Raw genomic sequence first — 57,671 nt, forward strand, 5'->3', positions numbered from 1 at the left:
CAATTCCGTGAGGAGCATAACCTTCAAATAAAATTTCTTTATAGTTGGCAGTATCTTTATTGCTGGCATTTTTTATAGCGCGCTCAACGTTGTCTTTAGGCATGTTGGCTGCTTTGGCATTTTGTATAACCGCTCTTAGTCTAGAGTTGGCATCCGGATTAGGACCACCTTCTTTAACGGCCATTACGATATCTTTACCAATACGGGTAAATGTTTTGGCCATTGCCGACCAACGTTTCATTTTTCTACCTTTTCTAAATTCAAACGCTCTTCCCATTGCTAATTTTTTATTTTGAGTTGCAAAAATACAGTTATTAGTTATTTTACAAAAACAAACACTATGTTTTTTTTGGTGAAATGTAAACTGGTGGCAGTAAAATGTAAATTGAGAATATATACTACATTGGAAGTAGTCAATAATCTCAGTATTCAGTTTTAAACTGGTATCAAATACTGAGACTAAACACTGCCACTGAATACTGTAAACGGAGACCGAATACTAATTAGCTGCATTAAAATCATTAATAATATTTACAGCCTCATTTAAGTACGGATTAGTTTTAAGATTATTAATTTGATATTGATTCATGACTTTTTCGGTAGGATAAATACCTAGCAGAAATTGGTTAACGGTCGAGTTATAAATCTCAAGTGGACTATTCTTGCTATTAAAAGCGTTTATTTCTTCCCACAAAATACTTCTTGATTTTTTCTGATTAAAAACAGCATCCAAAGTCATCGGAATTTCAGTTTGAGGGATATTAATAAGCTGGTCTATTTTTTGATTTATCTGGATAATGTTATTAAAATAATCACTTGCAGCAACCCTAATACTACTATCATCTGCTAAGCTATTTATAAGACTTCTTTTTACATAAGGTCTAAATTTTAAAACAGGAACAATACTATCGTTTTTAATTGCCGTGGGGAAATTTTTCTCCTTCTGGATAATGTTTTCGTAAAACTCAGGAAGAACCACATCGGGAGTTATACCTATATATTGATGACTCTTTCCTGTTATTCTGTAAAATTTATTGATAGTTATTTTCAGGAAGTCGGTGTTTTTTTTCTCATCCAGAGATTGTATAGTTTGCATTGTAGCTTTTCCTAGCGTAGTACTACCCAATAATAAAGCCCGGTTGTAATCCTGCATAATTGCAGCAAAGAACTCACTAGCCGAAGCCGTGTTGCCATTTACCAATACCACAACAATACCTTTATAAAGCATACCTTTATAAGGATCATTTATAACCGATTGCTCCTTTTTATTATCAACCACAATCGAGATAGGGCCGCTATCTATAAACATTCCGGCTAGTTTTATGGCTTCTTCCATAGAGCCACCACCATTATCTATTAAATCGATAACCAGACCTTTAATATTATCTTTTTGTAGTTTAATAATTTCTTTAGCAGTATCATCTGCACAACCTTTTCCGCTATTTCCTTCTAAATCGGCATAAAAACTAGGGATTTTTATATAACCAATTTTACTTTCTTTACCAATTATAAAGCTAAAAACAGAGTTCTCCTCATCCTTCATAATTTGTTTCTCTATGCTCACTTCAAAACTTTTTCCAGAATTCCTTTTAAGAGTAAGAATGATAGTTTTATTCAGCTCAGATAATATCATGGTCGAAATAGATTCAAGTGTGGCACACGAAACCTTTAAAGTTTCTTTTTGGTTAGAGATAGAGATAATTTGATCTCCCTTTTTTATCTGACCAGTTTTAAAAGCAGGACCATTAGGGTCTAATTCATCTACAATAATCTCATTTTTTTCATTCAAATTCACATTTAAACCCAGAGATAAATGCTCTTTGGATAAAGAAGCTACAAAACTAGATTTTGAATCATCGCTAAAATAGGCAGTATGAGGATCAAAATACGTACAGAAATAGTTATATAGTTTTTCTTGAGGATTTTTTCCCGTTTGCAAAAGCGTATTAATTCGGCATATTTCGTTATCAAGAACAGTTTTTTTATGAATCGGTTCAAGAGAAGCGAAATTCGTTTTAAGCGAGTCCAGATTAGAACTTACTTCAGAGATTTCATCCAGAATTTCGTAGCGCATTTTTTTACGCCAAACCTTCTCGATTTCAGTTTCCTTCATATATACAGGAAAAGATTTTTTGTAAAACCGAATCGTATCTTTCGCAGAATAATCAATAGGCAGAGTCAGGATTTTTTCTAAGGCAGCTTTGTTTCTTATAAGACCATTACGATATTTAGTAACAATATCATTCAGGAAACTACAATCTTTATTCAAAATAAGATTGTCAATATTCAAGCGGTATTTTTTGGCAAGCGCCTCGTATTCCGATTTCAGGAATATATTTCGGGAAGGGTCAAGGTCATCGATAAAGTTATCAAAAACAAAAACCGATAGACTATCATCTACCGGTTTTGGCTGAATATGCTCGCTTTGAATAAGCGCATTTATTTTAGTTAATATTTCACATGTAGAGTCACTATTTTGACCAAACAGAGAGAAACCAACAAGCAGAAATACTAATGAAAATTTTTTCATAAATCGGGTATCAACATTTAAACTAAAATTACGCTAATTTTTTTTATAAAAAGAGTATAATCTCACTAAAATATTGATGCCAGAAAGTATTATTTCTTATAGAAAGGTAATTTTACCACTTTCGCAGGAACATCATTTTTTCTAATTCTAATAAAGATATCGCTATCTACAGCACTGTTTGAGATAGTTACGTATCCTAACCCAATACCAATACCCATAGATGGAGACATAGTTCCAGATGTTACCACCCCGATTACATTTCCTGAACCATCAACAATTTCATAATCTTGTCTAGGTACAGCACGTTCCTGCATCTCAAAACCAACAAGTTTTTTAGTAACACCAGCTTCTTTTTGTTTTTTCAGGTTCTCAGAGTTCGTAAAATCTTTAGTAAACTTTGTAATCCAACCCAATCCAGCTTCAAGAGGCGAAGTAGTATCGTTAATATCATTTCCGTATAAACAGAAACCCATTTCTAGACGTAACGTATCACGAGCTGCCAGTCCTATTGGTTTAATACCAAAAGCAGCACCAGCTTCAAATACTTTATTCCAGATAAGTTCAACCTCATCATTTTTGCAATAAATCTCAAAACCACCAGAACCAGTATAACCAGTAGCCGAAATAATTACATTATCGATTCCTGCAAAAGTACCAATCTCAAAATGGTAATAAGGAATAGCCGATAAATCAACCGAAGTCAAACTTTGCATAGCCTCAACAGCTTTAGGCCCTTGTATTGCTAACAAAGAATAATCATCCGATAGGTTTTTCATATCCACACCCAAATCATTGTGCGAAGAAATCCAATTCCAGTCCTTATCAATATTCGAAGCATTTACAACAAGTAAATACTCTTCATCTTTCATTTTATAAATAATCAAATCATCTACAATTCCGCCATCATTATTAGGTAAGCAAGAATATTGAGCTCTACCAATAGTAAGCGTTGATGCATCATTCGAAGTTACTTTCTGAATCAAAGCCAAAGCATTTGGACCAGATAATAAAAATTCTCCCATATGCGAAACGTCAAAAACGCCCACACTAGTACGAACCGTCTCGTGTTCAGCATTTACACCCTCGTATAAAATAGGCATATTATAACCAGCAAAAGGTAGCATTTTCGCTCCCAAACCCTCATGTATGTGCGTTAGCGCAGTATTTTTCATTGTGTGTGTTTATAAAAGTTAATCGCAAATTTATTCAAAAAATGTTGTAAACAAGTACTCAAAATTATAAAAATCGCAAAAATTAGTAGCTGTTTCCTGCTATTCGCTATATCTTTATGTCCGCCGCGGCGGAACATAAAGGATGCCGCTATTATCAGGGCTAGAGCTTATCAGGTAATATTAATGATTTTTGAATCATGGTTTTTTGTAATTTTAATAAAAATACCCATTTCATGAAAATACCCATTCTCATAACCCAAGCCGAGATTCAACAGATTTACAAGCCTATAAATCCCAAAACACACAAAGGAATACAAGGACATGCAGCAATAATTTCAGGAAGTTATGGCAAGATAGGAGCAGCCGTTTTAGCATCCAAAGCCTGTATAAAATCAGGCTGCGGACTCGTAACGACACACATTCCAAAATGTGGCTACGAAATCCTCCAATCTACAATTCCCGAAGTTATGGTGGTAACCACAACACATGAAAAATACATATCCGAAATCATATTCGATATAAAACCACAAGCCATAGGAATAGGCCCAGGAATAGGGCAGGAGCCCAACACACAAAAAGCATTTTTTGAGTTTTTAAAAACAAATAAAACTCCACTAGTTATCGATGCCGATGCACTAAATATCCTATCACAGAATAAAGCATGGTATGATTTGCTACAACCAGATACCATACTAACACCACATCCGAAAGAATTAGAACGCTTAATAGGAAATTGGACTTCAGACAGCGAAAAATTTGAAAAAACCATAGAATTCTCCAAACTATATAAAGTAATCATAGTCATAAAAGGTGCTCCAACACATATAGTAAATGGCGAATCGATTTATCAAAATACCACAGGAAATGCAGCATTGGCAACCGCAGGAAGCGGAGATGTCCTAACCGGAATAATCACAAGTTTACTGGCGCAAGGATATTTACCAATTCAAGCTGCTCAATTAGGAGTTTACATACATGGTTTAACCGCCGATATTGCCTTACCCGAAACAGGATATCAGTCATTTATAGCATCCGATATTATTGCAAATCTGGGGAAAGCTTTCTTGACATTAGATTAGTTAGATTTTTAGACTTCTTAGAGACAAGACTTAAAGAATCAAGATTTTAAGATTTATTGTATGTTACTCAGTTTGTCCTCCTGAGCGTCCCGAAACTTCGGGAGAAGAACCACAATATAATTCCGAAAAAGATAAACACACGCAATGTAATGTAGAGACGTACCGCAGTGCGTCTCCCGCAATATATTCCACAAACTATGCCTTAACCAAACCAAACCAAACCAAACCAAACCAGAGAAAAATCCGCTGAATCTGCGTGAAACAAAATTAGCACAATGGCCATCTTTACTGAATACATTGTGGGAGACGCACTGCGGTGCGCCTCTACAGCCATGGCGTGATAAATGTTGGCTCAGTATGACAAATCGATAAAAAATCCGCTGAATCTGCCAAATCTGCGTGAAACAAAATTAGCGCAACGCTGCCACATCTTTATAGGATACATTGTGTAGGACGCACTACGGTGCGCCTCTACAGCCATGACGTGATTAACTTCAGATGTAATCTAAAAATCTAACTAATCTAAGAAGACTAACAAATCTAAATTAGTAAGTTTGTATTCCAGTAAAAGCTGACTATGAAAAACAAACTCGATCTAAGAACGGTAAACGTAACGCGATATATAAGTCCGTTGCGCGAAGGCGGTTCGTTACCCGCTTTAGCCGAAGCAGATGACGATTTTAAATACGTCCTAAAATTTAAAGGAGCAGGACATGGTGTAAAAGCCCTAATTGCCGAATTAATAGGAGGCGAAATTGCCAATGTCTTAAAACTTCAAATCCCTGAATTAGTATTTGCTAATCTCGACGAAGCTTTTGGCAGAAGCGAAGGCGATGAAGAAATTCAGGATTTACTACAAGGAAGTCAAGGACTCAATTTGGCTTTGCATTTTTTATCGGGAGCAATTACTTTCGACCCAGTTGTAACAGTGGTTGATCCTAAACTAGCTTCGCAAATTGTATGGCTAGATGCTTTTATTACCAATGTCGATCGTACGTTCAGGAATACCAATATGCTTATATGGCACAAAGAACTATGGTTAATAGATCACGGAGCATGTTTGTATTTTCATCATTCATGGAACAATTGGGAACAACATGCAAAAAGTCCTTTTGCATTAATAAAAGACCACGTATTGTTACCACAGGCATCACTTATAAAAGAAGTCGATTCAGAATATAAAGCGGTTTTAACTCCCGAATTATTACATGAAATTGTAGCACTTATTCCAGACGAATGGCTTAATTGGGAAGATACCGATGAAACGCCTGAAGCATTGCGAAATGTATATTTGCAATTTTTGCAAACACGATTAAACCATTCTGAAATTTTTGTAAAAGAAGCCGAAAATGCAAGATAACCACTTATATGAATATGCCGTAATTCGTGTTGTGCCAAGAGTAGAGCGCGAAGAATTCCTAAATATAGGTATCATATTATTTTGTAAAAGAGCCAAATTTATAAAAGTATTGTATCATATAAATGATACGAGAATTCAAGCACTTTCAGCCGATTTTGATATCGAACAATTACATTGCAATTTAACCTCGCTAGAAAAAATAGCCAATGGAGCCAAAGATGGCGGACCAATTGGACAAATGGAAATACCGGAACGTTTTCGTTGGTTAACGGCGATTCGTAGTTCGGCAATTCAAACCTCAAGACCGCATCCGGGTTTAAGCCAGGATTTAGATAAAACGATTCAAAGATTGTTTGAGGAATTGGTTCTTTAGAGTTTAAAAGTGACAAAGGTTCAGAGTAACAAAGGTACAGAGGTTGAAAAGGTAAATAAACCTATAGTTTTTTCTTTGCGACTTTGCGTCTTTACGAGAAAAACTTTTGCGTTCTTTGTGTATCCCGAAGCTTCGGGATTGCGAACTTTGCGGTTAAATCCTTAGTTTATATAAAAAAAATAAAACCATATAAGTCATATAAGAAAATCTAAATGCTCTTACTTAACTTATATGGTTTAAAAAATAATTCAGTTTTTAATTAAAAAGAACCACAAGTATTACCTGTAAATGTAGCACCAGCTCCAGCAGTAACATCAGCTTTAACTGCAGATGCGGCAAGAGTTACGATAGCATACGGAGGAGTAAAAGCAGTATTACTTCCCGCTGTATTACCGGTTGTACTAGTAAAAATATTTCCAACAGCAGTTACAGCTGTATAGCCAGTCATTAAGTCAATAGGAGTTTTTACACCTTCGAATACGTTGTTTTCTACACGAATATTAGCTTCAAAACCAGCTGCAACACATTTATTACTAACCGTACTATTAAAATAGCTATTTATGATATGCACTTGACCAAAACGAACTCTTGGCATTCTTTCCTTACATCCTGGAGCCCACCAACAACGAGCAAAAGTAATTTTTAAATTTCCACGGTCAGCCGTAGCACCATCGCTAGAACCAATTAAGTTAGAGTATCTATGATCGTCAGATCCTCCAGAACCACCAGCTTTAGGAGGTTTTAAGTACCCAAATTTTGTATAAGAAACAGTAACGTAATTCGACTTGTTTTTTATATCAAGATTACCATCTACACCATCTCTAAACTCACAATGATCTACCCAAACATTTCGGCAGTCATCTATAATAGCATTATCCCAACCATCAGTATCATAAGCACCAGGACCTTCAAAAATTAAATTTCTGATAATAATATTGGTACATCTTTTAATATTGATAATACCAGAATTTGCCTGAGTTTGATCTGTAGAGACCAATTTAGCTCCGCTAGCGCCATAAATTGTTTTGCCAGATTGATCCTGAAAAGATAGCCTTGTTGTAATTGTAATAGTACCAGTAACCTTTACCACTTTTACAGCACTGTTTTCAATAGCGGCTTTTAGTTGTGCGTAGGTAGTTACAACAGTTTCTGCTGCGCTTCCGCCTCCTGTAGTACCTCCGTTTTGAGATGCCCATCCAGGAACCTCAGCACAATTACCCACTTTGGCAGTCAGATTTTGACTTGTTGATAAAGCTGTACTTGCATTGCTATCACCATTTTGTGTAGCAGTAATTTCTTCGTTGTTGCAACTTGCAAAGCCGAAAATCAGAGTTAATAATAACGCTGATAATGTAGATTTAATCTTCATAATAGATATTTTGGGGTTAATTAATACGCCAAAAGTCTTTATAAAATATTTTAAAAAAATTGAACTAGTTCTATCTTTTTTATTAATTTAGTAATCGATTACATTAATTTTTTATTATCTATAAATATATTGTAAATTAAATAGTTATAATGTTTTTGCTAAAAATGAAAAATAACCATATGTATAAACTATTAAGGGATAATATTGAGCGCAAAATTGCCCTTACAGATACTGAATGGGATATAATTATAGAAAAAACAGAATTTATTAAACTGAAGAAAAACGAGTTTCTACAAATTCAGGATTCTAATAGTGTATATGAAGGTTTTATTTTAAAAGGAGCATTTAAAATCTATATCCTAAACGAAAGTGGAAGTGAGAGTGTTCTCTTTTTTGCTTTCGAAAATGACTGGATGTGTGATATTGAAAGTTTCTATCATCAGAAACCAACTAAATACAATATAAAGGCAATAGAAGACAGTGAAATATTGGTAATTAATAAATCGAATAAAACGCTATTATTTAAAGAAGTGCCAAAGCTAATTCAGTTTCATATAGCAATGGTAGAAAGAGCCAATATCCTTATACAAAACAGACTTCTTGACGTTTTAAATAAAACATCCAAACAACGATATCTTGAATTTATAAAAACTCATCCAGACAAAACACAGAAAATAAATAACAAAAATTTATCTTCATACCTTGGAGTTTCACATGAGTTTTTATCGAAGATTAAGAGAAATGTTTAGCTCTTTTTTTAGGTTCAAAGTGGCAAAGGCTCTAAGGTTCGAACGGCATAATGTTAATGATTCTCAAAGCTTTTTTTTCTTTGCGACTTAGCGTCTTAGCGAGATAACATCTTAGCGAACTTCGCGGTTAAATTTTAAAATCTAATATTCCAAAGAGACATTCATTTGAAAAGGCAAGCATTATATGTTCCTTTTTTTGATTTTCAATGACTAATAAATCATAAGATTCTAGATGGTATGGCTTCTCATTAATTTTAATAACTGTTGCATGTAGAGAAAATAAAATTATTATCTGAGCATTACAACTCTGATTACTATTCGTTATTTTCAGTTTGTGATGGGATACTTTTTCAGAAACCATCCAATTAAAATCAATACCTTTTGTATAAGAAGTTACTTCATCATCCGAATTAAATTCCATGATTTCATATTTCTCATATACTTTTTTTTCTTTGTTTATCTCAATCTGCAAGCCGTTATCAAGCATAACTAAGTATCGGTAGTAACCCTTAAATTTGGTAAACTCTGAAGGTTCTTTCTCTATTGTAGCGCTGCTTATCCTGAATATAAAATCTCTATCGGTATAGTTTGCCGTTTTCGGATATATCAGATATTCATATGTCAATCCACCACTCCAAATAGAGGCTGTACAATCTTTTTTAGGCAAAAGGTGTATGTTCATTATTTATTTTTAATAAGAAATCAAATGTGCTTTTCTAAGGTTCAAAGGTTTAAAGGAACTAAGGTTTGAAAGGCACAAAGTTACTGATAACCAAAGCTTTTTTTCTTTGCGACTTAGTGTGTTAGCGAGATAACACTAATATCTTAGCTAACTTCGCGTATCTCTTTGCGACCTTTGCAGTTAATTTTTTCGGGTGACTTATAAACTTTGTGGTTAAACAATTAAACCTTTTTCTCTAATACAACAAACTCCAAAGGCTCTTCAGCAACAGTAACATGAACATCACTTTCAGGGAAAGGTTCTCTTACGCCCGTATCTACATAACCATTACGTTTGTACCAAGCAACGAGTTCTTCTCTAACAGATATTACTGTCATTATGATTTTAGGTAAACCCAATTCTTTAGCGTGAATTTCGGCCTGATATAATAGTTTTTTACCAATACCGCTATTTTGTAACTCAGGCGAAACTGTAAGCATTCCTAAATAGAGTTTATCCTCTTTTTTTACAAACAAAACGCAACCAATAATCAGGTCATTCTCAGTAAATTTTAAGATAGTATTTTTCGAATCTAGGATAGTTTCACTTAATTCTTCCTCAGTAGTTCTTTTTCCTTCTAATAAATTAGCCTCGGTAGTCCATCCTTTTTTAGATGATTCTCCGCGATAAGCAGAATTTATTAATGTATTTAATGCTGGAATATCTTGTAATGTTGCTTTTGTAATCATGAGGTTTTTTATTCTTGAGATTGGTTTTCAAAGATAAAAAAAAGCTACAAAATTATAGTTGTAGCTTTTAGTTTAATCTTATGGAAATCGGTTATAAATTCAAACAGTTATTGAAATTATTCGTAAGTGTATAGTGTTTTCATAACTAAAGGATGATCAGGCTGCGATGCTCGAGTTGTCGTTTGTTTAGACTCTTTTAAGTATCCATTTGAGTCATACACATATTCGTAATCATATCTCAATTCATATTCTGTCACACCTTCAGATACCGCCTTAACTTTCCAATCTAATATATGCATCCAATTATAAATGTAACATCTAAAGATAGGTTCGCTAGAATATATACCAGCCTTTGCGTAATCTATGGTAAGTTCGTATGTAATCTCAGTAATTTTATCTTTAATAATATATTCAATTCCAGTAGGAGTTTCTTTAGCTGTAGAATAGTTTTTTTCAGTCAAGAGAATATTAACAAATACTTTATTATCAACATAGTTGTATAAATAAGTAGCGGTTTTAGGATTGGTAACAGTTTCGTATGTATAATTACCATCAGGTCCTTGATGTTCAATCTCTTGCTCATAAGTTCCTGTTTCAACTTCTTTTGCAAGACGCCCGATTTCGTCGTAATAAATATCCATTATTCCTCCATCATTGCCAGTTGTTTTTGTGATATATCCACCACTATTAATTTCAACAGGAGTATTACCATGAAAGGCTTTTGTAACTTTATCTGCAGCATCAAACTCATATTTAGAAATTATTCCAATGAATTTGTCTTTGATGTATCTGTCTATTGAATACAATCGACCTTTTGAATCATATAAATATCTATTTTCTTTCAACTCATTTTGAACCTCATTCCCAAGTTGATCTTTGGTAACTCTAAAAATTAATTCTTTGACAATACGCTGTTTTGTTGCGGTTGATTTTCCAGTAACTTTTCCAGTAAGGGATTTAGGAACCAATTGTATTGCGGGTTTAAATACTTCTTGATTGGGTAATCTTGGATCTGGTGTTTGGACAGTTTGAGGAGAGGGAACTGTACTACTTTCGTCCTTAGAGCAATTAATAAATAACATTGGTAAAGCGATAAGTAGTATTCCTAAAGTAGTTTTCTTCATTTTTAGTATTGGGTTAGTTAATTATAAGTGGTTTCTAAAATAGATAATTTAAGAGAAAAGACAGGTTATTATTATTTTATCTAAGTGAATAAGCTGCTATAGTTTTCTTGAAGAGGGAAGGGACATAGACTATCTTTTTCTCATCGTCGAGTCCTATATCCGCCGAGTAATATTCTTCTTTTCTGGTATCCGAAAGAATTTCTTTTGTGCCATCTTTATTTACGTAATAAATAACTCCAGTCCAGCAACTCACAATAAACTCTTCTTTTGCTATTTGCTCAATTCCATCTGTATTTTCATCCATACCGTCTGTCAAAAGGTGCTTGTTCTTTTTATTATCCATTTTGTATAATGAACCATTGTCTAAAAAATACAAATCATTATCGATGAATTTTAGACCATTCGGTTTATTTAGGTTTTCTAAATAAACAGTTGCTATATCATTTTCTAATTTGAAAATTTTACCAACTTTTGGATCAGATACATAAACAACTCCTTTTTTATCAACAGTTACATCGTTTAATATTTTGGAATCATTAAAGGTTATTTTTTTTAGTATTTTTTGTTGTTTTATATCAATAATTACAATTTCTGTAAGGTCGGCTACAAATAATTTATCTTCGAATTTTGCCATTCCTTTTGGAGCATTTAAGCCTGATATCCAATTTAAATTAATGATTTTACCATCGGTAGTTAATTTTCCTATACTTCCTTTTCCGTCACGTTCAGCCGGTGAACCATCCATTAAAGAGGTATATAATACCCGATCTATTTTATCATAAAATACCGATTCGGGAATCGGTAAAATACTATCTGTTACCCAAATTCTTTTTAAAGAATGTTGAGCAATACTTGAAAAACTTATTATTAATAGCAATAAAACATAAAAAGTATTTTTTTTCATTTTGATTGGTTTTTGGTTCGTTTTTTTTAGCAATGCTGGTCAATTCGATAAATTAAATAGCTATCGAAACTTCATGTAATCTAAATGTTTTTATATTGATAATATCTCACAATTATTGAATTCTTATGTCTGATTAATTCAGTAACCCACTATTCAACACAATCTTCCTAATTTCAGCTTCAAAATAATAAGCGATATCAAAATTATCAAAGGTTTGGTTTTCCAGAACAATGATACTTGTTTTTGTTTCAGGATAATATAAGTTAACAGAAGTAAATCCTTGATCAGGTACAATTCCGGTATGGCCAAATTCTTTAATTTTAGCTTCATCGTTTACACGAATGCCATAGCCATATCCAATTTCTTTATCGCCAAAAACAGGATGTTGGTTGGTAATTGTATAAGTGGTCATTCGGGCGTAGGTAGCTTCTTTTAAAAGTTTACCATTATGCAGCAAATCATTCCAAATAGCCAGATCTTTAACCGTGCTTACAAGTCCTGCAGCAGGAACTCGTTCTTTAGGAATAATAGCACCCTGTATTACTTTGGTTGTATTGTCTTTATGATATTGACGACCGTTTACAACTTCATCTTGGTTATCTGAGTTAGGAAAAAAACTATCTTTCATTTTGTTCACTTTGAACAATTCGTTTACAACAGCTTCATAGGTTTTATTAGTTACCCTTTCGATAATCTGTCCTAGCAAAATATAATTCAAATCGGTATATTTAAATTCAGTTCCAACAGCAAAGGCGGTTGGTTTTTCTAAATCTACAATTCCTGAGGTATGATTTAGTAAATTCTCTACAGTAACAGTACTAGTCCAGGGCTGTTTTAGGTTAGGTAAATATTTTTTTATAGAAGTATTTAAAACAATCTTTCCTTTTTCAACTTCCTGAAGAATTAAAACGGCTGTTATCTGCTTGCTATTGGATAAAATAGCAAAATGGTCATCTAGTTGTAGAGGTGTTTTTTTTGTATAATCAGAATAGCCGTATGCTTTAGAATATTTGATTTTTCCGTTTTGAGAGATTAGTATAGTCCCATTAAACGGACGTACTGAAGTTGTTTGAATCAAACTATCAATTCTGGCTGTGTAATTGTCTTTGACTTGAGCCCAAATAATTTGTTTAAAAGCGAAAAGTAATAATAGAATTAGGAAAAACGTAGGTTTGATTTTCATGAAATTAGAATAGTTTTTTTTTGTTTATAGTTAAAAAAAGCAAAACAAAAATACTATTATATTTGTTAAAATTTTATTTGATAAGGAATAAAATTATCTTAGGTTTTACTTCGTGTTTCATCTGATTTTGGTTTGAGGACTCCGATACAAATCAATTTTTTAATTAATATTTTTCTTTACTTCTTTGTAGATTTAACTAGCGTAGATAATTTTTTAATTGTAAGATTAATGTCTTAATATTGTCACGAAAATTTAAGACTTAATATAATCAATTACCTATTTTATGAAATTTCCAAAACTACTATTTTTTTTACCTCTAATGAGTGTGGTAATAACATCATGCTCCTCTGATGATTCTAAATCTGATCCAGTTGTAGCACCACCAGTTATTGATTTGGCAAATCAAAAACTGATTTCTTTTTCTTATCCTTATGATCCGTATATCGGAATTAGACGTGATGACGAATCCTATGAATACGATAACACAAATAAAATTGTTAAAGTAAAAGAAGGTGGATATGTTTATGGAATTACTTATGTGAGCCCAGATTTAATTGAGGTTAATCAATTAGAAGATAATCTTACTGGTTTTAAAATAATTTCTAAAAGATCAATTCATTTAAAAGCTGGAAGTGTTGAGTCAATAATAAATAACGAAATTTTTGTATCTGAAACTAATAGTGAAATTTCTAGTGTTAGTTCAGATTCAACAGTTTTTACATATAAAAATCAATACATTTCTAAAGTTGAATCATATAGAAAAAGCAAATATTATCCTACTTATAGATTAGGTCAACAAGTGGATTTTGAAGAACAGAATGGAAATATTACCAAAGCCGTAATCAAATCAGTTCTGGCAGGAACTAGCTATACGATTAATTATACTTATGATTCTGATGCTTATGTAAAAGGTAGTGATTATACGTATGAAACTCCACTGCTTTATAGCTACTATACGCTTTTTTCTGTACTACATGACAAATTTGGAAAAAAGAGCACTAATAATATTGTAAAAATAGATCATGAGTATACTGATTCAAAGCCATCTCCGAGGTCCTTTAAAACAATGACTCTGAGAAGAATTTTGGATAGTGAAAAAAGATTAAAAGAAATTGTAGTATCAGGAACTACTTTTGATGATCTTAAGAATTATGTAGGTTTAGATTTTAAAGATGCTAAAGGTACTTTTACTTATAAATAATTGTAGAAAATAGATTGTTTTCCTAAAATAAAACCACAAATTTGACTAATCATTTTTAGTGTAATTTGTGGTTTTTTTTAGGTTTTATAATCAGAAGTGTATTACCCTAAAAATGATTTTAATTCTTCGTAAGTAGAAATTTTTGTACTTACTTTTTCTTTATTCAAAACGCTCTCTATTTGCATCGGAATCGGAAGCTGAATATTTAATGCTGGCTCGACAACATCAAGGAATTTAATAGGATGTGCCGTTTCTAAGAAAATACCAATTGTATTGTCATGCTTTTGTAATTCTTTTTTCAAACCAAGATAGCCAACTGCACCGTGTGGTTCAGCAATATAACCATTGGTTTTATAAATCTGTTTCATAGCTTCCAGTGTTTCTTCATCAGTATAACTATAAGAAGAAAAGTCTTTTTCGAACGCTTTTAAATCATTTTGGTACATTTCCTGAATACGAATAAAATTACTCGGATTCCCAACATCCATTGCGTTTGAGATAGTAGCTTTAGATGGTTTTGGATCGTATTTTCCGTTTTCTAAGAATCTCGGTACCGTATCATTTACGTTTGTAGAGGCCACAAAATGCTCAATTGGCAAACCTAATTTTTTTGCTATAATTCCAGCACAAATATTTCCGAAATTTCCGCTTGGACAAGAGAAAATCAACGGTTTGTTTTGTTTTTTCAATGCTTTATAAGCAAAAAAGAAATAGAACATTTGCGGCAACCAGCGTGCAATATTGATAGAATTTGCTGAGGTAAGGTTTTTATGTTTTAGAGTTTCATCTAGAAAGGCTTTTTTTACCATATCCTGACAATCATCAAAAACGCCATCAACTTCCAACGCTTTGATATTTTGTCCTAATGTTGTTAGTTGCTTTTCCTGAATGTCACTTACTTTTCCTGACGGATATAAAATAACAACTTCTACACCTGCAACACCGAGAAATCCGCTTGCAACCGCTCCACCAGTATCACCCGATGTTGCAACTAGAACTGTATTTTTACTATCTGCTTTATCTTTGTTAAAATAGGCGAGACAACGTGACATAAATCGTGCTCCAACATCTTTAAAAGCCATTGTAGGTCCATGAAATAATTCAAGCGAATAAATTCCTTTTTCGACCTCTACAATAGGGAAATCAAAACATAACGTTTCGGCAATAATTTCTTTTAAAGTCTGCTCAGGAATTTCATCTCCAACAAATTGTTTGATCGCTTCAAAAGCGATTTCTTCATTGCTCAGATTTTCGATTGTCTCAAAAAAAGAAGCATTTAATGGTGTGATAGTTTCTGGAAAATATAATCCTTTATCACTTGCTAATCCTTGTATTACAGCTTCCTGAAAAGAAACCTTTGGGGCATTATGGTTTAAACTATAGTATTTCATTTTTTTATTGCTTTGCGCAGTAAGCTTTAGGCTAGAGGCTTTAAGCTTTTTTGCTAAATGTTTAATTATTTTTATGCTTCAAACGGTAGGTTAAGGCTTAAAGCCTATAGCTTAAAGCGTCCTAAAGGACACGTACTCCGTCTGGATTAATTTTCGAAACGTGAATTTCATATGGCAAATTCATCTCTTCGTAAACATCACTCATGGCTTTGGCTATTTTCTCGGCAGTTTCTTTTCCTCTGCTTAAAGCAAAAATAGAAGGGCCAGAACCTGAAATTCCAGAACCTAGTGCGCCATTTTCGAGAGCTGTTTGTTTGATTGCATCAAAACCTGGAATCAAGACACTTCGTAAAGGTTCTACAATTTCATCATGAAGCGATCTACCAATTAAATCGTAATCTTTAGTGTATAACCCCGCAATTAAGCCACCTACATTTCCCCATTGCATAATGGCGCTTTTTAGGGAAACATTTTGTTTTAATACCGAACGCGCATCAGATGTTTTTAGCTCAATTTGAGGATGTACAACTGTAGCATATAATTCTTCTGGACTATCTATTTTTATAATATCCAGCGGATTGTAGCTTCTTACCAAAGTAAAACCACCCAAAAGGGCAGGGGCAACGTTATCGGCATGAGCATTTCCGCTAGCTAATTTCTCGCCTTGCATAGCAAATTGCACCAATTCTTTTCTAGAATAAGGACGTCCTAATAATTCGTTTATGCCAAATACAGCACCAGCAGAACTTGCTGCACTACTACCGATTCCGCTTCCAGCTTTGATATTCTTATAAATTTCGATTTCAAATCCGAATTCGGTTTCTATAGTTTCAAGCATGGCCAATGCAGCAACTCCAGCAACATTTTTTTCTGTTTCTAAAGGTAAATCAGCTCCAACAATTTTTGTAATGCGAACACCTTTTTGATCTGATTTACGAACAATCATTTCATCACCCGCAGTTTCTAAACAAAGTCCGAGAACATCAAATCCACACGAGAGATTGGCAATTGTTGCCGGACAAAATAGTTTTATTTCTTTCATTTTTTTTAAGGTTCAGAGAGGCAAAGGCTCAGAGGTTCAAAGGTTTTGCCAATCATTGTTTTTTTATAGGTTCAAAGTTGCAAAGGTTTATAGGCTCAAAGGTTTTTAACTTTGTTCCTTTGCACCTTTGAGCCTTTGTATCTTCTTACACGTTTCCTATTCTAATTACATCTGCAAAAATTCCCGAAGCGGTAACTGCAGCACCAGCACCAGCGCCTTTTATAAGTAGCGGCTGATCAACATAACGATCGGTGTAAAACAATACGATATTATCTTTTCCTTCCAGATTATAGAACGGATGATCTTTAGGAATAAATTGCAATCCTACGCTTGCTTTTCCGTTTTCGAATTGAGCTACATATTTTAATCTTGAATCTTTACTTAAAGCTTCATCATAAATAGATTCAAAATGAGCTGAATGTTTTTTTAATGATTCAAAGAAAGCTTCATTTGTAGTTGTTGCAAGAGATTCTGCAGGCATGAAAGATTCATTTGCAATAGCATCAATATCCATTTCATAACCACTTTCTCTAATTAGGATTAGAATTTTTCTGGCAACATCAATTCCGCTTAAGTCAATTTTAGGGTCAGGTTCTGTGAATCCCTGAACTCCAGCTTCTTTTACCACATCGAGGAAGGAGTTGTCTTTATCAAAATTATTAAAGATAAAATTCAAACTTCCAGATAAAACAGCCTGAATTTTATGTACTTTATCACCCGATGCAATTAAGTTTTTAACTGTATCTATAATTGGTAAACCAGCGCCAACATTGGTTTCGAATAAAAATGGAGCGTTAAACTGGCGTGATAAATTTTTTAGTTTTTTATAATTAGCATATTCAGATGAACAAGCAATTTTATTACAAGTTACTACTGCAATACTTTGTTTTAAGAACTCTTCGTAAGTTTCAGAAACAGTTGCATTTGCTGTGATATCAACAAAAATACTATTACGTAAATTCAGTTCTTTGGCACGTTCTATAAAAGCGTCTTTATTAGCTGTTTCTCCATTCTCAAGAGCCGATTGCCATTCTTTAAGAGAAATTCCATCCTCGTCGAAAATCATTTTTCTCGAATTAGATAAGGCAATAACACGAACATTTATCTTTAGGTTTTCTTTCAAAAACTTTCTTTGGTTGTGAATTTGTTCGATGAATTTTTCTCCCACGTTTCCAACACCCATTACAAATAAGTTGAGTTGTTTAGTATTCTCTTCAAAGAAGTTTTCGTGTAGGGTATTCAATGCTTTTTTTACATCACGCTCGTTAATTACAACCGAGATATTTCTTTCGGATGCACCTTGTGCGATAGCGCGAATATTCACGTTATTTTTACCTAAAGTACTAAACATTCTTCCGCTTAAACCTTGATGATTTTTCATGTTTTCACCAACCAAAGCAATGATGCAAAGGTTTTTCTCAACAATACAAGGGTCGACTTTATTTTGAGTAATTTCTACTTCAAAAGCGCTATTAATTGCTTGTTCAGCATTATCTGCATCGGCATTTAAAATACCGATACAAATAGAATGCTCAGATGATGCCTGAGTAATAAAAATGACATTGATACTTTCGTTAGACAAAACTTCAAAAAGACGTTTTGAAGAACCCGAAACACCAATCATACCTGAACCTTCAAGAGTTATTAGCGAAATATTATCGATATGACTAATTCCTTTTACAATAGTATCTTTTGATGAAACCTGATTCGAAATATAAGTTCCTTCCGATTCTGGTTCAAAAGTATTCTTGATTACAATAGGAATGTTTTTTCTTAAAACGGGTTGGATTGTAGGCGGATATAACACCTTGGCACCAAAATGCGATAATTCCATCGCTTCCTGATAAGAAATAGTTGCAATAGGGTGTGCTTGTTTTACAATTTTAGGATTGGCAGTGTACATTCCGTTTACGTCAGTCCATATTTCCAGTCCTTTAGCATTCAGTGCGCCTGCCAGAATTGCAGCAGTATAATCAGACCCGCCACGACCTAATGTTGTAATGATTCCATCTAGTGACGAAGCTATAAAACCAGGCATGATAATGATTTGAGATTCATTTGTAGCAAAGTAATCACGAATTAATTGATTTGTAACTTCAAAGTTTACAGCAGCTTTCCCAAAATGATTATTGGTTTTTATAAGTTCGCGGCTGTCTTTGTAACCGCTATTTTTATTAGTTTGTTTTAAAGCTTCGGCAATAATATAAGACGAAAGCAATTCTCCAAAACTCAAGATAGTATCAGATGTTCTATTGGATAATTCTCCTAATAAGAAACATCCGTCAAGTAAAGTTTCAAGATGATTTATAATTCTTTTTACGTGGCTTAATAAGCTACTTTGTTCGCTAACAGGAATTAGAGCTTTTAAAGTATCTAAATGTTTTTTCTCTATTTCTGTAAGTATATCTTTAAAACTTTCGTCATTAGAAGCTGCTTTTGTAGCAGCAGCCTGAAGTAAATCGGTTACTTTGCTTAAAGCAGAAACAACAACTACTAATTGATCTTGTTCTGATTTTTGGTTTACAATTTCTAAAACTCTTTTTATATTTTCGGCATTGGCGACCGAAGTTCCACCAAATTTTAATATTCTCATTTTGTGTTTTTTATTTTATAAATACAAGTGTTTATACGTATTCAATGCTTTTCTTCTTTCTAGAAAAAAAAGTATGGATAACCGGATTATATGTAAAAATGTATACCCCTAAGGGGTAGTAGTAATTGTAGAAGTTGTTGTAGCAGTAATTGCAACCCAGTTTTGAGTTGTTATCGAAGAGTGATATTTTATACTGTTATCTTTCATTTTTGATTTTTCAAATGTACAGGTTTTTCTAAAGAGCAAAAAATCAAATTGAGTTTTTGCGAATATTTTAATAATCAGGAGGGTAAATTTGCAATACTGACTATTTGTTAAAATTTAAAGCTTCAAAATGGGGTATTCATATTATTTATCTCAGATTAAGAGGGGTATTTTCTTTTGTCTGAGCAACAATATGAGTTTAAATCGCTTACAAATCGAACTTCAATAGTAAAATACATATATGCAGTATAATTTCTCGTTTCAATATTTGCTATCTTAATTTTGAGGTCAAGTTACTAGGGTTATATTTTAGGAAATGGATATATTTAATTTCAAGGAAAATTATTATCAATTGTTTTAAGTTTAACATGTTTAATCTTATTATATGTGTTTGTTTTGACTATTTTAGCCTAAATAATTTAAAAAAAAGAAAAATGAAGAAAAAAATTACTCTGTTATTTATATCTTTTTTCATACTTGCATCTTGTAGTAATGATGAAGATAGTTCGATCATTCCAGTTGCTCCAGTAGCTCCTACTGCTATTCATGCAGTATTAAATGAAGGTAGTGTAGATATTACCTGGACTGGTGTAGAAGGTGCTGGTATTACATATAATGTTTACAGAAATGCTGTAAAAATTAATAAAGCTCCACTTACGGAAGCAAAATTTACGGATGTTCTTAAAAATACAGGTTCTTTTGTATATACTGTTACGGCTAATTTAGATGGTGCGGAGAGTACAAAAGGAGTGGTTTCTGAAAAAGTAATATTAGAACTTCCTAAAACAAAAACGATGCAATCAATTGATATATATTATGACACGAAATATGAATATGCATATACTTATGACACATCTAATATTACTAAATTAGTGAGTCTAACTATTAAAGAAACCAACACAGATTTAACATACAAAAAGGTAACTGTAACGAATACAGTAGTTAAGTATACTTATGCTGGAAATTTAATTACAAAAATGAGCTACTATAGTGTTGATGATATTCCTAGATCCTCTGTTGAGAATGTGTATAATGCGCAAAAGAAAATGATAGGTAGGATAGTAAAAAGATCGGATGGAAGTATTAATTATACTGTAACTTATAAATACAATGAGGATGGAACAATTACTGAAACAAATGACGCACGTGATTCGGGTGTGGGGATATATACTTTCGGAAAAGGTAATTTGGTAAAATATAGTATTACAACTCCAATGCGTGAAGATGAATATCTTGCGGTAAGTAATTATGTATTTGATACAAAGAATGAACCTACTTTAAATATTTTAGGATTTAATTTTTTTGTAAATAATAGTAAAAATAATGAGATTAGCTCCTCAACTGTTATTACGCTTAATGGTGAACTTTCGAGTACGGAATCGTCTAAAAGTGATAATACGTATAATGAAAATGGTTATGTTTTAACAACAATGAAAACTCTTAAGGTTTCTTCTGGTGAAACGTTACAAACTCGGCAAACAGTTATTACTTATTATTAATTTAAGAAGTTTTAATTTACTTAAAATTATAACAAAAGCAACTCTAAATGGGTTGCTTTTGCTGTTTAAGCTCGTTCCTTTATTTTTATTTGCGATTAGATTAAATAATCCTAAATAAACATTACTTTTTAATATTTAGCATTATAAGCGGTCAAATTACTAGGGGTTATATTTCAGGAGATAGATACGTTTAGTTTTAAGGAAAAATATTATTAATGATTTGTGTTTTTAATATGTGAAATATTTGATTGTTTGTGTTGTTTTTAACTATTTTAGCCGAAATAATTAAAAAAAAATACAAAAATGAAGAAAAAAATTACTCTGTTATTTATATCTTTTTTCTTACTTGCATCTTGTAGTAGTGATGAAGATAGTTCAGCTACTCCAGTAGCTCCAGTGACTCCTCTGACTATAAAAGCAGCATTAAATGGGGGTGGAGTAGATGTAAGCTGGTCTGTTGTGGGAGGTACTGGTATTACGTACAATGTTTACAGAAACGATAATCCTGTAAAAATTAATGCTACCCCACTTACAGAAGCAAAATTTAAAGATGTACTTACATCTACTGGTTCTTTTACATATACTGTTACTGCTAATTCAGGAGGTATGGAAAGTGCAAAAGGAGTAGTTTCTGAAAAAGTAATATTAGAGCTTCCTAAAACAAGAACTGTAGAATCAATTAGTAATGCATATAATACAAAAACTGAATATACATTTACTTATGATACTTCAAACATTACTAAATTAGTTAGTATAACGATTAAAAGTACTATGATAAAATTAAGTGATCAAACAGTAACTGAAGGAATTAGAACGATTATGTACACTTATAATGGAGATTTAATTACTAAAGTAAATAACTATAAAGCTGCTACACCTTCTACTGAATATGTATATAATGAAGGGAATAAAGAAATAGCTATGATAAGTACAAAATCAGATGGAAGTATCGATTATTCAGTGAATTTTGCACATAATGAGGATGGTACAATTACTGAGACGAGCGACTTATCTGGTTGGGGTACTTGGGTTTATGCTTATGAAAAAGGAAATACAGTAAAATATACTTATTCAGTTTTGAAATATGGTTCTACTAATTATGTTGAGACATGTAATTCTATTTTTGATACAAAGAATTCTTATTCAAAAAACATTCTAGGATTTAATAACCTTATTACAGAAGGGGGAGGAGTTAATAATCAAATTAGCTCATCAATTATTGGAACCAATGATGGGAGGGTAGTTACTACCAGATCATATAAAAGTGAATATACTTATAATGAAAATGGATATATTTTAACAAAAATGAAATACATTATGACACTTTCAGTACCAGTGCTAAATGAAAAAACAGTTATTACTTATTATTAATTTAAGAAGTTTTCAATTACTTAAAATTATAACAAAAGCAACTCATTTAGAGTTGCTTTTATTGTTTTTACTACTGTTTTTTCATTTTCTTATTTTTTATTTGAGAAGAAGTATTAAATAATCCTCAATAAACATTGCTTTTTAATATTGATTTGCTGAATTTTGACATTCAAATACAATATAAAATGAGCAACATTCATTATATCAGTACGGAGCTACTGAATTTAGAGCAATTACAAGAGATAATCGTAGAGCAAAAAACATTAGAACTATCTGATGAAGCTAAAATCAATGTTCAAAAATGCAGAGATTATTTAGATAAAAAAATGGCTTCACATTCTGAGCCTATTTATGGTATCAATACAGGATTTGGATCACTTTGTAATGTGAAGATATCTAATGAAAATTTATCTAAACTTCAAGAAAACCTTGTAAAATCTCATGCTTGTGGAACAGGTGAGGAGGTACCACAAGAAATTGTAAAATTAATGTTATTGCTTAAGATACAATCATTAAGCTACGGACATTCGGCTATACAATTACAAACATTAGAACGTTTAGTTTCTTTTTATAACAATGATATTTTACCAGTTGTTTATACGCAAGGATCACTTGGAGCATCTGGAGATTTAGCTCCATTAGCACATTTATCATTGCCGTTGTTAGGTGAAGCTGAAGTATATTTTGAAGGGAAGAAAGTACACTCAAGTGAAGTTTTAAAACACTTTAACTGGGAGCCAATAGTATTAAAATCTAAAGAAGGATTAGCATTATTAAACGGTACACAGTTTATGAGTGCTTACGGAGCTCATATTTTAATGAAAGCTTATAAGTTCTCTTATTTAGCCGATTTAATTGGAACAATTTCTTTGGAAGGTTTCGACGGAAGAATCGAACCGTTTCATGAATTGATTCATTTTATTCGCCCTCATAAAGGACAAATTGTTACCGCACAACGTATCAAAGAATTTTTAGAAGGAAGCGAAATCATATCTCAGGTAAAAACGCATGTTCAGGATCCATATTCGTTCCGTTGTATTCCGCAAGTTCATGGAGCTTCAAAAGATGCGATTGATTATGTGAGAAAGGTTTTTAAAACAGAGATAAATTCGGTTACTGACAATCCTAACATATTTGTAGAAAGCGATGAGATCATTTCTGGAGGAAATTTCCACGGGCAACCTTTGGCTTTGGCCTTAGATTTTATGGCAATTGCTTTGGCTGAATTAGGAAGTATTTCTGAAAGAAGAACGTATCAATTAATTTCGGGATTACGTAATCTTCCTGCATTTTTGGTAGATAATCCAGGATTAAATTCAGGATTAATGATTCCGCAATATACAGCAGCAAGTATTGCTAGTCAGAACAAGCAATTAGCAACACCATCTAGTGTAGATAGTATAGTTTCTAGTAATGGACAAGAAGATCACGTGAGCATGGGAGCAAATGGTGCTACCAAAGCATTGCGCGTTATGGGCAATTTAGAGCGTATTCTTGCTATCGAATTATTAAATGCTTCGCAGGCAATTGCTTATAGAAATCCGTTGAAATCAAGCGACTTTATCGAGATGTTTTTAAGCAGCTATCGCGAAGTTGTACCGTTGGTTACTGAGGATAGAATCCTACATTATGATATCGAAAAGACAATTTCATTTTTGAATAGTTTCCAAATTGAAAATGATTTGTTAACAATGGCTTAACATAGCGAAAGAATAATGAAGTAATTTTGCAGTATTAAAAATATAAAAATGTCAATAAACAGTATTTTCCAATTTTTAGTGCCGAAAGACAAGAAATTCTTTCCACTTTTTGAAGAAGCATCAAGCAATTTAATTGAGTTAGCTTCTAACTTACACGAAGCAGTAAATCTTCCTTTGAAAGAAAGAGAAGTACTTTTTCAAAAGATTGATGAATTGGAACAAAAAGGCGAGGATATTACTCGTCAGACAAATCTAGAATTAAGCAGAAACTTCATTACTCCATTTGATAGAGAAGATATTCATACTTTGATTACTTCTATTGATAACGTAGCCGATTATTTACATGGTGCTGCAAGCAGAATGAAGTTGTATCAGGTTGATAAGATTACAAAATCTATCAGAAAAATGACTGAAATCAATCTTGAAGCATGTCAGAATATTGATAGTGCAGTAAAAGAATTGAGAAATTTAAAGAATTTCAAAGTCATTAAAGATGCGTGTGCCAGAATTAATAAACTGGAAAACAAGTCGGATAATGTTTATAACAAAGCAGTTTTTGAAATTTTTGAAAACGAAACAGACGCTAAAAATATTATTAAATATAAAGAAGTGTTATCTGTTTTAGAATCTGCAACAGATAAATGTAAGAGTGTTGCAAACATACTAGAATCTATTTCTGTAAAACATTCTTAAATTCAATTTATTTCAATTCTGAAGTTATAATTTTATGACGCTACTTATAATTATTATAGTATTAGCTTTAATCTTTGATTACATCAATGGTTTTCATGATGCTGCAAATGCTATAGCTACAGTTGTTGCTACAAAGGTATTAACGCCTTTTCAGGCCGTTCTTTGGGCAGCATTTTTTAACTTTTTGGCTTATTGGGTTTTCGGTTTTGGTGTAGCAGATACTGTTGCTAAAACGGCAAACACCATGGAAATCAATCTAGTTGTGATTTTGGCAGGGGTTATCGCTGCTATTTGTTGGAACTTATTAACTTGGTGGTTAGGAATTCCTTCAAGTTCATCTCATACCTTAATTGGAGGTTTTGCTGGTGCTGCAATTGCTCATGCAATCGCTGTACATGGTTTCTCTGGTTATGTAGGAGAAGATGGTACTACACAATATTGGTATCAAATTGTAAGCTGGTACAAAGCAGGAAAAGACGGAGGGATGCCCTCGGGAGTTCTCGTCATAGTTGCTTTTATCGTTTTAGCACCGTTGTTAGGAGCATTGGCTTCTTATTTAATTTCTATTTGGTTATTGAACTCTTCTAAAAAAAGTATTTTACCAAAGTTATTCACGATTGCTTTAATGATTTTTACAGCTGTTTTTATCTATTACCAAATGATTCCTTATGAAACAATCATAAAGGATGGAGGAAAACCTCGTTTTGCGTCTTCAGAATTTTGGAGCGTTGTATTAGAGGCACATAATATAAAATGGTTTTTGGTAGGATTTATTATCTATTCAATTTCAGCATTTGCTCTGATATTTAGTAGTTTAAATCTTCATCAGGCAGATGGAGCACTGAAAAAAATGCAATTACTATCTTCGGCTGCTTTTAGTTTAGGTCACGGTGGTAACGATTCTCAAAAAGTAATGGGTATTATTGCAGCAGCAGTTGCGGTTTATATTCATACAAATCCAGGTGTACATATGGATGCTTGGTTAGATGTGGTACTTCCGTCAGATGATGGAGCATTCAAGATGCCATCTTGGATTCCTTTAGCTTGTTACTCTGCAATTGCAGCAGGAACATTAAGTGGTGGTTGGAAAATTGTAAAAACAATGGGTTCTAAAATCACTAAAGTAACTTCATTTGAAGGTGTAGCTGCAGAAACTGCAGGAGCATTAACATTATACTTTACAGAGCATTTTAAAGTACCAGTAAGTACAACGCATACTATTACAGGATCAATCATCGGGGTTGGATTAACAAAACGTGTATCTGCCGTTCGTTGGGGTGTAACAGTAAGTTTATTATGGGCTTGGGTATTGACGATTCCTGTTTCGGCACTTTTAGCTGCAATAGTGTATTATATACTTAGCATTTTTATATAATAGAAAAAAAGTATTTGTGAAATGTGAGATTCAAAATCGCATTTTAAACCTATAAAAAAAAGCTAGTTTCTTTATTGAGACTAGCTTTTTTTGTTTGTTGAATGTTTTACTGCCTAAATTTTATTTTCTATTATTAATATGTTGATTTAAAAAGATTAATCTTTCTGAAGCTTTAATAATATAAAAGACAATTTAATGGTTATTGTCTTGTTTTTTTAAAACTAGTTTTTTTTAGAAGTTTTCATTCGTGTTAATTGCAAGAATGGCATAAATTAAGGTAAAAATGGCATTTACGCCAAATCTGAAGTTTATACCTTTGAATTATGGAAAAAAAACTGATAGTTATTGTTGCAATACCCGATATGCTTATTCTGGATCTTGCAGGTCCTATGGATGCATTTCGCCTTGCAAAACATCTGATTGAAGAACAGGATAAGCAAATTAAATCTTTTAATTATGATGTTGTAATTGCATCACCTACGGACGAATTATATTTAGGTAATTTTAATGGTTTAAACTTTAGTTGTGATAAGAAAGTTGTTGACATTGTTGAGCCAATTGATACCCTTATTATTAGTGGGTTTTCCTTTAAAACTCCACCACAGGATTATCTGATTTTTCAGGAATGGTTACAGAAAAATGCATACAAAATCCGTCGTGTTTGTTCCGTTTGTGTTGGAGCATTTTTATTAGCAGGATCAGGATTGTTGAATGGTAAACATGCAACTACACACTGGATGTATTGCGACTTACTAAAAAAGAAGTATCCCTTAATTCAGGTAGAATCGAAACCTATTTATATACAACAAAATTCAATATATACAGCTGCGGGTGCATCAACTGGTATTGATTTGTGTTTGGCTTTAATAGAAGAAGATTGTGGAAAGGAAATAAGTCTTTCTATAGCAAAAATATTAGTTATGTATTTACAAAGACATGGTAATCAGAGTCAGTATAGTAACTTTCTCTTACAGCCTGTGGTAGATAGTATGATTGTTAAAAAACTTCATTTCTGGATATTAGAAAATTTAAATAAGCCGATAACTGTTCAAAATTTGGCTGAAAAAGCAGCTATGAGTCTGCGTAATTTTAATAGAGTCTTTACTGCCGAAACGGGAATTACTCCTGCTAAATACGTAGAAAAAGTACGATTAGAAACGGCGAAAAAATATTTAGAAGAAACAGATCATGAACTAAAAAATATAGCGCATCTGGTAGGATTTGTATCAATAGATACTATGAGAGGAGTATTTATGAAACATTATCAGATTTCTCCCGCTGTTTATCGTATACAGTTTCAGAAATCAGACTTTAATCTGCTATTATAAAACCGTAGCGTTAAAAATGTAGAATAATAATTAAAATTAAAATCATTTAAAATGGAATCAAAAAAATTTCCACAATTCAACGAAAAAAAAACAATAAAAGTCGCGTTTCTAGTATTTGATCAAGTTGAAGCACTTGATCTGAATGGTCCTATAGATGTATTTGCCAAAGCTAATTTTTTTGGTAACAGATTTGAGCTCTATAGTGTTTCCCCAAATGAAAGTTTGGTGTATTCTGAAGGTAATATCCTTCAAATCAAAGCTACTTATAATTTTTCTAATGCTCCACAGGCAGACATTATAGTGATTCCCGGAGCAGAACCATCTTTAGCAAAGCAGATTGGGGATAGTAATATTGAGATTGCCGAATGGATTAAAAGTCAACATAAGGCGGCTGCATTGATATTCTCAGTTTGTACAGGCTCCGTGATTCTTGCTGCAACTGGAATATTGGATAATAAAAAAGCAACTACTCATTTTGGAGCAATGCAGTATTTAAAGATGCATGAAAGTATTGAGATTGTTGAAAATGTACGATACGTCTTAGATGATGAAGTACTCACCACTGCAGGAATCACTTCGGGTTTAGACGGAACATTATATGTAATTGAAGAAATATTAGGTAAGGAAATTGCTGATAATGTTTCGAAAATACTGGTTTACAATCGCGATGCGGTTTATGAATAATTAAATTTAAATTTATTAAATGAAAGCTACAGGAGTAAAAAATCTTGTAGCTTTTTTGTTTGTTGAAATAATTTGTGCAAAAACTAAAATAGAGTACATTTATTCTATTCTAAAAATTGAACGAAGGAATAAAAATTAAAATGGAAGAATCGAATAGTAATTTCATAGCTGAACAAATAGAAAGAATTAAAAGTAAGTTAGTTGAAGCTAAACAGATAGATAAAGACTTAAAAGTATTTGGCGCTTCAAGTCATAAGTATATCTTGGGAGAAGTTGTAAATGCAGAAGATATATTAAAATTTGAGACAGAATATAATGTAGAACTTCCTAATTGTTATAAAGCATTTTTAATGAATATTGGTAATGGGGGAGAATCATTCTCTTCTTCGGCTGCAGGCCCTTTTTACGGAATATATCCACTAGGAAAGAATGTAAATGACTTAATCTATGAAAACACTAAGGAGTATTTAAAAGGAGATTGTATTCTGTATCCTAAAATGTCAGATGAGTATTGGGACGATTCAATCGAAAAAATAGAAGAAGATGCCATTTCAGATGACGATTATGAAAAGGAATTAGGCAAGATATATGGCGGAATATTGCCTATTGGTGAGCAAGGTTGTTCTTGTTATCATGCAATTGTTTTAAATGGAGATTTTAAAGGAAGAGTTGTAAATATTAATAGTGAAAGATATAATCCTCAGTTTACTTTCGAATTAAATTTTCTGGATTGGTATGAAAGATGGCTTGACGAAGTAATTTCGGGTGATTTAATGCAGTATAATGCAGGATGGTTTGGGTATAGAATAGGAGGTTCTTTGCAAGATATTCTAAAAATGTACTTTTTGACTAATGATGATGAGGTGAAGAGCGATTGTTTGATAGGAATTTTAATCAAGCAAAAGCTAGATGCTGAGACATTAGATATAATCGAAGAAGAATATAAAATAAGCAAGGGCGAAAATCAAAAAGAGCTACTTCAGATACTCGCAAAATTTGATTATGAACGTGCGTATCCTTATTTAGTTGATTTTACTGATGTGAGTTTATTGCATGTTTTTCAATTTGTATTTTGGTATGCAAAAGATAAAAGTTCAGATTGGCTAGGAGTAATCGAGTCGAATATGGAAATGATAAAAGACGACGAAACTTTTAGTTTTTGTGCATATTTATTAAAAGAAATGAATATCGATTATAGCTATCTTATAATTCCTTTTACTGAAAGTGATAATGAGAGTATAAAAGTTACTACATATTATATGCTTGGACAATTAAGTAATAAAAATAATTATATTGATGCTTTTATTGTAGGTTTAAATGATAAATCGAACAGGGTTGTTCATACGGCTTTACAAGCTTTAAATGGGGTAGAAGACAAGAAGCTTTTAAAGCATTATAAAAATATTGCAGAAAGATTTCCTGTAGAGCAAGATTATATTTTGGTAAATCTAAACCTTAGACTTAAACCGCTAGGACTATCCAATACTACAATTAAAGATTTGGTTCTAGACGCTTAAAGTAATTTTAATTATATAAAAAAAGAGGATAATTTCATTGAAAATTATCCTCTTTTTTTATGATTTATGCTTTCCTGCAAAGTTTTTTTTGACCTTGTAGGTATTTAAATGATTATTTCGATTTTAAACTTCAACTTTAAATCCTAGATCAACATCATATGCCGATTGTCCTCCCTGAACACCCCAACTTTCTTTCTGACTGTCTCTAACAACAATTAAAACATGGTCTTTTGGGATGCCTAATTCAGATAAGTTTTTAGTCATTTCACTGAATAGTTTTCTTTTTGCATCAATAGAGCGTCCCGAAAAGGCATCAACACTTATTAAAGTGTATAATTCAGGTTGAGTTTTAGTTGGTGAAACTGCAAATCTATGTGGCGGATGAACTAAAAGTCTGACGGTTTTATCTTCAGGTGGGATCTGAAAAGCTGTTACCATTGCAGAATGAACTGCATCGATAATTCTAGTACCTTCTTCTTCGTTATAGTCTTTTCTAACTTCTATTAAAATTGCCGGCATAATATTTTTGTGTTTGAGCTACTTGGTTTTAGTTGTTTTGACTGATGTTGATCCTTTTGACTTTATGACTTTTAAACTTTCGACTTACTTTTAACTACTTCTGAAAGTTTTTGTGATTGTGTTTTCGCTTGTATATTGTCTGCTTTAAATGATTTGTACTTTTTGAGATAATACTTATTGTACCATCTATTTCTAGCATGGCTAATTTTACCTCTTTATAATGTTCTACACCATGTTCCCGCATAGCTTCTTCAATTTCATCCGAAGATATATTTAATTTACTTAGCGATTTAAAATCGATATGACCATTATGAATGAGAACTTCAGGTTTTTCTAGCAAAAGATTATGTAGTCCTTTGTATTTGTAGGTAAGTTTTTTTAGAATATAATTAATGATAAACAATACGGCTGCTGCAGCAATTCCTCCTAAAAGGCTTGTGTCGCTACCAACCATTGCGTTCTGGACAGCATTACTAATCAATAATATCAGGATTACATCGGCAGTATTGAGCTGAGATAATTCCTTTTTTCCAAAAACACGTAATGCGATTACCATAAAAAAGTAAACCGATGCACTGCGGATGACAATATCGAGATATGGATTCATTTTTTTAGTATTCGGTTTTTTAGTAACAGTATTCAGTAACAGTATTCAGTTGCAGTAACTGAGACTGTAAACTGCAACTCTACACTAAAAACTTATCTAAGTTTAAAATTCTTTTCGATAGCTTTTATCATTTCACTGGCAACATCTTTATTAGTCGCTCCTTCAATTCCTTCTAAACCAGGAGAAGAGTTTACTTCTAGTAATAAAGGGCCTTTTGATGAACGAATAATATCTACACCAGCAACTTTTAAATCCATTGCTTTGGCAGCTTTTATAGCGATTCTTTTTTCTTCGCTAGTTATTTTTAATATCGATGCGGTTCCGCCTAAGTGAATATTTGCTCTAAATTCACCAGGCATAGCTTCACGCTGAATAGCTGCAACTACTTTTCCGTCGATTACAAAACAGCGTATATCTTTACCGTTTGCTTCTTTAATGAACTCTTGTACCAGAATATTAGCATTTAGGCTTTTAAAGGCATTTATAACACTTTCTGCAGCCTTTTTTGTTTCAGCTAATACAACGCCTTTTCCTTGAGTTCCTTCTAATAGTTTTACGATTAAAGGAGAGCCTCCAACCATTTTTATCAAATCGTCAGTATCTAAAGGAGAATTAGCAAAACCGGTTGTCGGAATATCAATTCCGCTATGCAATAATAATTGTAAAGAATATAGTTTATCGCGTGATTGGGTTATTGCTGAAGCAGAGTTTAAACAAAAAACCTTCATGGCTTCAAACTGGCGTGTTAATGCACAGCCATAAAAAGTTATGCTTGGGCGAATACGCGGAATAATAGCATCAAATTCATTTAGAATTTTTCCGCCACGATAATGAATTTCTGGAGTTTTGGCATCGAGTTTCATGTAGCATTCTTTGATGTTCAAAAACTGCATGTCATGACCTCGCATTTCGCCAGCTTCCATGATTCTTTTGTTGCTGTATAATTCAGGATTACTGGCTAAAAGACCAATTCGTAAACCGGAACTTGCTTTTTCAGAATTTTGGTATAATTCTTTTAGTGTATCAGATGAAGGTTGTCCTAAAAGATATTTTTCCTCAGGATCAACAAGTACTCTACCGCTCATTGCTTCTCGACCTAAAAGCATCCTGAAACCCATCGAATCTCGATTGGTCAAAGTCATTTCTATAGGCCATTTGGTATCACCAATTTTTAAACTGGTTTGTATAACATAGCGTTGCTCTCTAAAACCGCTAGAGCTTTTTACAACCCTTTTGTCTACTAGCGGAGCTTCGCAATGTATTATTGTTTTTGTATTGTTTTGTATCGGATTAATATCAAATTTAACCCAATTTGCATCATTTTTTATAAAAGGAGCTATGTTAATGGCATGCATCGCCGAGGTTTTTGCACCCGAATCTACACGTGCTTTAATTGTAGGGATTCCCAATTCAGGAAATGAGCACCATTCTTCGCTACCTAAGATGACTTTATTTTGAAGCATAATTTGATTTGTTTTACTTAATCAAAAGTAAATATTTGTTTTTAATAATTGACCGATTTCATATAAAGAATAAACCCGTTATGTTATAAAAAACGTAACGGGTTTATGATTTGTTATAAAAAATAAATTATATTATTGATTTGTTGGTTCTTCTGCTTTATGAACATCAACAGTAAGTTCTTGTGATTCTTCATTTAAATCAATTAAGATTTCATCGCCTGAAGTAATTTTAGAAGTAATTATTTCTTCTGCTAATATATCTTCAACGTATTTCTGAATCGCTCTTTTTAATGGTCTTGCTCCAAATTGCTTATCAAAACCTTTATCTGCGATGAAAGCTTTGGCTTTATCAGTAAGATTTAATTTGTAACCTAACTCTTCTACACGTAAGTATAGTTTTTTAAGTTCAATTTCGATAATCAAATCGATATCGCTTTTCTCTAAGCTATTGAATACAATAACATCATCAATTCTGTTCAAGAATTCTGGTGCAAATGTTTTTTTCAATGCATTTTCGATAATACTTTTAGAATTATCATCGGCTTGAGCAATTTTTGCAGCAGTTCCAAATCCTACTCCTTGACCAAAATCTTTTAATTGTCTTGCTCCAACATTTGAAGTCATGATAATTATAGTGTTTTTAAAGTCAATTTTTCGACCTAAACTATCGGTTAAATAACCATCGTCTAGAACTTGTAGCATCATGTTAAATACATCTGGATGAGCTTTTTCAATCTCATCTAAAAGTACCACACAATACGGTTTTCTACGAACTTTTTCGGTTAATTGTCCACCTTCTTCGTAACCAACGTATCCCGGAGGCGCTCCAACTAAACGAGAAATAGCAAATTTCTCCATGTATTCGCTCATGTCAATACGTACTAAAGCATCTTCAGAATCGAATAATTCTTTTGCCAGAACTTTTGCTAGTTGTGTTTTACCAACACCAGTTTGTCCTAAGAAAATGAATGATCCAATAGGTCTGTTTGGGTCTTTAAGACCAGCTCTGTTGCGTTGTATAGAACGAGCGATTTTTAAAACTGCTTCGTTTTGACCAATTACTTTATCTTGAATTAATTCAGGAAGTTTGGCTAATTTGTTGCTTTCTGTTTGTGCAATTCTGTTTACAGGAATTCCTGTCATCATAGATACTACATCGGCAACATTATCTTCGGTTACAAGAATTCTATTATTTTTAGAGTCTTCTTCCCATTGTTCCTGAGCTATAGCTAGTTCTTTTTCGATGCGTTTTTCGTCATCGCGAAGTTTAGCAGCTTCCTCGTATTTTTGTTTTTTAACAACTACGTTTTTCAGTTCTCGTACTTCTTCTAGTTGACGTTCTAAATCCAGGATTTGTTTAGGAACATCAATATTAGTAATATGTACACGAGATCCAGCCTCGTCAAGAGCATCAATTGCTTTGTCTGGTAAGAAACGCTCCGACATGTATCGGTTTGTTAATTTCACACAAGCTTCTATTGCTTCTGGAGTATATGTTACGTTGTGGTGATCTTCGTATTTGTCCTTAATGTTGTTTAAGATTTCAATTGTTTCTGCAACAGATGTTGGTTCAACAATTACTTTCTGGAAACGTCTTTCTAAAGCACCGTCTTTTTCTATATATTGTCTGTATTCATCAAGTGTTGTTGCTCCAATACATTGGATTTCTCCTCTTGATAAGGCAGGTTTAAACATATTCGAAGCGTCTAGAGATCCAGTTGCACCTCCAGCACCAACGATAGTATGAATTTCGTCGATAAAAAGGATGATATCATCATTTTTCTCTAACTCGTTCATTACAGCTTTCATTCGTTCTTCAAACTGACCACGATATTTGGTTCCTGCTACAAGGCTTGCTAAGTCTAGGGTAACTACACGTTTGTGAAATAAGATACGGGATACTTTTTTCTGAACAATACGCAAGGCTAGTCCTTCGGCAATAGCAGATTTTCCTACTCCAGGTTCACCGATTAATAAAGGGTTGTTCTTTTTTCTACGGCTTAAAATTTGCGAAACGCGTTCAATTTCTTTCTCACGCCCTACAACAGGATCTAGTTTTCCTTCCTCTGCCATTTCTGTTAAATCTCTCCCAAAATTATCTAGAACAGGTGTTTTTGATTTTTTGTTGGACTTATTGGCTGGATTATTAAAACTTCCTTCTTTAAGACTGTCATCTTGTCCTGAATCATCATTATATGATTCGTTTCTTGGCAAGTTTTCTAAAAATTCTTCTTCGCTTGGAGTCATATTTAAGTATTGTTCTTTAGCTATATCATAATCTATTTTTAGCTTATTCAATAGCTTGGTTGTTGGATCGTTTTCGTTTCGTAAGATGCATAAAAGCAAGTGTGCCGTACTAATAGATGAACTCTGGAATACTTTGGCTTCTAGAAATGTAGTCTTTAGTGCTCTCTCAGCTTGACGTGTGAGGTGCAGGTTTTTTTTCTCTACATTGACTTCGGCACTAAGATTGGCAGGGCTCAGTATTTCGACCTTCCTACGTAAATGCTCTAAATCGACTGCTAGGTTATTTAATATATGAATGGCTTTTCCGTTTCCATCCCTTAAAATGCCTAGCATCAAATGTTCAGTACCAATAAAGTCGTGACCCAATCTTAAGGCTTCTTCTTTACTGTAGGTAATAACATCTTTTACTCTTGGTGAAAAATTATCATCCATAATATATAATTAGTATTGTAAATTTAGTGAATTAGTGTATGAAAAACAAAAACCATACCCATTAGAAACTCATGTCAGCTAAGGGACGAAAAAAATAATAATAAAAGAGTTAAATAAGATTTAAATTATTAACTAAAATGTAAAATAAAGTTGTTAATAAATCATTGAAATAAGTAGGGGAAAATACCCTCAAAAATTTCAAAAAGGCGTATATTGGCACGTTTTGAAACTAATATAATTTTTTAATATAACAACTTATGTCTGAAGGAGAAAAGTTAATTCCTATTAACATAGAGGATGAAATGAAATCAGCTTACATCGATTATTCGATGTCAGTAATCGTATCAAGAGCACTTCCAGATGTTAGAGATGGCTTGAAACCAGTGCATCGAAGAGTTCTTTACGGAATGTATGACTTAGGAGTAACATCAAAATCTGCCCACAAAAAATCTGCGAGAATCGTAGGGGAGGTTTTAGGTAAGTATCACCCACACGGAGATACTTCAGTATATGATGCCATGGTACGTATGGCTCAAGAATGGAGTTTACGTTATTTATTAGTGGATGGCCAAGGTAACTTTGGTTCTGTAGATGGAGATAGCCCGGCAGCAATGCGTTATACGGAGGCTAGAATGCGTAAGATTTCAGAAGAAATAATGGCTGATATCGAAAAAGAAACAGTTGATTTTCAATTGAACTTTGATGATACTTTATATGAGCCTAAAGTAATGCCTACCAGAGTTCCTACCTTATTGGTTAACGGAGCAACAGGTATTGCAGTTGGTATGGCTACAAATATGCCACCACACAACTTAACAGAAGTTATCAATGGTACATTAGCGTATCTTGACAATAACGATATTGAAATTGACGAATTAATTACTCATATTAAAGCTCCCGATTTTCCAACAGGAGGTATAATATATGGTTACGAAGGCGTTCGTGAAGCATTTAAAACAGGTAGAGGACGTATTGTAATGCGTGCCAAAGTAGGTTTTGAAGAGGTAGATGGTAGAGAATGTATCATCGTTACCGAAATTCCATACCAAGTTAATAAAGCAGAAATGATCAAACGTACTGCTGATTTGGTAAATGATAAAAAAATTGATGGAATCGCAAATATCCGTGATGAATCAGATAGAAACGGTATGCGTATCGTTTATATCCTAAAACGTGATGCAACTCCTAATGTAGTTTTAAATACATTATATAAATATACGTCATTACAATCTTCTTTTAGTGTAAATAATATTGCACTGGTAAAAGGTCGCCCACAAATGTTGAATCTAAAAGATATGATTCACTATTTTATTGAGCACCGTCATGATGTTGTAGTTCGTAGAACAAGATTTGAATTACGTAAAGCAGAAGAAAGAGCTCATATCTTAGAAGGTTTAATTATTGCATCTGATAATATTGATGAAGTAATTGCTTTAATAAGAGGTTCGAAAAACACCGAAGAAGCTCGTGAGAAATTAATCGAAAGATTTAAATTATCAGATATTCAGGCACGTGCAATCGTAGAGATGCGTTTACGTCAATTAACAGGTCTGGAACAAGATAAGTTAAGAGATGAGTATAATGAATTGATGAAATTAATCGATCATTTGAAAGCATTATTAGCAGATGTAGACTTAAGAACTAATTTGATTAAAGAAGAACTTATCGAAATCCGTGATAAATACGGAGATGCGCGTCGTTCATTAATTGAATATTCTGGTGGAGATGTAAGTATCGAAGATTTAATTGCCGATGAGAATGTTGTAATTACAATTTCGCATGCAGGTTATATCAAGCGTACAAACTTAACAGAATATAAGACACAAAATAGAGGAGGAGTTGGACAAAAAAGTGCAGGAACAAGAGATCAGGATTTCCTTGAGCATATGTTTGTAGCGACCAACCACCAATATATGATGTTCTTTACCCAAAAAGGAAAATGTTTCTGGATGCGTGTTTATGAAATTCCAGAAGGAAGCAAAACGGCAAAAGGTAGAGCAATCCAAAACTTAGTAAACATTGAGAGCGATGATAAAGTAAAAGCTTTTATTTGTACACAAGACTTAAAAGATAAAGATTATATCAATAGTCATAATCTTGTAATGGTAACTAAAAAAGGACAGGTTAAGAAAACTTCTTTAGAGAAATATTCTAAACCTAGAGTAAATGGTGTTGCTGCAATTACAATTAAAGATGGTGATGAATTACTTGAAGCTAAATTAACTAACGGAGAAAGTCAAATTATCTTAGCTGTTAAGTCAGGTAAATTGGTTCGTTTTGAGGAAACCAAAACGCGTCCGATGGGAAGAACGGCTTCTGGAGTTCGTGGAATTACCTTAAAAGACGATACTGATGAAGTAATTGGTATGGTTACTGTTGATAAAGACAACGTTAACGATTCACAAATCCTTGTTGTAACTGAAAACGGATACGGTAAACGTACTAAATTAGTTGATGATGATGGAGAAGATGTTTACAGAATTACTAACCGTGGAGGAAAAGGAGTGAAAACTCTTAATATTACCGAAAAAACAGGTAAACTTATCTCTATTAACGCAGTTACAGATGCTGATGATTTAATGATTATCAATAAATCTGGATTAACAATTAGAATGGCTATTGAAGATTTACGTGTAATGGGTCGTGCAACGCAAGGTGTTCGATTAATTAACCTTAAAGGTAAAGATTCTATTGCAGCTGTTACTAAAGTTATGAAAGATGATGTTGCAGAAGTTATTGTTGACGAAGATGGTAATGTTATCGAAAGTGTTATCGAAAGAGTAAAACCAGATTTAGAAGTTCTTGAAGACGATGGAGTTGTTGAAGATGATGAAGACGACGAAGATGATGAAGACGACGAAGACGGAGATGATTCAGAAGAAGAGGAAGAGTCTGAAGAATAAATAATAAGAACCCAACAAACAATTTAAATAAATCAAAAATTAGAATTATGAAAAGTAAATATGTAATACTAGCGTCAGCATTATTGATATCGGTAGCTACTTTTGCTCAAAAAGATCAAATTAAAGACGCTGAAAAAGCATTGAAAAATGGCGATTCTAAATCGGCTATTACTATTCTGGATGCAGCAGATTACCTAATTGTAAATGCAAAAGATACTGAGCAAGCTCAATATTATTTCGTAAAAGGAAATGCTTATTTAGACATGGCAAAAAAAGGAGTAGAAGAAAGTAAATACCTTCTACTTGCTGCAGATGCATATAAAACATTAATTGATACTGAAAAAACATCAGGAAAAGTTAAGTATTCAACTCAGGCTGCTGCTTCAATTACTGATATCAAAGGAAGATTGATTAATGGAGCTATAGCAGATTCAAAAGCTAATAAAAATGCTGATGGTGCAAAAAAGATATATGATGCTTATTTGTTAGACAAAAAGGATACTATTAATTTGTATTATGCTGCTTCTACTTATGTAAATGCAGGAGACTATACAGCTGCTTTACCTTTGTATGAAGAATTAAAAAAACTGAATTATTCAGGAAAAGGAACAGCTTACTTAGCAACAAACAAAGCTTCAGGAGAAGAAAATGCATTTAATACTGCAAGTGAAAGAGATCTTGCTGTTAAGATTGGAACTCATGAAAAACCAAGAGTAGAAGTTTCTCCTTCTAAAAGAGGTGAGATTTATAAAAACATCACTCTTATTTTAGTTCAAAGTGGTAAAATTGAAGAAGCTAAAAAAGCAGTAGCTGAAGCTAGAGCTGCAAATCCAGAAGATTCTTCATTAATCTTGACTGAGGCAAATTTATACTTAGAAACTAAGGACTTTGAGACTTATAAAAAATTAATCGGTGAGGTTTTGAAAAACAATCCAAACGATCCTGATTTACTTTTTAATTTAGGTGTACTTAGCGGAAATGCTAAAAACGCTGCTGATGCTGAGAAATATTATACTAAAGTAATCGAAATCAAGCCTGATTATACTAATGCTTATATTAACCTGGCTGCATTAAAATTAGAGGACGAAAAGCCTATAATTGATGAAATGAACAAGCTTGGAACATCTGCAAAAGATATGAAGCGTTATGATGAATTGAAAGCTAAAAGAAATAATCTTTTTAAAAGCACAATTCCTTATCTTAAAAAAGCTTCTGAGTTAGATCCTAAAAACGAGGATATTTCTAAGACACTTTTAAACGTTTACAGCGCACTTGAAATGACAGCTGAATACAAAGCATTGAAAGCAAAAATGTAAAATTATTTTGCAAGCATAAAAAAACCGAGATATAAATCTCGGTTTTTTTATGCTTTGTAAAGATCTACTGCAGTGTATCTTTTTTCTCTATTAATTTTTAAGAACTGAGATAATAATTGCAATGTGAGTTAATCAGACATTCATTGCATTTTGGTTTTGGACGACAAATTTCTCTTCCTAAAAATGATATTGCCATTCCTATTTCTCCCCAAATAGCCTTTGGTAAAATCTGCATTAATTCTTTCTCTACTTTATTACCGTCTTTAGATTCATTTGTTAATCCAATTCTTGGAGCAACTCGTATAACGTGTAAATCAGCAATAATTCCTTCTGCAGGTTTTTTCGATTCTCTCAAAATTACATTGGCAGATTTTCTACCGATACCTTTTAGGGCAACCAAATCTTTCATTGTCATCGGGATGTTTTCATCTTTTTTAAGAGTATTTGCAATTTCTATTAACCATTCCGCTTTCGTTCTGTAGTTTCTAACTTTACTAATGTCAGCAAAAAGTTCTTCCAGATTTGTTGCAGCAAGACTTTGCATATTTGGATATTTAGCAAAGAATGTAGGCGCAATGGAGTTAATATTTGCATCAGAATCTTGTGCAGACAATATGACCATTACAAGCAGCTGATACGTGTTTTTATAATCCAAAGGATGTTTTCTTCCCTTATATTTAGCAAGAAGAGGCTCTAGATTTTCTTTCCAATTTGGCGAATCTCCAAATAAATCCATGACTATTTGTCTTTAAAATCTATCGATAAGGAATTTACACAATAGCGTTGTCCAGTTTCAGTCGGACCATCGTTAAATACATGTCCCAAGTGACTTCCGCAATTGGCACATAAAATTTCAGTTCTTTTCATACCATGGCTCACATCCGAGATATATTCTACTTTACCTGGAATCGATTCGTCAAATGAAGGCCATCCACAATGCGCATCAAATTTTGAGTTGCTCTCAAACAAAGGTTCATTACAAGCACCACAACAATAAACACCTTTTTCGAAATGAAGATTGTATTCTCCAGTATGCGGGCGTTCAGTTCCTTTTTGGCGAAGTACTTGATAACGGTCATTGCCAAGTTGCTCTCTCCATTCTTGTTCTGTTTTTTCGATTGGATATTTCATGTGTTTTATTTTAATTTATTTTTATCAAAAAGTAAGACTAACAAAATTAGTTACTTATGTTCGATAAATTGTACGGTTTTATTAATAACATTAGTATTGCCTAATATTTTTCGATGACCTAATCCTTCAGTTAATATTAGTGTACCATTTTGTAAATGTTCATTAATATGAATTCCAGCTTTTACGGCAACTTCAGGGTCATCTTTATCATGAATAACCAAGACAGGAATAGTTACAGCTGCTGCGGCTATATATGCCGAAAAATCATTCATTTTTATGTTGTGCTTTTCTTCAAAATAGTCACGTAAACGAATGCCTATTTCTGGTTTTAATTCTAGTTTAGCAACAAAGTCATCAACAATATCCTGAACAATATCACCGCTACCAATAATTACTGCTCGATTAATCTTTAATCCCTGCTTAATAGCGTTTAATACAGACATACCACCTAATGAATGCCCGACTGCAGCTTCAAAAGGACCATATTGTTTTTCAATCTCTAAAATAGAGGCAATAAAATCTACCATATGAGTAGTTTTTCCAGGAGATTTTCCGTGAGCAGGAGCGTCAAAACTTATGGTTTCATAACCATGCTTAAGTAGTTCATCGGCAATCTTAAATAATTGCGTTCCGCGGCCTGACCAACCATGAACCAATAGAATCTTTTTTTCGCTTCGGCCAAACTTATAAACAACAACTTCTTTATTAATCGCAGGAACTTTTATTGTATTCTGGATGCTTTTATGATCCATTTCTAGTTCTCTTTTCGGAACTTTATGTTTTATTGGAGTTATAAAAAGTTTTATCGCATAGGAAGTAACCCATTTAGGTGAAATGAAATTAAGGAGTTTGCCCGTAAATATTATAAATTGAGGAACTTTTAATGATTCTGTAGGGCTAGGCTTTTTTTTAGACATTATAATACGTTTTAAGGAGCTTTTGTTGTAATCAAATTTTAAAAATATAAAAGTAACACAATTAATAAAATCTATTGATAAGTTATAATTTAATAAATGTGCGATGCGTAGGATAATAATCTAATTATGATATTTTTTAAACGAATTGTATAAAAAATGAATTTAGAATAATTGTATTTTTGTATGTCATTAAATGTAAAAGTCATGAGAAATAAATTATTGTTGGGAATATTCACGATAGCTTCAGTGTATTCATGTGCAGTAAATCCTGTTACAGGAAAAAAGAGTCTTAATTTTGTTTCTAATAGTGAGTTATTTCCATCTTCGTTTCAGCAGTATAATACTTTTATTAAAGAAAATAAAGTAATTACAGGAACTGCCGATGCTAAGCGAGTTGAAGTTGTTGGGATGAAAATTAAAGCAGCGGCTGAAAAGTATCTAACTTACTTAGGACAATCTCAATATCTTAAAGATTATCGCTGGGAATATAAATTGGTAGATAATAAAGAGGTGAATGCCTGGTGTATGCCAGGAGGTAAAATTGTAGTTTATTCTGGTATTTTACCAGTAACTAAAGATGATGCTGGTTTAGCAACAGTTCTAGGGCATGAGGTTTCGCATGCTTTGGCTAATCACGGTGCACAACGTATGAGTGCAGCTCAATTACAACAATTAGGTGCAGTAGGAGTTGCTGCGGTAACAGGTAGCCAGAGTGCTGACAAGCAAGAAATGTGGCAAAAATATTATGGAATTGGCTCACAAGTAGGAGTGATGCTCCCATTTAGCCGAAATAATGAAAGTGAAGCTGATAAGATAGGGTTAACGCTTATGGCAATTGCAGGATATAACGTAGATGAATCTATAGCTTTTTGGAAAAGAATGTCGGCTCAATCTTCAGGACAAACGCCAGAATTTCTTAGTACACACCCATCTGATGCTACTAGAATTGCTAATTTAAATGCGTTAATTCCAGAAGCAAAAGCTACAGCACTTAAAGTTGGTATTATTAAGTAAAAAGAATTTATAGGTTTTGAAATATATAATTAAAAACCTTGGAATAAATTAAAACAAAAAAGATTGACTTTTTAAAGTCAATCTTTTTTTTTGTTTAATAATTTGTCTGTGTATTATTTTGTAACAGTCATTTGTGGGTATACGCTATTTGTTGCTGGGTTAATAACTCCAGTAGCTAGGTAACCATTAGCATCTTTAATAGTAATATTTTTGATATTACTTGTTTTTGCTACACTAAGAATATTGATTTTTCTGAATGGAATACAAAGATTGAATTTAAAACTATTTGCTGTGATATCCTTTGCAGCAACCGTTACTTTTTTCGCAGTTTCTAATACAGTTCCTGTATCTGAATATACATCATAAGTAACTTCTAAGTTACCAGAAGAAAGTACTTTACCAGTAATTGGGTATTTGTAATCTAAAGTAACATCAAAACCATAAGAATAAAGACCACTACAAGGTAATGCAGAAGTTTTAACTGATCTGAAATTAGATACGGTCATGGTTTTTTTGTATTCTCCAACATTCCATAATACTTTGTTTTCTTTAAATAATTCTGTAGTATAAACAGTTAATCCTAAAGCTCCAAAAGAGAAAGTTCCTGAAGAATAGAAATTTCCTGTAGAAGCAAAAGCAGATGGTTGAGTTAAACTTCCGTTTCCAATAGTAAAGCTGTTTATTCCGAATACAATATTTCCTTTTACATCTAAAATATTAGAATCTAATAATTGAATTTTAGGTTTGATTGATATTTTCATATCCGTACTAACTTCTCCTGCTAAATCACCTTCAGTAATTTTTGAATTTGTGATAGTATTTTCATAGATAAAATGACTCTTTTTTCCAGGAATACCATTATAATAAGCAAATCCTATTTTGAATATTCCATTTGAATTAATGGCAAAATGAGAACTTTTTGATAAGTTAGCTTCAACTTCCATTGGGAAAGCAATTTCATCAATACTTATTTTTGCAGGAATATCTCCTAAAAGATCTCCAGCAGGAATAGTAACATCTATTTGTACTTTTTTAAGTAAGTCTAAAAGATTTGCAGGAACATTATCGATTAGGTTATAAGAGTATTTTTTATTTACAGCTCCAGCAAAGTTATAATATGGGTTGATAGCGCTGTTAATTTGATAATACACTTCAATTTCGTTAGGAAGTAGTTTAGACTTTCCGAATCCTATTTTCATACTAAGAACTGAATTTACAGAAGTATTTGGACTCATAGAGAAACCGTCAGCCTTATATTCAGTGATGTTATTGAAAATGTCATAAGTAAAACTGTTGTCATAATTACCTCTTGCAGTAAGCAATGAAGTGTTTTTAGATCTTAAAGCTTTTTCATTTTCTTGTACATCCATCGATAGTTCAATAGAACCACCTTGGAATAAATCTCCTATATGAGCATCAGCTGTTTTCAGTGAGTAGCTATTATTGTTCTTAGTAACACTAGCTATTGTTCTGAAATATACTTTACCTTCATCAGATGTTAAGTAAATTAAGTTTCCAGCAATAAGTTTTTCAACTACATCAGAAGTTGAAGTTTCAATTTCGAAATTACCACTTTTCATTTCTGCCTCTGAGCTAGTAATTATAGCATTTTCAGAAGAAATTTTTGTTAAATCTGGGTTTACAGTTAAGTTTTGGAGTTTATAAGTTACTCCATCTGCAGATCCGGACGCATTGATTACTCTGGTAGGATCAGTAACGGTCGAGGAAAGGTCTTTGCTCAAATCATTATCATTGGAACATGATGTAAGCGTCATAAAACCAGCAATAAATAAGTAGAAGATTTTTTTCATGATTTATTTTTTTTAAATTCGAAACAAAATTACCCAGACATAAATCTTAAAATTACCTCAAAAGATTATTAAAATGTTTAAATAAGACTATATTTTGCTTTTGAATTAAGACGTGTTTTGTTTTAAGAAAGCATAACTATTTTTCAGGCTTTTTATCAAGTTGTAAAATGATGTGGTTGAGAAGGATAAAAAATTATCAACAACAGGTTATTTAATGTATGTTTTTTCAGAAATCTATTTAATTACAAATAATAAATAGATAAATTCGCAGCCTATTAACGAAACTATTTTTATGAAAAACTTACCAAAAGGTGATAAGAAATTATTAAATGCGTGGGCATTTTATGATTGGGCAAACTCGGTTTATACTCTGACTATAGCATCGGCAGTATTCCCAATATTTTACGAAGCTTTGTTTGCAGAACGTGATCATTACATTCATGTTTTTGGGATGAATCTTAAAAATTCTGCTTTAATTAGTTTTATAACTGCGATGGCCTTTTTGGTTGTTTCTTTTATTTCCCCGTTATTATCAGGAATTGCTGATTATGTGGGAGACAAAAAAACATTTATGAAGTTCTTTTGCTATATGGGAGCCTTATCTTGTATGGGATTATATTGGTTTAACCTTGAGAATATATACGTAGGATTAGCATTTTATTTTCTGGGATTACTGGGATATTGGGGAAGTTTAGTTTTTTATAATTCGTATTTGCCAGATATAGCTTTTGTAGAGCAGCAAGATAAGATTAGTGCCAAAGGATATTCTTTAGGATATATAGGTAGTGTTGTTTTATTACTTCTCAATTTAGCTATGATAATGAAACCAGAATGGTTTGGAATTGAAGGAACAGAAACAGAAAAAGCTTCAAATGTGGCTATGCGTTATTCCTTTTTAATGGTAGGAGTTTGGTGGATATTATTTAGTCAGTATACTTATTATTATTTACCAAAAGGAAGTAAAGACAAAGGAGAAAAATTAACTAGATCTGTAATTTTTAATGGCTTTAAAGAATTAAAAAAAGTCTGGGCATTATTGAAACAAAATATTCCTTTACGAAGATATTTGGGCGGATTTTTCGTTTCAAGTATGGCAGTTCAAACCGTTATGCTTGTTGCTACTTATTTTGGAGCACAGGAAATTCAATGGTCATCCGAAGAAGAAAGCACTATTGGGTTAATTAAATGTATTTTAATAATTCAATTAGTAGCTGTTATTGGTGCTGTATTTACTTCGAGAGCTTCTGCAAAATTTGGAAATATTCCAACCTTGATTGTAATTAATATTATTTGGGCAATTTTTTGTGCACTTGCTTTTTTCATCACATTACCAATTCATTTTTATGTGATGGCTACAGTTGCTGGATTTGTAATGGGAGGAATTCAAGCGTTGTCACGTTCTACGTATTCCAAGTTATTACCTGAAACAGAAGATACTGCTTCATTCTTTAGTTTTTATGACGTGGCTGAAAAAGTCGGAATTGTAATCGGAATGTGTGTTTACGGTATAATTGATCAAATAACGGGAAGTCCGCGCGCAGCGATTGTAATTTTAGGAATCTTTTTTGTAGTAGCTATTTTTCTATTAAGAAGAATACCTAAAAATGACATGGTAAATAAGTAAAATATAATTATAAGATAATTACTTCGCCACTATTAATATGTTGTGGCGAAGTAAAAATTATTTGTTTACAATTTCTTTTAACATCTCTTGAGCTAATTTATTAGTCGAATCTACTTCTAAGGCTTTTTTATAGAAAACTGTTGCCATTTTTTTGTTTTTACTTTTTAAATAACATTCACCAATTAAAGTATATGTATTTGAATTTCTATTTAAATTAGAAAGGTCTATACTAGTAGCACTTATCGTAAATATTTTGATAGCATCATCATATTTATCTCTTCTCATAAGGTATTTTCCCGTATTAACTAAATCTGAAACTTCATTCGAGAAATCGTATTTATCTTTTTCTTTTGATTTAATATGATTGTAAAATGCAATACCTGAATCGTAATTATTAAGTAATTTACCTCTAATATCTAAATAAATAGATTTTTTGGGTACAGAGAAAGGTTTGTTATCCAGTATATTAATGATTGATTCTGCAATTTCAGGAAGTTTAAAATTTTGATTATTAGTTATCATTGTTATAGTTAAATTATCTTTATTTCTATAAAAAATAAATGATTCATAATTATTTCCTGATCCTTGATGAGAATGTTCCAGAACCTTCCCTTTTTTAATAACTACATTTCCTAAGTTAGATTCAGAGTTTATATCAAATTTTTGCGAAAGTATATGTAAAGAATTTTGATTTATTAATTTTCCATCATGCAGACCTTTAACCCAATAAAATAAATCACTAATGGTAAAATACATTTCGCCACCACCATGAATAAAGGTTGTTTCTTTATAATCATTATCAAATGAACCTGCCATGTTTAAAGAAAGTATGGAGTCTTTAGGGATTTCTCCACCTTCAATATCTAGTGGTTCAAAAAGATTTTCTTTTATAAAATCAGGATAAGAAAGGGATGTGATTTTCTTTATGATTTCCTGCTGAAGAAATATATTGGCATTGCTATAATTATATCCTTTTCCGGGAGTAAACTCTAGTTTTTTTATTTTATTCAATTCCGAAATATACTCAGCTTCGGTATTTTTTGATATTTTGGGTAAACCGCTGGTGTATTGTAAAAGATGTTGTATTTGAATTTCATTTGCCCATTCAGGTAAATAGGTTAAGTAATCAGAAACCTTATCTTCCAGTTTTAGCTTTCCTTTTTCTTTTAATAGTAGTATTGCAACACCATTAAATTCTTTACTAATAGAGCCAATAGGCATAGAGGATTCGTAGCAGAGTCTTTTGCTCTTAGTGTAATCGGTATATCCCAATTGTGACACATAAATGATTTTACCTTCTTTGGCAACGATTATATTTCCATTGAATATCCCTGTTTCATTTGCTGATCTCATTAAAGAATCTAAATTTCTTTGCTTGTTTGGTTGTCCAATAATCATAGAACAACTTAAAAAAACAATGAGAAAAAGTAATTTTTGTTTCATGATTTCTATTTTTTTGATTGTTAGCTAAAAGAAGGTGCTTGAAACACACATTGATTTTTCTAGCTGATGATTTATTTGTTCATTCTGTTTTCGATTTTAGCGAGCATTTGCTTGGCATTATCATTTTATAGTTTTCAAAAACAGCAACACTCAGTCCTTTAAGGTTATACTTCGTCATTAATGATGCAGTGCTAACCTTTAGGTTATCTAAGGCGATGATTTTATTTGCTGGTTTTCCGGTATATTCTCTTTATTGCCCAAAAGACAGGGCACAAGAAAGCACCAGAAGGAAAATATAAATTATCCGTCTCATTTTTATCGAGTTTTAAAAGGGTTTTTTAGGGATTATATCCCTTCGGCTTTATTTGCCAGAGTTTTTTAAATCGGTCAATAAACCTAGAGATGCAGCTTCAAGGTAAGTGCCTGAGTTGTTATCGCTTTGATTCATAATAATTATAAAACCTAAATTATATTCAGGATATATTTTCAGTATATTTTGCGTCCCATTAGAGCCACCATCTTTGGCATAACTAAGCTTTTTGTTACTATCTTCCTGAATTTCCCAAAAATAGCCCATATCGCCATTTACATAGATTCTTCGATGCGATTCTATTACAACCTTATTAGTCGTATCCAATTCAAATTTTATGAATTTGATTAAATCACTCATTGTAGATTTTAGCATTTTTGAAGCTCCCCAAAGATTGCTTGATAAATTTGTCATTAACAATCCACTTCCGTTATAACCATTAGCAAGAACATCATTAGGAGCTAATTTTACCTTTGTGTTTTTCATTCCTGCTTTGTCAAAAATCACCTGACGCAATAGGTCTTCATAATTTTTTTTGTAAATATTTTCCAAAATATGTGCACATAATTCGGGACCTAAAGCTCCGTATTTAAACGCTGGGCTTGAGCCTGGTAAAGTATCAACTTTTACTTTTCTTAAAGCGTTAAAAAAATCAGTTTTGGTGTAAGATTTATCTAGTCTGTTTTTATGAACAAGAAAGCTATCAGGACTAAATTTTTGTCTTATTTCTTTGGTATTAGGAAAAGGAGTTAGTATTCCGCTTCGGTGTGTAATTAGATTTTTTATTTTGATAGGAGTTCCTTTAAATTCTAAATTCGGGAATCCTTCATTGAGATACTTTCGAATATCATCGTCTAATTTTAATTTTCCATCTAAAACTGCATTTGCAACAAGAGTTCCTGTAAATACTTTAGTAGTAGACGCTATTTCAAATAGTGTTTCGTTTGTGGCTTTATTTCCTTTTCCTTTATCTATTTCGCCATAATGTCTGGTATACGTTTTACCGTCTTTTATTACACCAATAGAAACCGAATAGGCTTTTGAATCTTTTAGTAATGCATTGGCATTTTTATCTATAGATGCGAAAATTTCTTTTTCGCTAAGAGTATTTATTTTTTGCTGACTTGAGCATGAAAAACCAATGCTTAATAAAAAAGCAATAATTATATTTTTCATAGTTAGTTTTTTTTGTTTAATAATTATTGCTTCTTTGGGATCTTTATTTTTTAGGCTTTAGAGATACTTCCTGAGCCGCTTACTTTGGTATCTTTTGTTTTGGGATCTCCCTTATATTGAATATCGCCTGAACCCGAAACTCTGGCTTTTAGGTTTTCGCTACAAAAAACTTTGCTGTCACCAGATCCAGAAATGGTAATATCTACATTTTTAGCTTTTAATGCATCCGAATCGATATCGCCAGAACCAGACAATTTTGTTGTGAAATTTCCAGTATTTCCTTTTAAAACAACATCTCCGGAACCACTTACAGCAAGGTTAAATGAAGTTGCGTCAACATCTAGATCTAAATTTCCTGAGCCTGATAACGCTGCCGAAAAAGAATCAGATTTTATTGTACTCTTAGATTTTACATCTCCAGATCCTGAAAGTGTAACACTAGATATTTTTTCGAAAGGAATAGTTAGTTGGATGTTTTTACCCATGCTCGAACTAATATTTTTGTTTTTTTCGGTGTAAATTTTAAGGACATTGCCTTCAACTTCAACTTTAATATACTGTTGTAAATTTTCTTCGGCTTTAACTATAATTGCACCTTCTTTCCCTGCAACTAAATCGACATCAAACGATCCCATTACTTTAATATCATCATAAGAGCCAGTTGAGCGAGTATTGGTTACAACTTTTCCATTTCCTTTTATGCGTTCTTTAGACCATTGTGCATTGGCAACTGTACTTAAAAAGAATACGCTACAAACTAATAATTGAATTGATTTTTTCATTTTTTGATTGATTTTTAATGATTTATTGTTTTTTAACTAATGATATACTTCCATAACTTGAGGTAAGAACGACTTTGTTTTGTCCTTTTTTCTTGTAAAACCCGTCGATTTTTTTTGCATTACTCTTTTCTTCACTATTAGAAATCTGAAGAGAAGAATCGGTTTTTATGCCAGAATATCTTGCCGAAATATCAAAGTCAAAAGCATAGTTGCTATCATATCCCAGTGATACATCCGAATATCCAGAGGTAACATTTATATTATTGGCTTTTTCGTTTATGATGCCTACAGCCAGATTACCATAATTAAGATCTATGCTTAATGTATTTAAAATTTCACCAATATTAACAGTCAGATAATTTCCTGCTCCTGCAATAGAACCCATTTTCTGAAATTTAAATGTCCCGTAATTACAATCGTACCTAATATTCTGACCATCCCCCATAACAATATCAGTATAATTGGTGTCAAGATTAATTCTTCCAGCACTATTAATTTTAAGTCCTGAATATCTAGCTTCTAGATTTCCGTTTTTAATATATTGTATGCTAGAATTTTGACAGTACTCTATATGAATTGTATTTGCATTCCCATTTAATCTACCCAGGTTTACTTTCCCATATTTACAAGAGATATCTGTAGTTGATGCTAAATCTCCTGTAGTGATATTTCCGTATTTATTATTAAGCTTTACAGTTCCATTTTTTGGGATTTTTAAGGTGTAATTAATTTCAAAACTATTATTACTCCCTTTGCTTTTGTATGTTGAGTTCCCAATGCTTGTGCTAGCAGTAAGCATTGATTTTAATGCTGTGATATTTACATTGATACTGTTTAATTTTTCGTTTACCCAGTTTTCATTGTTTCCAGATACTTTTATAATTACTTCAATATCAATTTTATCTTCATCCCAGGTTGTAACCGTGATATTTCCGTATTTACTGTCTATATCTATTCCAGCATCAGAGTTAACGATATAGGTTTTTTTGATAACTTTTTGCTTTGTCGAATAACCATCGTCGTTTGCAAATCCTAAAAAGGGAATTATCAGTAATAAGATAAGGAAGTTATAGTGTTTTTTCATGAGTGCTGTTTTTAAATTTTTCATTTTCGTCAATACGGGTTAATACATTTTGCAAGAATGAAATACGGGTTTGTAAATTGCTAATCATAGCGTAAATAATCTGTTTGTTTTCGCCATTTTTTTGTAGTTCGGTAATGATTTTTGCATAATCATTATCCATAACTTTCATTTGTTTAAGGGCATCGCTAATTATTTGCTCGTTTTCGGGCGATTTCTTGTCATGAAGTTTTTCAAGTTCATTGGCAATTAGAGCTCCAAAAATAGAATCTGTTCTTTTAGTTTCCTGTGAGGCAAATTTTAATTCTTTTGGTTTTTGATTTGCATTAAAAAACACAGAAATCCCCAGCATAAGTACTATCGAAGCAGCGATAGCATATGTAATTGTATAATTCTTTTTCGGTTTTGTTTTCTTTAATTTATTTAAAAAATCTGCTTCATGTTGGGGTTCCATCTCCTGAATATCCCACTGATTTTCAAATTTTTCAAATAATTGGTCTAATTTGTCATTTTCCTTTTTCATATCTCCTCTAATTTTTTTCTTAAACTGTTTTTAGCTCTGTTCAATGTAGTCCGGCAATTGGCATAGCTAATAGTAAGTATTTCACTTATTTCTTCTTGATCGTACCCTTCAATATAAAATAAGGTCAAAACCATTCGATAGTTATCCTTTAAGCTTAAAATAGCTTCCATGACTTGTTTTACTTTTAGAGAATCCAGATCTAGATTTTCAGAAAAGAAACTATCATTTTCCTCTATTTTATATAAAGTCTTACTAAGATCTTCTATTTGAAACTTATTGTTTTTTTTGTAAAAATCAATACTGTAATTAATTACGATTTTCTTGAGCCAGGCTCCAAAAGCGACTTCTTGTTTATAGTCATCAATTTTGGTGAATGCTTTAAGAAAAGCTTCTTGCATAACATCTTGAGCATAGTGTTCGTCTTTTACAATACGATACGCAACATTATACATGGCTTTACAGTATCTGTTGTATACTTCAAATTGTGCTTTTTGATTCTTTTGTTTGCACAATGTTATTAATTCTTCGATATTTTGGTTAGTTATATTCAAGTAGCGTCTAATGGTTTTTATTAATGACGGTGGTTTTTTTGGTTTGTTACACTTTTGATAAAATTAAATGTAAATTTTTTATAAAAGTTTTTTTGAGGCTTTAATTTAAAGCGAAACTTTCTATATTGCCGATTCTTAAAAATCAAAGTCGTTGTTTGCATTTGTTTGGCACAATGATTGTCTATTTTTATAGTTATGCAAATAAATTAAGCTCCTGTGGCGTTTTTATTTGAGATTAAGCAAGTTTATTCGATAATTTGCGATTTGAATTTATTTTTTTAATGACAAAACGACTTATATTATACTATGTCAAATCATAAAATACTTACTATTGACAATCTGTCACTTCAAGAATTTGATTCTGAAGCCGAATTAATACCGTTATTGACTCCTGAAGATGAGGAAGAAATGAATAACGAAGAATTACCTTTTTCGTTACCAATTTTACCTTTACGCAACACTGTTTTATTTCCAGGAGTTGTTATTCCTATTTCTGCAGGTAGAGATAAATCTATAAAACTTATAAATGATGCAAATGCGGGTGATAAAATCATCGGAGTTGTATCTCAGATAAATGAAGAAGACGAAGATCCATCCAAAGATGATATTCATAAGGTAGGAACAGTTGCGAGAATTCTTCGTGTCTTGAAAATGCCTGATGGAAACATCACGGTTATTTTACAAGGAAAAAAACGTTTTGAAATTGCTGAGGTAATTTCTGAAGAACCTTATATTACTGCAAATGTAAAAGAGGTTGAAGAAACGCGTCCAGACAAAAACGATACGGAGTTTAATGCTATTGTTGATTCTATAAAAGAATTAGCAATCCAGATTATTAAAGAAAGCCCAAGTATCCCTTCTGAAGCTACATTTGCAATTAAAAATATTGAAAGCCAATCGTTTTTAATCAATTTTGTTTCATCGAATATGAATTTATCGGTGAAAGAAAAACAAGGATTACTTTCGATAAATGGTTTAAAAGATCGTGCGCTTGAAACGTTACGTTACATGAACGTTGAGTTGCAAAAACTGGAACTGAAAAACGATATACAATCAAAGGTTCGTTTTGATTTAGATCAGCAACAACGCGAATATTTCTTGCATCAGCAAATGAAAACCATTCAGGAAGAATTGGGTGGTGTTTCGCAAGAGGAAGAAATGGACGAGATGAGTCTAAAAGCCAAAGAAAAGATTTGGGATGAGAAAACGCAAAAACATTTCGAGAAAGAATTGTCTAAAATGCGAAGAATGAATCCGCAATCGCCAGATTTTGGTATTCAAAGAAACTACTTGGAGTTATTTCTGGAATTACCTTGGGGAACATTTTCTAAAGATAATTTTGACTTAAAACATGCTCAAAAAGTATTAGATAGAGATCATTTTGGTTTAGAAGAAGTAAAGAAAAGAATGATTGAGCATTTGGCAGTTTTAAAATTGCGAAATGACATGAAATCACCAATTATATGTTTAACAGGACCTCCGGGAGTTGGTAAAACATCGATAGGAAGATCTGTTGCCGAAGCTTTAGGTAGAGAATATGTACGTATTTCGCTTGGTGGATTACGTGATGAAGCCGAAATACGTGGACACAGAAAAACATATATTGGCGCAATGCCAGGTAGAATAATCCAGAGTTTGAAAAAAGCAGGAACTTCTAATCCAGTTTTTGTTTTAGACGAAATCGATAAATTATCAAATAGTAATAGCGGTGATCCATCATCAGCTTTACTAGAAGTTTTAGATCCAGAACAAAACAATGCTTTTTATGATAATTTCCTTGAAATGGGATATGATTTATCTAAAGTAATGTTTATTGCAACTTCTAATAATATGTCGGCTATCCAACCAGCGTTGAAAGACAGAATGGAAGTTATCAAAATGTCTGGATATACTATTGAAGAAAAAGTAGAAATTGCACGTAAGCACTTGTTTCCAAAACAACTTTTGGCTCATGGATTAACCGCAAAAGATTTGACTATTGGTAAAAAACAATTAGAAAAAATTGTTGAAGGATATACCAGAGAATCAGGTGTTCGTAATCTTGAAAATAAAATGGCTCAGGTAATCCGTAATGCTGCTAAATCAGTAGCGATGGAGGAGGAGTACAATAAAAAAGTAACCGACGAAGATATCGTTAAGATATTAGGTGTGCCAAGATTAGAGCGTGATAAATACGAAAGCAATGATGTTGCGGGTGTAGTAACAGGACTAGCTTGGACAAGCGTTGGTGGTGATATTCTTTTTATAGAATCATTAATATCTGAAGGAAAAGGTTCTTTGAGCATTACAGGGAATTTAGGAACTGTAATGAAAGAATCGGCTACAATTGCATTAGAGTATATTAAGGCAAATGCTAAGAAACTAGGATTGAATCCAGAATTGTTCCAGAAATACAATATTCATATTCACGTACCAGAAGGAGCGACTCCTAAAGATGGTCCGAGTGCAGGTATTGCAATGTTAACTTCATTAGTGTCATTATTAACACAAACTAAAGTGAAGAAAAATACTGCAATGACTGGAGAAATCACTTTGCGTGGAAAAGTATTGCCAGTAGGCGGAATCAAAGAAAAAATATTGGCTGCCAAAAGAGCTAACATTAAAGAGATTATTTTATGTCATGAAAACAAAAGTGATATTGATGAAATAAAACCAGAATATTTAGAAGGTTTAACTTTTCATTATGTGAAAGAAATGAGTGAAGTTTTAGCTCTTGCTTTAACAGATCAGAAAGTTAAAAATGCTAAAGATTTGAAATAAAAGACAATTCAAAATCTGAAATAAAATTCCAGATTCTAAACGATATAATAAAAAGTTTAGGGTTTGGAATTTTTTATTTGATACATAGAAGATTTAAGCAAATTTTCACCATTAAGTAATTAAGAAAAGTTAAGTATTCGGGACGAGAAGAAATCCGTGTTTGTCCATGTTTTCGCTTTAGCAAATCTGTGTTATCCGCGTGCCATTTTCGCTAAATTTTTTACCGTTGAGTAATTAATTAAGAAAAGTTAAGTAAGCCCCAAACTTGTCTTTCCTATAAAAATGAATATTGTGTTTAATCCGCGTTACTTTGGCAAAGAGTTAAGCCAGATAGAAGCTGCAATACATAATAAGTTTAGGTTTTGGAATTTTTATTTTAAATTGAAATCCACAATTTGTAATTTGTCACATTATAATTTTATCTTCGCAGCTGCGTTTTAGTAAAAGGTAAAAGCAATATATAAAGCATGCTAAAAAAACTGGGATTCTTTTATTTATTTACTTTTTGTACTGTTTCCTACGGGCAAATAGGAGGTAAGTATACCTATCAGTTTTTAAATCTAATGCCTTCGCCCAGACAAGCCGCTTTAGGAGGTAAAGTAATCACCATTTATGACGACGATGTAAACCAGGTATTGTTTAATCCTGCGACTTTAAATCAGGATATGAGTAATCGTCTGGCATTAAATTATGGAAGTTATTATGGCGAAGTAACTTATGGTAGCGGTTCTTACGCATATACATATGATCAGCATTTGCAAACTTTTCAGGCAGGCGTAAGTTATGTCAATTACGGAAATTTTGACGGATATGATGAGAATGGTCAGGCAACTTCCGATTTTACAGGAAGTGAAGCAGCATTATCTTTTGGGTACGCTTATAATATTCCATATACAGACATTCATATTGGGGCAAATGCCAAGCTGATTTCTTCGACTCTCGAGAGTTATCATTCTTTTGGTGGAGCTCTGGATTTAGGGATGATTTATATTGATGAAAAAAATGATATAAACTGGGCTTTGGTCATCAGGAATATAGGAACTCAATTTAGTACCTATTCAGGGATTCATGAAAAATTGCCTTTGGAGGTAATTGCAGGAGTTTCGCAAGAATTAGAAAATGTGCCTATTCGATGGCATCTTACTTTAGAGAATTTGCAGCAATGGAATCTTGCTTTCTCTAACCCAGCACGAGCAGAAACTGGTATTGACGGAACTACAACCGAAGAAAATGTGTCATTTTTTAATAATGCATTACGTCACGTGATTTTTGGGGTTGAACTTTTCCCTAAAAGAGCGTTTAATTTGCGACTGGGATACAATTTTAGGAGAGGCGAAGAATTGCGAATTCTAGAGCAACGCAATTTCTCTGGAATGTCTTTAGGTTTTGGACTAAAATTAAATAAATTGAAATTTAATTATTCCTATTCCAGATATAGTTTAGGAGCAAACACAAATCTTTTTGGGTTAACGATTAATTTTCAGGACTAAAAATAAAATAATAGAATTACTATCTTTAAACATTAAAATCGATATTTTGAAAAAAATAACAATAGCTATCGACGGATTTTCGTCAACGGGAAAAAGTACTTTGGCAAAACAATTAGCAAAAGAGTTGGAATATGTATATGTTGATACTGGTGCAATGTATCGTGCCGTAGCACTTTATGCTATGAAAAACGGATATATAAACGCAGATTCTTTTGATAAAGAAAAACTTGTTGCTAGTTTACCTTCAATACAATTGGCTTTTCAGTTTAATGCCGAATTGGGTTTTGGAGAAATGTTCTTGAATGGCGAAAATGTAGAAAAAGAAATTAGAACAATCGAGGTTTCTAGTTTTGTGAGTAAGGTTGCCGAAGTTTCTCAGGTGCGTTCTAAGCTAGTAGAGCAGCAACAAGAAATGGGAAAAAATAAAGGTATCGTTATGGATGGCAGGGATATAGGAACTGTAGTTTTTCCAGATGCGGAACTTAAAGTATTCATGACAGCAAGTGCAAGTACACGTGCGCAAAGACGTTTTGACGAATTGCAACAAAAAGGAGATGATGTATCTTATGAAGAAGTCTTGAAAAACGTAGAAGAACGTGATTATATCGATACGCACCGTGAAGATTCGCCATTGGTAATTGCTGATGATGCTGTAGAGATAGATAATTCCTACCTAAATAAAGAAGAACAATTTGCAGCCGTTATGGAATTAGTGAATGATGTTGTAAAAACAGCTTAATTCTTTGCAGATTTCATTTTAAATAGTAGTTTTACCGCCTAATTTTATTTTAAAGACAATTCATCATATGGGAATTAAAAACAGATTGATTATAATGAGCTTTCTTCAGTTTTTTGTTTGGGGAGCGTGGCTTATTACAATCGGAAATTATTGGTTTGGAACAAAAAATTGGGAAGGAACTCAATTTGGTCTAGTTTTCGGAACCATGGGAATTGCTTCTTTATTTATGCCAACCCTTACAGGAATTATTGCTGACAGATGGGTAAACGCCGAAAAATTATATGGTGGTTTACATATAGCATATGCTTTAGTTTTATTTGGAATAGCACAAGTTACAACTCCAGATCTTTTTATATATGTTATGCTTGCTGCAATGTGCTGCTATATGCCTACAATTGCATTGAGTAACTCCATCTCATATACTTCGCTTAAATTAAATAATAAAAATATCGTAAAAGATTTTCCACCCATTCGTGTATGGGGAACAATAGGTTTTATTGTTGCAATGTGGATTACGAATCTTAGCGGAAATAAATCAACAGAATATCAATTTTATATCGCCGGAATTGCGGCATTGATATTAGGAGTATATTCGTTTACCTTGCCTAAATGTAAGCCACAACGTTTAACTAAAGAAAATGCTTCGTTAACAGAAACATTAGGATTAGAAGCTTTTAAGTTATTTGCTAATTATAAAATGGCTTTATTCTTCGTGTTCTCTATGTTTTTAGGAGGAGCTTTGCAACTTACAAATGCTTACGGAGATGTTTTTCTGGATGAATTTAAACATTTTCCTAAATATGCCGATTCATTTGTAATCCAGTATTCTACAATTATCATGTCGATTTCTCAGGTTTCTGAAACCTTGTTTATCCTGGCAATTCCATTTTTCTTAAAACGTTTTGGTATCAAACAAGTAATGCTTATTAGTATGCTTGCTTGGGTATTACGTTTCGGATTATTTGCTTTTGGAGATCCTGT

Annotated in this window: 47 protein-coding genes (2 of these 47 cut by a window edge); 21 read left to right on the top strand and 26 right to left on the bottom strand. The window is 32.5% G+C overall.

Annotated features, from left to right (window positions below):
• From SHI72_RS04610 to gcvT, 3 genes are all read right to left on the bottom strand, one after another.
• Positions 1-277, bottom strand: partial view of a YebC/PmpR family DNA-binding transcriptional regulator gene (locus SHI72_RS04610; protein ID WP_323489196.1) — the 5' end (the start) only. 437 nt of this gene lie to the left of the window's left edge; 277 of the gene's 714 nt are visible here — the first part of the coding sequence; the start codon lies at positions 275-277; the stop codon falls past the left edge of the window.
• 222 nt (positions 278-499) lie between these two features.
• Positions 500-2,530, bottom strand: a complete 2,031-nt coding sequence (locus SHI72_RS04615) for a S41 family peptidase (protein WP_323489197.1) — start codon at positions 2,528-2,530, stop codon at positions 500-502.
• Between the two features lie 89 nt (positions 2,531-2,619).
• A complete protein-coding gene (gcvT, locus tag SHI72_RS04620; RefSeq protein WP_039119580.1) occupies positions 2,620-3,702 on the bottom strand; it encodes a glycine cleavage system aminomethyltransferase GcvT in 1,083 nt (360 codons plus the stop codon).
• 233 nt (positions 3,703-3,935) lie between these two features.
• Here gcvT and SHI72_RS04625 point away from each other — a divergent pair, with 233 nt between their 5' ends.
• The 3 genes from SHI72_RS04625 to SHI72_RS04635 all read left to right on the top strand — a co-directional run bounded on the left by SHI72_RS04625 (position 3,936) and on the right by SHI72_RS04635 (position 6,514).
• Positions 3,936-4,781: an NAD(P)H-hydrate dehydratase gene (locus SHI72_RS04625; protein WP_323489198.1), complete on the top strand. Its 846-nt coding sequence runs from the start codon at positions 3,936-3,938 to the stop codon at positions 4,779-4,781.
• Between the two features lie 577 nt (positions 4,782-5,358).
• Positions 5,359-6,141 carry a HipA family kinase gene (locus SHI72_RS04630; RefSeq protein ID WP_323489199.1) on the top strand — a complete coding sequence of 261 codons (783 nt, stop codon included), beginning with the start codon at positions 5,359-5,361 and terminating at the stop codon, positions 6,139-6,141.
• The gene (locus SHI72_RS04635; protein WP_323489200.1) at positions 6,131-6,514 is read left to right on the top strand and encodes a DUF3037 domain-containing protein; all 384 of its coding nucleotides are present in this window, start codon (positions 6,131-6,133) and stop codon (positions 6,512-6,514) included. Before SHI72_RS04630 ends, SHI72_RS04635 begins: the two co-directional genes overlap by 11 nt.
• A gap of 259 nt (positions 6,515-6,773) precedes the next feature.
• Here SHI72_RS04635 and SHI72_RS04640 read toward each other — a convergent pair whose 3' ends face one another.
• The gene (locus tag SHI72_RS04640) at positions 6,774-7,883 is read right to left on the bottom strand and encodes a pectate lyase (RefSeq protein WP_323489201.1); all 1,110 of its coding nucleotides are present in this window, start codon (positions 7,881-7,883) and stop codon (positions 6,774-6,776) included.
• A 164-nt stretch (positions 7,884-8,047) separates the two neighbouring features.
• Here SHI72_RS04640 and SHI72_RS04645 point away from each other — a divergent pair, with 164 nt between their 5' ends.
• Complete coding sequence (locus tag SHI72_RS04645) at positions 8,048-8,632, top strand: Crp/Fnr family transcriptional regulator (RefSeq protein ID WP_323489202.1); 585 nt, start codon at positions 8,048-8,050, stop codon at positions 8,630-8,632.
• 127 nt (positions 8,633-8,759) lie between these two features.
• Here SHI72_RS04645 and SHI72_RS04650 read toward each other — a convergent pair whose 3' ends face one another.
• The 5 genes from SHI72_RS04650 to SHI72_RS04670 all read right to left on the bottom strand — a co-directional run bounded on the left by SHI72_RS04650 (position 8,760) and on the right by SHI72_RS04670 (position 13,253).
• Positions 8,760-9,314 (bottom strand): HutD family protein, encoded by a 555-nt coding sequence (locus SHI72_RS04650; RefSeq protein ID WP_323489203.1) that lies wholly within the window; start codon positions 9,312-9,314, stop codon positions 8,760-8,762.
• A gap of 221 nt (positions 9,315-9,535) precedes the next feature.
• On the bottom strand, positions 9,536-10,042 hold the full coding sequence (locus SHI72_RS04655) for a GNAT family N-acetyltransferase (RefSeq protein WP_323489204.1): 507 nt from the start codon (positions 10,040-10,042) through the stop codon (positions 9,536-9,538).
• A 116-nt stretch (positions 10,043-10,158) separates the two neighbouring features.
• Positions 10,159-11,166, bottom strand: a complete 1,008-nt coding sequence (locus tag SHI72_RS04660; protein ID WP_323489205.1) for a hypothetical protein — start codon at positions 11,164-11,166, stop codon at positions 10,159-10,161.
• Positions 11,167-11,242: 76 nt separating this feature from the next.
• A complete protein-coding gene (locus tag SHI72_RS04665; protein ID WP_323489206.1) occupies positions 11,243-12,070 on the bottom strand; it encodes a hypothetical protein in 828 nt (275 codons plus the stop codon).
• 133 nt (positions 12,071-12,203) lie between these two features.
• Positions 12,204-13,253 (bottom strand): serine hydrolase domain-containing protein, encoded by a 1,050-nt coding sequence (locus SHI72_RS04670; protein ID WP_323489207.1) that lies wholly within the window; start codon positions 13,251-13,253, stop codon positions 12,204-12,206.
• Positions 13,254-13,536: 283 nt separating this feature from the next.
• Between SHI72_RS04670 and SHI72_RS04675 the strand changes: the two genes are divergently transcribed.
• Positions 13,537-14,454 carry a hypothetical protein gene (locus SHI72_RS04675; protein ID WP_039119593.1) on the top strand — a complete coding sequence of 306 codons (918 nt, stop codon included), beginning with the start codon at positions 13,537-13,539 and terminating at the stop codon, positions 14,452-14,454.
• Between the two features lie 101 nt (positions 14,455-14,555).
• Here the strand turns inward: SHI72_RS04675 and thrC are convergent, their stop codons facing one another.
• From thrC to thrA, 3 genes are all read right to left on the bottom strand, one after another.
• Positions 14,556-15,845 carry a threonine synthase gene (thrC, locus tag SHI72_RS04680; protein WP_323489208.1) on the bottom strand — a complete coding sequence of 430 codons (1,290 nt, stop codon included), beginning with the start codon at positions 15,843-15,845 and terminating at the stop codon, positions 14,556-14,558.
• A gap of 121 nt (positions 15,846-15,966) precedes the next feature.
• Complete coding sequence (locus SHI72_RS04685) at positions 15,967-16,887, bottom strand: homoserine kinase (RefSeq protein WP_323489209.1); 921 nt, start codon at positions 16,885-16,887, stop codon at positions 15,967-15,969.
• A gap of 145 nt (positions 16,888-17,032) precedes the next feature.
• On the bottom strand, positions 17,033-19,480 hold the full coding sequence (gene thrA, locus SHI72_RS04690; protein WP_323489210.1) for a bifunctional aspartate kinase/homoserine dehydrogenase I: 2,448 nt from the start codon (positions 19,478-19,480) through the stop codon (positions 17,033-17,035).
• A 638-nt stretch (positions 19,481-20,118) separates the two neighbouring features.
• Between thrA and SHI72_RS04695 the strand changes: the two genes are divergently transcribed.
• The 8 genes from SHI72_RS04695 (at position 20,119) to SHI72_RS04730 (ending at position 29,851) form a co-directional block, all read left to right on the top strand.
• Positions 20,119-21,183 carry a hypothetical protein gene (locus SHI72_RS04695; RefSeq protein WP_323489211.1) on the top strand — a complete coding sequence of 355 codons (1,065 nt, stop codon included), beginning with the start codon at positions 20,119-20,121 and terminating at the stop codon, positions 21,181-21,183.
• A gap of 303 nt (positions 21,184-21,486) precedes the next feature.
• Positions 21,487-22,554: a hypothetical protein gene (locus SHI72_RS04700; protein ID WP_323489212.1), complete on the top strand. Its 1,068-nt coding sequence runs from the start codon at positions 21,487-21,489 to the stop codon at positions 22,552-22,554.
• Between the two features lie 185 nt (positions 22,555-22,739).
• Entirely contained in the window at positions 22,740-24,254 is a 1,515-nt protein-coding gene (hutH, locus tag SHI72_RS04705) for a histidine ammonia-lyase (RefSeq protein WP_323489213.1), read from the top strand.
• Between the two features lie 48 nt (positions 24,255-24,302).
• Positions 24,303-24,947, top strand: a complete 645-nt coding sequence (locus SHI72_RS04710; RefSeq protein ID WP_035627329.1) for a DUF47 domain-containing protein — start codon at positions 24,303-24,305, stop codon at positions 24,945-24,947.
• 34 nt (positions 24,948-24,981) lie between these two features.
• A complete protein-coding gene (locus SHI72_RS04715) occupies positions 24,982-26,322 on the top strand; it encodes an inorganic phosphate transporter (RefSeq protein WP_039114616.1) in 1,341 nt (446 codons plus the stop codon).
• Between the two features lie 323 nt (positions 26,323-26,645).
• Positions 26,646-27,650: a GlxA family transcriptional regulator gene (locus SHI72_RS04720; protein WP_323489214.1), complete on the top strand. Its 1,005-nt coding sequence runs from the start codon at positions 26,646-26,648 to the stop codon at positions 27,648-27,650.
• A gap of 51 nt (positions 27,651-27,701) precedes the next feature.
• A complete protein-coding gene (locus SHI72_RS04725) occupies positions 27,702-28,334 on the top strand; it encodes a DJ-1/PfpI family protein (RefSeq protein ID WP_323489215.1) in 633 nt (210 codons plus the stop codon).
• A gap of 116 nt (positions 28,335-28,450) precedes the next feature.
• Entirely contained in the window at positions 28,451-29,851 is a 1,401-nt protein-coding gene (locus SHI72_RS04730; RefSeq protein ID WP_323489216.1) for an SMI1/KNR4 family protein, read from the top strand.
• A 123-nt stretch (positions 29,852-29,974) separates the two neighbouring features.
• On the opposite strand, the gene SHI72_RS04735 is transcribed toward SHI72_RS04730, so the two are convergent.
• From SHI72_RS04735 to SHI72_RS04750, 4 genes are all read right to left on the bottom strand, one after another.
• Positions 29,975-30,370 carry a tautomerase family protein gene (locus SHI72_RS04735; RefSeq protein ID WP_086894538.1) on the bottom strand — a complete coding sequence of 132 codons (396 nt, stop codon included), beginning with the start codon at positions 30,368-30,370 and terminating at the stop codon, positions 29,975-29,977.
• A gap of 94 nt (positions 30,371-30,464) precedes the next feature.
• On the bottom strand, positions 30,465-30,977 hold the full coding sequence (locus tag SHI72_RS04740) for a DUF421 domain-containing protein (protein ID WP_039114609.1): 513 nt from the start codon (positions 30,975-30,977) through the stop codon (positions 30,465-30,467).
• 92 nt (positions 30,978-31,069) lie between these two features.
• Entirely contained in the window at positions 31,070-32,440 is a 1,371-nt protein-coding gene (gene rimK / locus SHI72_RS04745) for a 30S ribosomal protein S6--L-glutamate ligase (RefSeq protein ID WP_039114607.1), read from the bottom strand.
• Positions 32,441-32,572: 132 nt separating this feature from the next.
• Positions 32,573-35,119, bottom strand: coding sequence for an ATP-dependent Clp protease ATP-binding subunit (locus SHI72_RS04750; protein ID WP_039114606.1), 2,547 nt, complete (start codon positions 35,117-35,119; stop codon positions 32,573-32,575).
• Between the two features lie 257 nt (positions 35,120-35,376).
• Here SHI72_RS04750 and gyrA point away from each other — a divergent pair, with 257 nt between their 5' ends.
• Both gyrA and SHI72_RS04760 read left to right on the top strand, forming a co-directional pair.
• Positions 35,377-38,022, top strand: a complete 2,646-nt coding sequence (gyrA, locus tag SHI72_RS04755; protein ID WP_323489217.1) for a DNA gyrase subunit A — start codon at positions 35,377-35,379, stop codon at positions 38,020-38,022.
• A gap of 47 nt (positions 38,023-38,069) precedes the next feature.
• Positions 38,070-39,338, top strand: a complete 1,269-nt coding sequence (locus tag SHI72_RS04760) for a tetratricopeptide repeat protein (RefSeq protein WP_039120423.1) — start codon at positions 38,070-38,072, stop codon at positions 39,336-39,338.
• Between the two features lie 97 nt (positions 39,339-39,435).
• On the opposite strand, the gene SHI72_RS04765 is transcribed toward SHI72_RS04760, so the two are convergent.
• The 3 genes from SHI72_RS04765 to SHI72_RS04775 are packed head-to-tail and all read right to left on the bottom strand — an operon-like array spanning position 39,436 to position 41,386.
• Positions 39,436-40,074 (bottom strand): endonuclease III, encoded by a 639-nt coding sequence (locus SHI72_RS04765; RefSeq protein ID WP_323489218.1) that lies wholly within the window; start codon positions 40,072-40,074, stop codon positions 39,436-39,438.
• Between the two features lie 2 nt (positions 40,075-40,076).
• Entirely contained in the window at positions 40,077-40,469 is a 393-nt protein-coding gene (gene msrB, locus SHI72_RS04770) for a peptide-methionine (R)-S-oxide reductase MsrB (protein WP_039120421.1), read from the bottom strand.
• Between the two features lie 50 nt (positions 40,470-40,519).
• Positions 40,520-41,386 (bottom strand): alpha/beta hydrolase, encoded by an 867-nt coding sequence (locus tag SHI72_RS04775; RefSeq protein WP_323489219.1) that lies wholly within the window; start codon positions 41,384-41,386, stop codon positions 40,520-40,522.
• Between the two features lie 204 nt (positions 41,387-41,590).
• On the opposite strand from SHI72_RS04775, the gene SHI72_RS04780 reads away from it, so the two are divergent.
• Positions 41,591-42,400 carry a M48 family metallopeptidase gene (locus tag SHI72_RS04780; protein ID WP_039114596.1) on the top strand — a complete coding sequence of 270 codons (810 nt, stop codon included), beginning with the start codon at positions 41,591-41,593 and terminating at the stop codon, positions 42,398-42,400.
• A 113-nt stretch (positions 42,401-42,513) separates the two neighbouring features.
• Here SHI72_RS04780 and SHI72_RS04785 read toward each other — a convergent pair whose 3' ends face one another.
• A complete protein-coding gene (locus tag SHI72_RS04785) occupies positions 42,514-44,211 on the bottom strand; it encodes a hypothetical protein (protein WP_323489220.1) in 1,698 nt (565 codons plus the stop codon).
• 292 nt (positions 44,212-44,503) lie between these two features.
• On the opposite strand from SHI72_RS04785, the gene SHI72_RS04790 reads away from it, so the two are divergent.
• Positions 44,504-45,835: an MFS transporter gene (locus tag SHI72_RS04790; protein ID WP_086894536.1), complete on the top strand. Its 1,332-nt coding sequence runs from the start codon at positions 44,504-44,506 to the stop codon at positions 45,833-45,835.
• 57 nt (positions 45,836-45,892) lie between these two features.
• Here SHI72_RS04790 and SHI72_RS04795 read toward each other — a convergent pair whose 3' ends face one another.
• The 6 genes from SHI72_RS04795 to SHI72_RS04820 all read right to left on the bottom strand — a co-directional run bounded on the left by SHI72_RS04795 (position 45,893) and on the right by SHI72_RS04820 (position 51,701).
• Positions 45,893-47,278 carry a serine hydrolase gene (locus tag SHI72_RS04795; protein WP_323489221.1) on the bottom strand — a complete coding sequence of 462 codons (1,386 nt, stop codon included), beginning with the start codon at positions 47,276-47,278 and terminating at the stop codon, positions 45,893-45,895.
• Between the two features lie 361 nt (positions 47,279-47,639).
• Positions 47,640-48,764: a serine hydrolase domain-containing protein gene (locus SHI72_RS04800; protein WP_323489222.1), complete on the bottom strand. Its 1,125-nt coding sequence runs from the start codon at positions 48,762-48,764 to the stop codon at positions 47,640-47,642.
• 50 nt (positions 48,765-48,814) lie between these two features.
• Positions 48,815-49,546, bottom strand: coding sequence for a head GIN domain-containing protein (locus tag SHI72_RS04805; protein ID WP_323489223.1), 732 nt, complete (start codon positions 49,544-49,546; stop codon positions 48,815-48,817).
• 22 nt (positions 49,547-49,568) lie between these two features.
• Positions 49,569-50,630: a hypothetical protein gene (locus SHI72_RS04810; RefSeq protein ID WP_323489224.1), complete on the bottom strand. Its 1,062-nt coding sequence runs from the start codon at positions 50,628-50,630 to the stop codon at positions 49,569-49,571.
• Positions 50,614-51,150, bottom strand: coding sequence for a hypothetical protein (locus SHI72_RS04815; protein WP_039114591.1), 537 nt, complete (start codon positions 51,148-51,150; stop codon positions 50,614-50,616). The genes SHI72_RS04810 and SHI72_RS04815 overlap by 17 nt, the downstream gene beginning before the upstream one ends.
• Positions 51,147-51,701, bottom strand: coding sequence for an RNA polymerase sigma factor (locus SHI72_RS04820; protein WP_035627285.1), 555 nt, complete (start codon positions 51,699-51,701; stop codon positions 51,147-51,149). The genes SHI72_RS04815 and SHI72_RS04820 overlap by 4 nt, the downstream gene beginning before the upstream one ends.
• Before the next feature lie 306 nt (positions 51,702-52,007).
• On the opposite strand from SHI72_RS04820, the gene lon reads away from it, so the two are divergent.
• The 4 genes from lon to SHI72_RS04840 form a co-directional block, all read left to right on the top strand.
• A complete protein-coding gene (lon, locus tag SHI72_RS04825; RefSeq protein ID WP_039114589.1) occupies positions 52,008-54,461 on the top strand; it encodes an endopeptidase La in 2,454 nt (817 codons plus the stop codon).
• A 467-nt stretch (positions 54,462-54,928) separates the two neighbouring features.
• The gene (gene porQ, locus SHI72_RS04830) at positions 54,929-55,951 is read left to right on the top strand and encodes a type IX secretion system protein PorQ (protein ID WP_039114587.1); all 1,023 of its coding nucleotides are present in this window, start codon (positions 54,929-54,931) and stop codon (positions 55,949-55,951) included.
• Positions 55,952-55,997: 46 nt separating this feature from the next.
• The gene (gene cmk / locus SHI72_RS04835; protein ID WP_039120412.1) at positions 55,998-56,690 is read left to right on the top strand and encodes a (d)CMP kinase; all 693 of its coding nucleotides are present in this window, start codon (positions 55,998-56,000) and stop codon (positions 56,688-56,690) included.
• Positions 56,691-56,757: 67 nt separating this feature from the next.
• Positions 56,758-57,671: the 5' portion of a nucleoside permease gene (locus tag SHI72_RS04840; RefSeq protein ID WP_039114583.1), read on the top strand. 463 nt of this gene lie beyond the right edge of the window; only the first 914 of its 1,377 coding nucleotides appear in the window; its start codon is at positions 56,758-56,760; the stop codon falls past the right edge of the window.

This window comes from Flavobacterium sp. PL02 (genome assembly GCF_035013205.1).
GTDB lineage: Bacteria > Bacteroidota > Bacteroidia > Flavobacteriales > Flavobacteriaceae > Flavobacterium.

Excerpts from the sequence above, each read along its gene's own strand:
- SHI72_RS04615 (WP_323489197.1), bottom strand. The coding sequence starts at position 2,530 with ATGAAAAAATTTTCATTAGTATTTCTGCTTGTTGGTTTCTCTCTGTTT.
- gcvT (WP_039119580.1), bottom strand. The coding sequence starts at position 3,702 with ATGAAAAATACTGCGCTAACGCACATACATGAGGGTTTGGGAGCGAAA.
- SHI72_RS04625 (WP_323489198.1), top strand. The coding sequence starts at position 3,936 with ATGAAAATACCCATTCTCATAACCCAAGCCGAGATTCAACAGATTTAC.
- SHI72_RS04630 (WP_323489199.1), top strand. The coding sequence starts at position 5,359 with ATGAAAAACAAACTCGATCTAAGAACGGTAAACGTAACGCGATATATA.
- SHI72_RS04635 (WP_323489200.1), top strand. The coding sequence starts at position 6,131 with ATGCAAGATAACCACTTATATGAATATGCCGTAATTCGTGTTGTGCCA.
- SHI72_RS04640 (WP_323489201.1), bottom strand. The coding sequence starts at position 7,883 with ATGAAGATTAAATCTACATTATCAGCGTTATTATTAACTCTGATTTTC.
- SHI72_RS04645 (WP_323489202.1), top strand. The coding sequence starts at position 8,048 with ATGAAAAATAACCATATGTATAAACTATTAAGGGATAATATTGAGCGC.
- SHI72_RS04650 (WP_323489203.1), bottom strand. The coding sequence starts at position 9,314 with ATGAACATACACCTTTTGCCTAAAAAAGATTGTACAGCCTCTATTTGG.
- SHI72_RS04655 (WP_323489204.1), bottom strand. The coding sequence starts at position 10,042 with ATGATTACAAAAGCAACATTACAAGATATTCCAGCATTAAATACATTA.
- SHI72_RS04660 (WP_323489205.1), bottom strand. The coding sequence starts at position 11,166 with ATGAAGAAAACTACTTTAGGAATACTACTTATCGCTTTACCAATGTTA.
- SHI72_RS04665 (WP_323489206.1), bottom strand. The coding sequence starts at position 12,070 with ATGAAAAAAAATACTTTTTATGTTTTATTGCTATTAATAATAAGTTTT.
- SHI72_RS04670 (WP_323489207.1), bottom strand. The coding sequence starts at position 13,253 with ATGAAAATCAAACCTACGTTTTTCCTAATTCTATTATTACTTTTCGCT.
- SHI72_RS04675 (WP_039119593.1), top strand. The coding sequence starts at position 13,537 with ATGAAATTTCCAAAACTACTATTTTTTTTACCTCTAATGAGTGTGGTA.
- thrC (WP_323489208.1), bottom strand. The coding sequence starts at position 15,845 with ATGAAATACTATAGTTTAAACCATAATGCCCCAAAGGTTTCTTTTCAG.
- SHI72_RS04685 (WP_323489209.1), bottom strand. The coding sequence starts at position 16,887 with ATGAAAGAAATAAAACTATTTTGTCCGGCAACAATTGCCAATCTCTCG.
- thrA (WP_323489210.1), bottom strand. The coding sequence starts at position 19,480 with ATGAGAATATTAAAATTTGGTGGAACTTCGGTCGCCAATGCCGAAAAT.
- SHI72_RS04695 (WP_323489211.1), top strand. The coding sequence starts at position 20,119 with ATGAAGAAAAAAATTACTCTGTTATTTATATCTTTTTTCATACTTGCA.
- SHI72_RS04700 (WP_323489212.1), top strand. The coding sequence starts at position 21,487 with ATGAAGAAAAAAATTACTCTGTTATTTATATCTTTTTTCTTACTTGCA.
- hutH (WP_323489213.1), top strand. The coding sequence starts at position 22,740 with ATGAGCAACATTCATTATATCAGTACGGAGCTACTGAATTTAGAGCAA.
- SHI72_RS04710 (WP_035627329.1), top strand. The coding sequence starts at position 24,303 with ATGTCAATAAACAGTATTTTCCAATTTTTAGTGCCGAAAGACAAGAAA.
- SHI72_RS04715 (WP_039114616.1), top strand. The coding sequence starts at position 24,982 with ATGACGCTACTTATAATTATTATAGTATTAGCTTTAATCTTTGATTAC.
- SHI72_RS04720 (WP_323489214.1), top strand. The coding sequence starts at position 26,646 with ATGGAAAAAAAACTGATAGTTATTGTTGCAATACCCGATATGCTTATT.
- SHI72_RS04725 (WP_323489215.1), top strand. The coding sequence starts at position 27,702 with ATGGAATCAAAAAAATTTCCACAATTCAACGAAAAAAAAACAATAAAA.
- SHI72_RS04735 (WP_086894538.1), bottom strand. The coding sequence starts at position 30,370 with ATGCCGGCAATTTTAATAGAAGTTAGAAAAGACTATAACGAAGAAGAA.
- SHI72_RS04740 (WP_039114609.1), bottom strand. The coding sequence starts at position 30,977 with ATGAATCCATATCTCGATATTGTCATCCGCAGTGCATCGGTTTACTTT.
- rimK (WP_039114607.1), bottom strand. The coding sequence starts at position 32,440 with ATGCTTCAAAATAAAGTCATCTTAGGTAGCGAAGAATGGTGCTCATTT.
- SHI72_RS04750 (WP_039114606.1), bottom strand. The coding sequence starts at position 35,119 with ATGGATGATAATTTTTCACCAAGAGTAAAAGATGTTATTACCTACAGT.
- gyrA (WP_323489217.1), top strand. The coding sequence starts at position 35,377 with ATGTCTGAAGGAGAAAAGTTAATTCCTATTAACATAGAGGATGAAATG.
- SHI72_RS04760 (WP_039120423.1), top strand. The coding sequence starts at position 38,070 with ATGAAAAGTAAATATGTAATACTAGCGTCAGCATTATTGATATCGGTA.
- SHI72_RS04765 (WP_323489218.1), bottom strand. The coding sequence starts at position 40,074 with ATGGATTTATTTGGAGATTCGCCAAATTGGAAAGAAAATCTAGAGCCT.
- msrB (WP_039120421.1), bottom strand. The coding sequence starts at position 40,469 with ATGAAATATCCAATCGAAAAAACAGAACAAGAATGGAGAGAGCAACTT.
- SHI72_RS04775 (WP_323489219.1), bottom strand. The coding sequence starts at position 41,386 with ATGTCTAAAAAAAAGCCTAGCCCTACAGAATCATTAAAAGTTCCTCAA.
- SHI72_RS04780 (WP_039114596.1), top strand. The coding sequence starts at position 41,591 with ATGAGAAATAAATTATTGTTGGGAATATTCACGATAGCTTCAGTGTAT.
- SHI72_RS04785 (WP_323489220.1), bottom strand. The coding sequence starts at position 44,211 with ATGAAAAAAATCTTCTACTTATTTATTGCTGGTTTTATGACGCTTACA.
- SHI72_RS04790 (WP_086894536.1), top strand. The coding sequence starts at position 44,504 with ATGAAAAACTTACCAAAAGGTGATAAGAAATTATTAAATGCGTGGGCA.
- SHI72_RS04795 (WP_323489221.1), bottom strand. The coding sequence starts at position 47,278 with ATGAAACAAAAATTACTTTTTCTCATTGTTTTTTTAAGTTGTTCTATG.
- SHI72_RS04800 (WP_323489222.1), bottom strand. The coding sequence starts at position 48,764 with ATGAAAAATATAATTATTGCTTTTTTATTAAGCATTGGTTTTTCATGC.
- SHI72_RS04805 (WP_323489223.1), bottom strand. The coding sequence starts at position 49,546 with ATGAAAAAATCAATTCAATTATTAGTTTGTAGCGTATTCTTTTTAAGT.
- SHI72_RS04810 (WP_323489224.1), bottom strand. The coding sequence starts at position 50,630 with ATGAAAAAACACTATAACTTCCTTATCTTATTACTGATAATTCCCTTT.
- SHI72_RS04815 (WP_039114591.1), bottom strand. The coding sequence starts at position 51,150 with ATGAAAAAGGAAAATGACAAATTAGACCAATTATTTGAAAAATTTGAA.
- lon (WP_039114589.1), top strand. The coding sequence starts at position 52,008 with ATGTCAAATCATAAAATACTTACTATTGACAATCTGTCACTTCAAGAA.
- porQ (WP_039114587.1), top strand. The coding sequence starts at position 54,929 with ATGCTAAAAAAACTGGGATTCTTTTATTTATTTACTTTTTGTACTGTT.